The organism is Imperialibacter sp. (genome assembly GCF_040222385.1).
Taxonomy (GTDB): domain Bacteria; phylum Bacteroidota; class Bacteroidia; order Cytophagales; family Cyclobacteriaceae; genus Imperialibacter.
The window spans coordinates 230,687-273,895 of record NZ_JAVKDF010000042.1; the positions used below are offsets into that span (position 1 = coordinate 230,687).

43 protein-coding genes are annotated in these 43,209 nt (G+C 45.4%); 16 read left to right on the plus strand and 27 right to left on the minus strand.

Annotated features, from left to right (window positions below):
- Positions 1–170 precede the first annotated feature (170 nt).
- The 6 genes from RIG68_RS23090 to RIG68_RS23115 all read left to right on the plus strand — a co-directional run bounded on the left by RIG68_RS23090 (position 171) and on the right by RIG68_RS23115 (position 6,671).
- Positions 171–1,697, plus strand: coding sequence for a sulfatase family protein (locus RIG68_RS23090; RefSeq protein WP_350127904.1), 1,527 nt, complete (start codon positions 171–173; stop codon positions 1,695–1,697).
- Between the two features lie 87 nt (positions 1,698–1,784).
- The gene (locus tag RIG68_RS23095) at positions 1,785–2,072 is read left to right on the plus strand and encodes a hypothetical protein (RefSeq protein WP_350127907.1); all 288 of its coding nucleotides are present in this window, start codon (positions 1,785–1,787) and stop codon (positions 2,070–2,072) included.
- A gap of 99 nt (positions 2,073–2,171) precedes the next feature.
- Complete coding sequence (locus RIG68_RS23100) at positions 2,172–3,890, plus strand: GH39 family glycosyl hydrolase (RefSeq protein WP_350127910.1); 1,719 nt, start codon at positions 2,172–2,174, stop codon at positions 3,888–3,890.
- Between the two features lie 31 nt (positions 3,891–3,921).
- Positions 3,922–4,287: a cupin domain-containing protein gene (locus RIG68_RS23105; protein ID WP_350127913.1), complete on the plus strand. Its 366-nt coding sequence runs from the start codon at positions 3,922–3,924 to the stop codon at positions 4,285–4,287.
- A 154-nt stretch (positions 4,288–4,441) separates the two neighbouring features.
- Complete coding sequence (locus RIG68_RS23110) at positions 4,442–5,560, plus strand: ATP-binding protein (RefSeq protein ID WP_350127915.1); 1,119 nt, start codon at positions 4,442–4,444, stop codon at positions 5,558–5,560.
- Positions 5,561–5,672: 112 nt separating this feature from the next.
- Positions 5,673–6,671, plus strand: a complete 999-nt coding sequence (locus RIG68_RS23115; protein WP_350127918.1) for an NADP-dependent oxidoreductase — start codon at positions 5,673–5,675, stop codon at positions 6,669–6,671.
- A gap of 16 nt (positions 6,672–6,687) precedes the next feature.
- Here RIG68_RS23115 and RIG68_RS23120 read toward each other — a convergent pair whose 3' ends face one another.
- Positions 6,688–7,686: a Gfo/Idh/MocA family protein gene (locus tag RIG68_RS23120; RefSeq protein WP_350127920.1), complete on the minus strand. Its 999-nt coding sequence runs from the start codon at positions 7,684–7,686 to the stop codon at positions 6,688–6,690.
- A 205-nt stretch (positions 7,687–7,891) separates the two neighbouring features.
- Between RIG68_RS23120 and RIG68_RS23125 the strand changes: the two genes are divergently transcribed.
- From RIG68_RS23125 to RIG68_RS23140, 4 genes are all read left to right on the plus strand, one after another.
- Positions 7,892–8,302: a GlcG/HbpS family heme-binding protein gene (locus tag RIG68_RS23125; protein WP_350127923.1), complete on the plus strand. Its 411-nt coding sequence runs from the start codon at positions 7,892–7,894 to the stop codon at positions 8,300–8,302.
- A gap of 42 nt (positions 8,303–8,344) precedes the next feature.
- Complete coding sequence (locus RIG68_RS23130; protein ID WP_350127926.1) at positions 8,345–9,211, plus strand: alpha/beta hydrolase fold domain-containing protein; 867 nt, start codon at positions 8,345–8,347, stop codon at positions 9,209–9,211.
- 183 nt (positions 9,212–9,394) lie between these two features.
- Complete coding sequence (locus RIG68_RS23135; RefSeq protein WP_350127929.1) at positions 9,395–12,658, plus strand: S41 family peptidase; 3,264 nt, start codon at positions 9,395–9,397, stop codon at positions 12,656–12,658.
- 3 nt (positions 12,659–12,661) lie between these two features.
- Positions 12,662–13,921: an aminotransferase class V-fold PLP-dependent enzyme gene (locus RIG68_RS23140; protein ID WP_350127932.1), complete on the plus strand. Its 1,260-nt coding sequence runs from the start codon at positions 12,662–12,664 to the stop codon at positions 13,919–13,921.
- 178 nt (positions 13,922–14,099) lie between these two features.
- On the opposite strand, the gene RIG68_RS23145 is transcribed toward RIG68_RS23140, so the two are convergent.
- Positions 14,100–14,804, minus strand: coding sequence for an NUDIX hydrolase (locus RIG68_RS23145; protein WP_350127935.1), 705 nt, complete (start codon positions 14,802–14,804; stop codon positions 14,100–14,102).
- Positions 14,805–14,980: 176 nt separating this feature from the next.
- Between RIG68_RS23145 and RIG68_RS23150 the strand changes: the two genes are divergently transcribed.
- The gene (locus RIG68_RS23150) at positions 14,981–16,612 is read left to right on the plus strand and encodes a carboxylesterase/lipase family protein (RefSeq protein WP_350127938.1); all 1,632 of its coding nucleotides are present in this window, start codon (positions 14,981–14,983) and stop codon (positions 16,610–16,612) included.
- 97 nt (positions 16,613–16,709) lie between these two features.
- Here the strand turns inward: RIG68_RS23150 and RIG68_RS23155 are convergent, their stop codons facing one another.
- The gene (locus tag RIG68_RS23155; protein ID WP_350127941.1) at positions 16,710–17,801 is read right to left on the minus strand and encodes a Fic family protein; all 1,092 of its coding nucleotides are present in this window, start codon (positions 17,799–17,801) and stop codon (positions 16,710–16,712) included.
- A gap of 238 nt (positions 17,802–18,039) precedes the next feature.
- Here RIG68_RS23155 and RIG68_RS23160 point away from each other — a divergent pair, with 238 nt between their 5' ends.
- The gene (locus RIG68_RS23160; RefSeq protein WP_350127944.1) at positions 18,040–18,171 is read left to right on the plus strand and encodes a hypothetical protein; all 132 of its coding nucleotides are present in this window, start codon (positions 18,040–18,042) and stop codon (positions 18,169–18,171) included.
- Between the two features lie 110 nt (positions 18,172–18,281).
- On the opposite strand, the gene RIG68_RS23165 is transcribed toward RIG68_RS23160, so the two are convergent.
- The 15 genes from RIG68_RS23165 to RIG68_RS23235 form a co-directional block, all read right to left on the minus strand.
- Positions 18,282–19,541 (minus strand): hypothetical protein, encoded by a 1,260-nt coding sequence (locus RIG68_RS23165; protein ID WP_350127947.1) that lies wholly within the window; start codon positions 19,539–19,541, stop codon positions 18,282–18,284.
- A gap of 91 nt (positions 19,542–19,632) precedes the next feature.
- Entirely contained in the window at positions 19,633–20,550 is a 918-nt protein-coding gene (locus RIG68_RS23170; RefSeq protein ID WP_350127950.1) for a LytR/AlgR family response regulator transcription factor, read from the minus strand.
- 33 nt (positions 20,551–20,583) lie between these two features.
- Positions 20,584–21,180 carry an START domain-containing protein gene (locus tag RIG68_RS23175; protein WP_350127953.1) on the minus strand — a complete coding sequence of 199 codons (597 nt, stop codon included), beginning with the start codon at positions 21,178–21,180 and terminating at the stop codon, positions 20,584–20,586.
- 12 nt (positions 21,181–21,192) lie between these two features.
- On the minus strand, positions 21,193–21,603 hold the full coding sequence (locus RIG68_RS23180) for a hypothetical protein (RefSeq protein ID WP_350127956.1): 411 nt from the start codon (positions 21,601–21,603) through the stop codon (positions 21,193–21,195).
- A gap of 88 nt (positions 21,604–21,691) precedes the next feature.
- Positions 21,692–22,261: a Crp/Fnr family transcriptional regulator gene (locus RIG68_RS23185; RefSeq protein WP_350127959.1), complete on the minus strand. Its 570-nt coding sequence runs from the start codon at positions 22,259–22,261 to the stop codon at positions 21,692–21,694.
- Between the two features lie 277 nt (positions 22,262–22,538).
- A complete protein-coding gene (locus tag RIG68_RS23190; RefSeq protein WP_350127962.1) occupies positions 22,539–23,438 on the minus strand; it encodes an alpha/beta hydrolase fold domain-containing protein in 900 nt (299 codons plus the stop codon).
- 44 nt (positions 23,439–23,482) lie between these two features.
- A complete protein-coding gene (locus RIG68_RS23195; protein ID WP_350127965.1) occupies positions 23,483–23,890 on the minus strand; it encodes a (R)-mandelonitrile lyase in 408 nt (135 codons plus the stop codon).
- Between the two features lie 5 nt (positions 23,891–23,895).
- Positions 23,896–24,393 (minus strand): cupin domain-containing protein, encoded by a 498-nt coding sequence (locus RIG68_RS23200; RefSeq protein ID WP_350127968.1) that lies wholly within the window; start codon positions 24,391–24,393, stop codon positions 23,896–23,898.
- Positions 24,394–24,412: 19 nt separating this feature from the next.
- Complete coding sequence (locus RIG68_RS23205) at positions 24,413–24,865, minus strand: cyclophilin-like fold protein (RefSeq protein ID WP_350127971.1); 453 nt, start codon at positions 24,863–24,865, stop codon at positions 24,413–24,415.
- A 46-nt stretch (positions 24,866–24,911) separates the two neighbouring features.
- Positions 24,912–25,658: an SDR family oxidoreductase gene (locus RIG68_RS23210; RefSeq protein WP_350127974.1), complete on the minus strand. Its 747-nt coding sequence runs from the start codon at positions 25,656–25,658 to the stop codon at positions 24,912–24,914.
- 11 nt (positions 25,659–25,669) lie between these two features.
- Entirely contained in the window at positions 25,670–26,230 is a 561-nt protein-coding gene (locus RIG68_RS23215) for a sugar O-acetyltransferase (RefSeq protein ID WP_350127977.1), read from the minus strand.
- A 76-nt stretch (positions 26,231–26,306) separates the two neighbouring features.
- On the minus strand, positions 26,307–27,185 hold the full coding sequence (locus tag RIG68_RS23220) for a helix-turn-helix domain-containing protein (protein WP_350127980.1): 879 nt from the start codon (positions 27,183–27,185) through the stop codon (positions 26,307–26,309).
- Positions 27,186–27,333: 148 nt separating this feature from the next.
- Positions 27,334–28,134 carry an SDR family NAD(P)-dependent oxidoreductase gene (locus RIG68_RS23225; protein WP_350127983.1) on the minus strand — a complete coding sequence of 267 codons (801 nt, stop codon included), beginning with the start codon at positions 28,132–28,134 and terminating at the stop codon, positions 27,334–27,336.
- Between the two features lie 268 nt (positions 28,135–28,402).
- Positions 28,403–28,978, minus strand: coding sequence for a helix-turn-helix domain-containing protein (locus RIG68_RS23230; protein WP_350127986.1), 576 nt, complete (start codon positions 28,976–28,978; stop codon positions 28,403–28,405).
- A 2-nt stretch (positions 28,979–28,980) separates the two neighbouring features.
- The gene (locus tag RIG68_RS23235; RefSeq protein ID WP_350127988.1) at positions 28,981–29,448 is read right to left on the minus strand and encodes a hypothetical protein; all 468 of its coding nucleotides are present in this window, start codon (positions 29,446–29,448) and stop codon (positions 28,981–28,983) included.
- A 634-nt stretch (positions 29,449–30,082) separates the two neighbouring features.
- Between RIG68_RS23235 and RIG68_RS23240 the strand changes: the two genes are divergently transcribed.
- The 4 genes from RIG68_RS23240 (at position 30,083) to RIG68_RS23255 (ending at position 33,896) form a co-directional block, all read left to right on the plus strand.
- A complete protein-coding gene (locus RIG68_RS23240; RefSeq protein ID WP_350127991.1) occupies positions 30,083–31,237 on the plus strand; it encodes a toxic anion resistance protein in 1,155 nt (384 codons plus the stop codon).
- A 181-nt stretch (positions 31,238–31,418) separates the two neighbouring features.
- Positions 31,419–32,021, plus strand: coding sequence for a TerD family protein (locus tag RIG68_RS23245; RefSeq protein WP_350127994.1), 603 nt, complete (start codon positions 31,419–31,421; stop codon positions 32,019–32,021).
- A gap of 25 nt (positions 32,022–32,046) precedes the next feature.
- The gene (locus RIG68_RS23250) at positions 32,047–33,126 is read left to right on the plus strand and encodes a hypothetical protein (RefSeq protein ID WP_350127997.1); all 1,080 of its coding nucleotides are present in this window, start codon (positions 32,047–32,049) and stop codon (positions 33,124–33,126) included.
- 5 nt (positions 33,127–33,131) lie between these two features.
- Positions 33,132–33,896: a vWA domain-containing protein gene (locus RIG68_RS23255; RefSeq protein WP_350128000.1), complete on the plus strand. Its 765-nt coding sequence runs from the start codon at positions 33,132–33,134 to the stop codon at positions 33,894–33,896.
- Positions 33,897–34,124: 228 nt separating this feature from the next.
- Here the strand turns inward: RIG68_RS23255 and RIG68_RS23260 are convergent, their stop codons facing one another.
- The 9 genes from RIG68_RS23260 to RIG68_RS23300 all read right to left on the minus strand — a co-directional run bounded on the left by RIG68_RS23260 (position 34,125) and on the right by RIG68_RS23300 (position 42,692).
- Positions 34,125–34,559 carry a cupin domain-containing protein gene (locus RIG68_RS23260; RefSeq protein ID WP_350128003.1) on the minus strand — a complete coding sequence of 145 codons (435 nt, stop codon included), beginning with the start codon at positions 34,557–34,559 and terminating at the stop codon, positions 34,125–34,127.
- Between the two features lie 17 nt (positions 34,560–34,576).
- The gene (locus RIG68_RS23265; protein ID WP_350128006.1) at positions 34,577–35,212 is read right to left on the minus strand and encodes an O-methyltransferase; all 636 of its coding nucleotides are present in this window, start codon (positions 35,210–35,212) and stop codon (positions 34,577–34,579) included.
- A 71-nt stretch (positions 35,213–35,283) separates the two neighbouring features.
- Positions 35,284–36,930 (minus strand): amidohydrolase, encoded by a 1,647-nt coding sequence (locus RIG68_RS23270; RefSeq protein WP_350128009.1) that lies wholly within the window; start codon positions 36,928–36,930, stop codon positions 35,284–35,286.
- Between the two features lie 54 nt (positions 36,931–36,984).
- Complete coding sequence (locus RIG68_RS23275; RefSeq protein WP_350128012.1) at positions 36,985–37,407, minus strand: hypothetical protein; 423 nt, start codon at positions 37,405–37,407, stop codon at positions 36,985–36,987.
- Between the two features lie 47 nt (positions 37,408–37,454).
- Entirely contained in the window at positions 37,455–38,894 is a 1,440-nt protein-coding gene (locus RIG68_RS23280) for a nuclear transport factor 2 family protein (protein ID WP_350128015.1), read from the minus strand.
- A 100-nt stretch (positions 38,895–38,994) separates the two neighbouring features.
- Positions 38,995–39,873 (minus strand): helix-turn-helix domain-containing protein, encoded by an 879-nt coding sequence (locus RIG68_RS23285; protein WP_350128018.1) that lies wholly within the window; start codon positions 39,871–39,873, stop codon positions 38,995–38,997.
- 125 nt (positions 39,874–39,998) lie between these two features.
- Positions 39,999–41,429 carry a S41 family peptidase gene (locus tag RIG68_RS23290; protein WP_350128021.1) on the minus strand — a complete coding sequence of 477 codons (1,431 nt, stop codon included), beginning with the start codon at positions 41,427–41,429 and terminating at the stop codon, positions 39,999–40,001.
- A gap of 105 nt (positions 41,430–41,534) precedes the next feature.
- Positions 41,535–41,981: a hypothetical protein gene (locus RIG68_RS23295; RefSeq protein WP_350128024.1), complete on the minus strand. Its 447-nt coding sequence runs from the start codon at positions 41,979–41,981 to the stop codon at positions 41,535–41,537.
- A gap of 171 nt (positions 41,982–42,152) precedes the next feature.
- The gene (locus RIG68_RS23300) at positions 42,153–42,692 is read right to left on the minus strand and encodes a hypothetical protein (RefSeq protein ID WP_350128027.1); all 540 of its coding nucleotides are present in this window, start codon (positions 42,690–42,692) and stop codon (positions 42,153–42,155) included.
- Between the last annotated feature and the right edge of the window lie 517 nt (positions 42,693–43,209).

The following is a 43,209-nucleotide window of genomic DNA, read 5'->3' on the forward strand; positions in this document are numbered from 1 at the left end:
GAAGATTTAAAAAAAGCCTTGCAGGAGGTTGTTAATGGTGCAAAAAACAGCACCCAATAGTGAGGATTTGTAAAGAGTTAACCAGCAAGCTTGCACAAAATTTGAAAAACTACCCGGTTGCTTTATGCAATTGATTATATTGGTTTGTCAGTAATAAGACTCGAAAAACAGTGAAAAATACATCGAAAAACCAGGTCACTGTTCTTGTTGCCAGCACCTTCCTCAAAGCGGTTCTTACAAAATTTACCACTCGCATACAGTTTGACAAAATGGATAAAATAAGAAAGCTCGCCATAGGGATACTTGCCATCGCCCTTTATGGGTGCAGCAGCGAATCAGAAAAGGTTAGTCAAAAACCGAACATCATCTATATCTACACCGATCAGCAAAATGCCAGCATGATGAGCTGCGCCGGCAATGAGTGGCTCAAAACACCAGCCATGGACTACATAGCCGCCAATGGCATCAGGTTTACCCGGGCCTATGTGACCAACCCGGTTTGCACGCCTTCACGGGTAAGCATGATTACAGGCAGATTTCCGGGTTACTTCAATGACGCCAATGGGCAACCCGTCCGGGAGAATGTCGGGGCTATGAGGATTCCTGATGTATCGGAAGAAGTGCAAAACACCACCATAGCGGCTTACCTGAAAGCGGCCGGATACGACCTGGTGTTTGGCGGAAAGGAACACCTTCCAAAATCACTAGTACCGGAAGTGCTTGGCTTCACCGACATCACAAATGATGAGCGAGACGAACTGGCCCTGGAGGCAGCAAAGTATATTGCCAAACCCCATGAAAGGCCCTACTTTCTAGTGGTGTCGCTGATCAATCCCCACGACATTTGCTACATGGCCATTCGGGATTTTGCTGAAACACCGCACGAGAAAAAACTGCTGGAAATTGGCGAAAAAGAATTAGCCACACTTGACGAGGCGCTGAAGCTGCCAGAGGGTGTAGGTGAAGAAGAGTTTTTCAGCAAGTATTGCCCTCCACTCCCACCCAACTTTGAGCCTCAGGAAGATGAACCGGCCGCCATTAGCTGGCGGGTTGATCAAAGAAATTTTCAGAAGCAGGCCCGTGACCACTATACCGAAAAGCAATGGCGTATGCACCGCTGGGCCTACCACCGCCTAACGGAGATGGTTGACAGGCAGATTCAAACAATTTTGGATGCACTGAAGGCAAGCGGACAGGCAGAAAATACCTTAGTTATGCTCTCCAGCGACCATGGCGAAATGGATGCTTCACACCGGCTGGAGCATAAAAGCCTGCTGTATGAAGAGTCGGCCAACGTCCCCTTTCTGGCTATGTGGAAAGGCCAGATTCCGGCGGCACAGGTCGATAGCGTCCACCTGATATCCAATGGACTCGACCTGCTGCCAACGCTTTGCGACTATGCCGGCATAGTCGGGAAATCAGATCCCAGAGGAAGAAGCCTTCGGCCTTTGCTTGAAGGAAAAGAAGTGGACTGGCGGGAGCATCTTGGCGTAGAGAGCCAGGTAGGAAAGATGGTGGTGTCTGAAGACGGTCTCAAATACCTGCGTTACGACGTAGTCGGGATCGAGGAAAACCTGATCGACCTTAACAAAGACCCCTACGAAGTGACTCATTTTACGACTGACCCGGAGTATGATGAAAGATTAAAGGAGCTAAGAAGCGCTTTTGATGGGGAATGGTTTCCGGGAGGAAAATAGATGGCAACAGAGGCTATTTTCCTTCATGCCAAGCCGGCAACCTGAAGCAATCTTGCGCCGTTAAAAGAAGAAACAACCTCACTCCCTATGCACGGCGCAGGTTTTGCCATCGATGCAATTAAAACCCTCAGGAACAACCGTTCTCTCCTGAAAGGAAAAGGTGCCGGGCCTTACAAAAACTTCGACACGGCTTATATCACCGATACCATCATTTCCAGAAAGGCTCCTGTTTATAGAAAGGCAAGCGCTCAATACCTCGAATCCCTGAGAGCACAACTGGCGGTTGATGACAAGCAACGTACTATTAAAAAAAGAATACTGCTGGTGGCAACTGTGACCGCAATCAGCCTGGCGTTTTACTTCCTTCTTTTCTGATCCAAAATTCAGTCAATCTTAGCTTTGTGCAGTTGTAGCTACGGCAAGCCAGTATTTTTGTTTACATTAGGCTCACTGCTACATCCAACGCCTCTTCTAATGACCACATCAAAATCATTGGTTTTGTGGAAGCCAGTATGCTTCCTCCTCTTCTCTATTTCCACCTATCATTCCTTCGCCCAATACACCGTTGAACCTGTAACCATCCAGATCGACTTAACGAAACAAATGGGTGAGCTTGATCCCATCTGGGCCTGGTGGGGCTACGACGAGCCCAATTACACGTATATGAAAGATGGGCAAAAGCTGCTTTCGGAAATAGCTCAGCTCAGCAAGGTACCAGTGTATGTGAGAGCACATAGCCTGCTGGTAACAGGCGAAGGCACTTACGGCCTAAAATGGGGCTCTACCAATGCCTATACTGAAGATAAAAAAGGCCGACCCATTTACGACTGGACAATCGTCGACAGGATATTCGACACCTATATCGAGCGGGGCATGAAACCCTTTGCGCAAATCGGATTCATGCCTCAGGCACTTTCGAGCAAGCCCGAGCCCTACCGGCACTACTGGAAGCCCGGCGCCGAGTACAACGACATTTACACGGGCTGGGCCTACCCACCCAAAGACTATAAAAAGTGGGCAGAGCTCGTCTACCAATGGGTAAGCCACTGCGTGGAAAGGTATGGTAAAGAAGAAGTGGAAAGCTGGTATTGGGAGCTTTGGAATGAACCCAATATCGGCTACTGGCAGGGTACTACCGAAGAGTATATCAAGCTATACGACTACAGCGCCGATGCAGTAAAACGAGCTTTGCCTACAGCCAAAGTAGGTGGCCCGGAAACCACCGGCCCCGGCTGGGACAAGGCCGAAGAATTTCTCCGCACTTTTCTCGATCATGTAGTGTCCGGTAAAAACTACGTGACTGGCAAAACCGGCTCTCCACTGGACTTCATTTCCTTCCACGCCAAAGGCAGCCCAAAAGTAGTAGACGACATGGTGCAAATGAACATGGGCACCCAGCTGCGTGATATCGACAAAGGATTTGAAGTCGTAGCCTCCTACCCCACCCTCAAACACTTACCTATTTTGATTGGCGAGTCGGATCCGGAAGGCTGTGCGGCTTGCTCAGAAGCCGATTATCCGCACAATGCTTACCGCAACGGCACCATGTATGCAGCCTACACAGCGGCAGCATTTGCCAGAAAGTATGACCTCGCCAAACACCACGGCGTCAACCTCCTCGGTGCCATTACCTGGGGCTTCGAATTTGAGGAGCAGCCCTGGTTTGCCGGCTTTCGGGACATGGCCACAAATGGCGTGGATAAGCCTGTTCTGAACACTTTCCGAATGTTTGGAATGATGGAGAGCCAAAGAGTGGAAGTAAGGCAGGACAATTTAAGCTACGACTACGCCAAAGTCCGGGATGAAAGTGTGCGAGGCCCGGCACCTGACGTCAATGCACTGGCTTCCAGGTCGGACAAAGCAGCAACAGTGATGGTTTGGAACTATCACGACACCAATGACCTGCAAGTGGAAGACTCACCGGTTGAAATAACCCTTGAAGGCTTTCCGGCAGATGGAAGAATCTTACTCACCCATTACCGAATCGATCAGGAGCACAGCAACTCTTACACGGTTTGGAAGGAGATGGGGAGTCCTCAAAATCCAACTCCTGAACAAATCCGCACACTGGAGGAAGCCGGTCAACTCAAACTTTACGATTCGCCGCAGTGGGTGAATGTGAAGGACAGTAAACTTTCTATCAGCATGAAGCTGCCAAGGCAAGGTATTTCTCTCTTGAAGCTAGAGTGGTAGATTTGTCAAAAACCAACCTCCAACTTTATTGATGAAAACTGATATAGTCAACATCGACCAGAAACTCGCATTATTCTCAGACCACTGGCATCCACGCATTGTGGGTGAACTCAATGGCCAGCATGTGAAACTGGCTAAACTCCTCGGTGAGTTTGTGTGGCACAAGCACGACGACGAAGACGAGTTGTTTTACGTGATCAAAGGGGAGCTGAAAATGGAGTTTAGGGATAAAACTATCGTGATCCACGAAAATGAATTCCTCATTGTACCCAGAGGTGTGGAGCACCGGCCGGTAGCCAAAGAAGAAGTGGCTGTGATGCTGTTTGAGCCTGCTGCAACTGTTAACACTGGAAACAATCCCGGTGAACTTACAAGGGAGAAGATCGAAAAAATTTAAACGACTACTATATCCTGCCGTTTTCAGTGGGGGTCAATAGTTGGGTGGGCTTCGGGTACAAAGTATGACTTTTGGTGATCGTATTCACCAATAGTTATTCTTTTTGGTGAACATATTCACCAAAAGTTATACTTTTGGTGAAAAAACAGACCCAATGTACCCCCGGATCATCGAAACCAGGATAGAGAACAAGCTAGGCAAGGGCAAAGCCATTGTGGTAACAGGCCCCAGGCAGGTAGGGAAAACCACCCTGATAAAAAACCTCCTTCGTAATACAAAGTATCTGTTTCTTGATGGAGACGACCCAGCTGTTCGAAACATCCTCACCAGCCCCAACACCGAGCAGTTAAGAAGCCTGATTGGCCGATACGACACTATATTCATTGATGAGGCGCAAAGGATCGAAAATATCGGATTAACCATGAAGCTGATAACCGATCAGTTCAAAAACGTGCAACTGATTGCGAGTGGCTCTTCTGCCTTTGATATCTCGTCAAAACTGAATGAACCACTGACTGGAAGGAAATGGGATTTCACTCTCCTTCCAATATGCTGGGAAGAATATGAGAACCACATTGGTTTTTTGAAAAGCGAGCAACAACTACATAATCGATTAATTTATGGATTCTACCCAGAGGTACTAAATCACCCAGGTGAAGAAAAAGACATATTGAGAGAACTTACAAACAGCTACCTATACAGGGACGTTCTCTCTTTGGCTGACATACGAAAGCCAGAAGTACTGGAAAAGCTTGTCCAGGCTTTAGCCTTGCAAGTTGGCAGTGAGGTAAGCTATAATGAGCTTGCACAAACCGTTGGGGTTGATAAAAATACAGTTGCCAGCTATATTGATATTCTTTGTGATGGATTTGTCATTTTCAAGCTTCACAGCTACAGCAAAAACATTCGCAACGAGATAAAGTCCAATAGAAAAATCTATTTCTATGACAACGGCATCCGAAACATGATTGTTGGAAATTTCAACAGTCTCAACCTGCGGGAGGACACCGGATACCTTTGGGAAAATTTTCTGATTGCAGAGCGCCTGAAGCAAAACCTGTATAAAAACACATTTTCCAATATCTATTTCTGGAGGTCAAGGCAACAACAAGAGATTGATCTGGTGGAAGAAAACAATGGCCAAATAACAGGATTTGAATTCAAATGGAACATGAATAAGCGGGTAAAACTTCCAAAAACATTTATGGAAACATACAAAGCAGAAGGAAAGGTGATCAACCCTTCTAACTTCCGGGAATTCGTTAAAATCTAAAGCAGCTTTTGAACTGCATTGTCCATAATTTGGTTAACGCCTCAATTGAAAGACACTTCGTTATCAGGCTGCCGGCTCCTTTTCTTATACCTTTACCATCAAACATCCAATCATGACTACGCAACAAATCGTACTCGCAGCCAGACCCGTTGGCACCCCTACCAAAGATACTTTCAGGTTTGAAACCTCAGAGGTGCCCGCACTGCAGGCAGGCCAGGTACTTCTGCAGGGATTGTACTACTCGGTCGACCCCTATATGCGAGGGCGAATGAGTGATGCCAAGTCGTATGCCCCACCCTTTGAGGTAGGCAAGCCCTTTTACGGCGGCGTAGTAGCCAAGGTGCTTTCAAGCAAGTCTGACCTTTTCAAAGAAGGAGATGTGGTGCTCGGCATGCTTTCATGGGCACAGCAGATCGTTGCGAATGAGAAAGAATTAAGGAAAGTTGACACGACGATTGCCCCGGCCAGCTACTATCTGGGCATTTTGGGTATGCCAGGGCTCACTGCTTATTTCGGCCTCATGCATATTGGCAAGCCGAAGGAGGGGGAAACGGTTGTGGTGTCAGGCGCAGCGGGTGCCGTAGGTGTGCTGGTAGGGCAAATAGCCAAAATTCATGGTTGCCGTGTGGTAGGCATTGCCGGAACCGACGAAAAAGTCGCCTTGATCAAAAACGAGTTTGGCTTTGACGAAGCGATCAACTACAAAACCACGCCCAACATCCGTTTAGCGATAAAAGAGGCATGTCCCAATGGGGTCGATATCTATTTTGACAACGTAGGAGGCCCTATCTCAGATGCAGTCATCAGCAATATCAACTTTCACGCTCGCATTCCGCTGTGTGGACAAATCTCGTTGTACAACAATACGGAAATGGCCATGGGACCACGTATCCAGCCTATGCTACTTACGAGAAGTGTGCTTATGCAGGGTTTCATCGTCTTCAATTTTCAAGACAAATACTCTGAAGGCTTCAAACACCTGGCGCAGTGGGTAAAAGAGGGCAAGCTGAAAACGACTGAAACGATTATTGATGGATTCGATCAGCTTCCAACTGCACTGCTCGGCCTTTTCAAAGGAGAGAATACAGGAAAAATGCTGGTGAAGGCTTAAGCTGAAAAGTGGGTGATCAAATCGTTACCCAACTTTTGCTTTTACCACTTTCGAAAATAGCATCAATCACCTTCATATTACTGACGGCATCTTCAAGCGGAGTTGGCACTGGTTTGTTGTCGAGAATGGCCTCTGCAAAAACATCTGCTTGGCAAGTATACTGGTCAGCAACGGGAAGCATGATTTCTTTCTTTTTTTCCTTCGTCACCAACCAGATCCGGCAGGGAGTGTCGGGCGGTGCATTGGCTGGTATTTCTATTTCAACATAGCCGTCAGTGCCAAACACTATGCAGCGCTGATACGGCATGAGTTGCGTAGAGCACGTGAAGGTGGCTGATTTTCCATCTGAAAAATCGAGCAGCCCGGAAGCTATTCTGTCCGTTTTCATCACTGGATCAAAATCCAACAGGCCCACAGCCCTTGTTGGTTCTTCACTAAAAAGGAACCTGGGAAACGAAATGCAGTAGCAGCCGATGTCCATCAGTCCTCCGCCACCAATATCGGCCTGGTTACGGACATTGTTGGGGTCAACATTGTAATAAGAAAAGAAAGACTGCACCACTTTGGCTTCCCCAATGGCTCCCGACTTCACCAGCTCTTTTGCCTTCACCCACTGAGGATGGAATCGATACATAAAGGCCTCCATTACCTTGAGTTGGGGGTGCTTTTTGCTTACAGTCAATAATTGCTCAGCTTCTTTGGCATTCATGCCCACCGGCTTTTCGCAAAGCACATGCTTGCCTGCTTCTATGGCTTTAATCGTCCATTCCACATGCAAATGGTTGGGCAATGGATTATAAATGGCATCTACCTCAGGGTCGGCCAGCAAAGCTTCGTAGGAGCCGTGTGCCCTGGGTATACCCAATTTTTTAGCTGCCTCGTTAGCTGAAGACTGGTTTCTCGAGCTGATCGCTACTACGTTGCAATACTCACTTTTTTGGATGCCGGGGATCACCTTGGTCATGCCAATTTTGGCGGTGCTGATAATGCCCCATCTAACTTTTTGCTGTGTCATGATTATTGATGACTTGTGAAAAACATCGTTTCAGACAATAATAACCACTTCAGGCTGATAATGAAAATCCGGTCGGCTCAATGGCAGGACGGTGGCACGTCCCACACACCTTTGACTCAAAGGCTCGGGCAAATGTTTAATATTATGCCTATTTTCAGGGCTTACCCCATAAAAGACACAAATAACTTAAACTCACTAAGTGTAAATGCATACGATTCAGAAAGTAAGTGCGGAAGAAGCCCTCAAGCTTGTAGCAAAAGCCGTAGAGCTGGCTAAAGAAATCGATAAAAACATCGCTGTGGCCATAACAGGCACGGAAGGGGAGCTTATCTCTTTTCTTCGCATGGACGGCGCCAATCCAGCCACAGCTCAAATCGCCCAAAGTAAGGCTTACACCAGTGCCAGGGACTGGAAATCAACCAGGTCCATGGGAGAATTTATGCGCACCGTTGATCGTGAGCAGGGCTACTGGACCGATACTGGCATTACCGGCTTTGGTGGTGGCCTCCCAATTGTCCAAAATGAAAAAGTAATTGGTGGTATCGGCATAAGCGGTCTCACCGAATCGGAAGATGAAAGAATAGCGGAAGAAGCTATTGCGGCCGTTTTCCCCTAAATTCCATACAGGAAGAGAATTGAACTGCTAATCTGCAACATGATGAGAAAGTATACCACACAAACAACCCTGGTAACAGCGCTGCTGCTACTTCTATCCACGCAGCTGGTTGTCGGACAGCAGTACAAAGACCTTGTTTACGCAACAGTAGGGGACAGAAACCTGCTGGTCGATATCTACCTGCCTGAAAACTCACCTAACCCTTACCTTGTGGTGTGGGTGCATGGAGGCGCCTGGCATTCGGGTTCAAAAGAGAACCCACCCAAAGGGCTGCTCGAAAATGGTTATGCCCTGGCAAGTGTCGACTACCGACTGAGCGTGGAGGCACCCTTTCCGGCCATGGCGCACGATGTCAAGGCTGCCATTCGCTACCTGAGGGCTAACGCCAAAAAATATGGCTACCGTTCTGATAAAATCATCGTAGCGGGCTCCTCTGCGGGTGGGCACCTGGCTGCATTGATCGGCACTACCAACGGAAACAAGGAACTCGAAGGTACACTTGGCGACTACCTGGCCACAAGCTCCGACGTGCAGGCAACCATTGACCTGTACGGCCCCACCAACTTTACAACCATCCTGAGCCAGTCAACCCCACACGGCATTAGTGTGCGGGCACCCGCACTGGCTCTCTTGTTGGGCAAACCCGTAGAACAAGTGCCAGACCTGGCCAAGCTGGCAAGCCCGGTTTTTCAGGTTGATCCTACCGATCCGCCGATATTCATTGCGCATGGAGATCAGGACATTCAGGTACCCATCAACCAGTCGCTTGAACTGGTAGGTGCTTGCGAGGCAAGTCACGTGAAGGTGCAGTTTGAAGTGGTATATGGCGCTGGCCATGGAACGCAGGAGTATGACAAGCCGGAGTTTACTGATAAGATGGTGGCGTTTTTGAAGGATGTATTGAAGTAGTCCCATCAACCACTGGCAGGAAGAATGCAAATACATAAATGGAGGATACTTTCCTCCAGAAAGCACTAAATTGTTGCATTGTATAATCCCGTAGACAGCCTCCATGAGGCAGTTAGACCTTGGACACCCTGTATTTTCCTGATTAGACTCAGATATTGCATTCCACCCAAAAAGACCATTCCTATGAATCTCCAATTAAATAAGCAGCTACTCTCCTTTTTAGCACTTTCCCTACTTCTCATACAAACTGCTGTTTTCGCCCAGGGCGTCGAAGGCTACTACCGCTTCCCTAACATTCACGGGAACACAGTCGTTTTCACCGCTGAGGGAGACATCTGGATCGTGCCGCTTACCGGCGGATTGGCTCAGCGACTCACCACCCATGCGGAGGAAGAAACGGACGCCGCCATTTCTCCTGATGGCACCACCATTGCCTTCTCTGCGAGCTACGAAGGCCCTCAGGAAATTTACACCATGCCGATCTCCGGTGGCTTACCCACCCGCTGGACATTTGAGAACGACGCCTCCACGATGAACTGCTGGACGCCTGATGGAAAAGTGGTGTACGACACCAGGGCGTATGCTACCCTCCCCGATCGTCAGCTGGTGACCATTGACCCCGCAACAAAAAAGAAAACAAGAATTCCTCTGGCTCAGGCAAGTGAAGCGTCCTTCGATGCTAGTGGCAAAACGGTCTACTTTGTACGTCCCTCCTACCACGGCAATGTGACCAAGAGGTACAAAGGAGGTACCGCCCGCCAGATTTGGAAATATACCGAAGGCAGCCCCGAAGCAATCCAGTTGACTATTGGTTATACCGGAGAGAGCCACCACCCCATGTGGTACAACGGGCGTGTCTATTTCATCACAGACCGTGATGGCACCATGAACATCTGGTCGATTGATGAGAATGGCGCAGACCTAACTCAGCACACTACACATAAAGACTTTGACGTACGGGATGCTGGCCTCCACAATGGGCACATTGTGTACCAGTGGGGTGCCGATATCTGGCATTACAGCATTCCTGACAACGCCCAAAACAAAATTGACATCCGAATCCCTACTGACCTCGATCAGCTCAGGGAAAGATGGGTAGACAATCCTGCAAAGTACATTAGCTCAGCTTTACCCGATAAAGAAGGAGACCGAATAGTGATCACGGCCAGAGGGCGGGTGTTTGTGGTGCCTGTGAAGTCGGGCAGAACAGTGGAGTTCACCGACAAGAAAGATGTCCGTTTTCGGGATGCCGTTTTCTCGGCCGATGGCAAAAACATCTACACATTGTCAGACGAAAGCGGAGAGTTTGAATTCATCAGCATGCCAGCTAACGGAATTGGTGTGCACAAAGCCCTCACAAACGACGGCACAGTGCTGAGATACAGAGGAGCACCCTCTCCCGACGGCAAGTGGCTGGCTTACGACGACCTGGAAGCACATATGTTCATCCTCAACATTGCCACAGGTGTGAGCAAAAGAATATCTACCAATGAAGAAGGGGTAGGTCAATTTTCGTGGTCACCTGATAGCAAATGGGTTGCCTTTGTACAGTCTGCCAATAACACCATGGCTCAACTATTTGTATCCAATGTTGACACGGGCGATACCTTTCCCATCACCACTGACAGAGCGAACAGCGTGTATCCTGCCTGGAGCCCCGACGGCAAGTTCATCTACTTTCTTTCTGATCGCAGCTTTACTACGCTGGTGGGTGCTCCCTGGGGCCCACGTCAGCCAGAACCGTATTTCGATGCCAGCGAAAAGATTTACCACATAGCCCTTCAAAAAGGCAACAGGTCGCCCTTCAGGCCGAACGATGAACTAGCGACCAAAACTGAAAACCCTGATAGTAAGGAAGCAGATAAAAAAGACGAGCCTAAACAATCGGTGACTGTAAAAATAGACAAAGACGGCATTGCCGAAAGAATTGAGGAAGTACCTGTCAGTCCTGGGAACTACAGAGGACTTGAAGTGACAAAGAAAGGCCTTTATATGCTGAGCAGAGAAACAGGGGTCGGTGCCAAAACTCACCTTGGCGTGGTAAAGATCACCAACGACGACCCCAAACTTGTCACGATGATTGAAGACATCAACGGCTTCGACCTGACTGGCAATGGAGAGAAAATACTGGTTGTAAAACAAAGGAATTACTACATGGTTGAGGCTGGCACTGGAAAGGTGGGCGACCTGAACGATAAGAAGATTGACCTCAGTGGCTGGAAGTTTGCCATTACGCCAAAGGAGGACTGGGAGCAGATCTTTACCGATGCCTGGCGCATGGAAAGGGACTACTTCTACGACAAAAACATGCACGGAGTGAACTGGGACGCCATGCATGCCAAATACCTGCCTTTAGTTGACAGAGTGACGACCCGAGAGGAGCTTTCTGATCTCATTGGCCGTTTTGTTGGTGAGCTTTCTGCTCTACACACCAGCGTAAGGGGTGGCGACACCAGAGAAGATGCGCTGGACGTCGTCGTAGCAAGTCTGGGAGCTATCTGCACCAGAGACGAGAGTAAAGGAGGGTATGTCATCGAGTACATCTACAAAGCCGACCCCGACTACCCTGACGAAAAATCACCACTCGACGACCCCTACCTCGACGTCAAAACAGGCGACGTCATCATAAGTGTGAATGGTAGGGCGGCTTTAAGTGCTGTGGACATTGGAGAGTTGATCCGCAACCAGGCTGGCAAGCAGGTACGAATGAGTGTGAAGCGTGGAACGATTGAAAAAGATGTGATCGTAGTACCTATGAGCAATCCTTACAGTCTGCGATACCGTGACTGGGAGTATTCCAGGCGATTGGAAGTAGACAAAGCTACAGCCAATAGCGTAGGCTATGTACACCTACAGGCCATGGGCAGCAGCGACCTTGAACAGTGGTACCGGGAATTCTATCCGGTGTTTGACCGACAAGGTCTGATCATTGATGTACGCCACAATCGGGGTGGCAATATCGAAAGCTTTGTGTTGGAGAAGCTGTTAAGGAAAGCATGGATGTACTGGAAAAGCCGATCAGGCAAACCCTACTGGAATATGCAGTACGCTTTCAGAGGGCATATTGTGATACTGGTAGATCAAAATACGGCCTCGGATGGAGAGTCTTTTGCCGATGGTTTTAAAAGATTGGAGCTGGGCACTGCAATAGGCACCCGCACCTGGGGTGGAGAAATTTGGCTGAGCGGTGTCAACACACTGAGCGATGGCGGCATCGCCCGAGCTCCGATGATGGGTGTGTATGGGCCGGAAGGCAAGTGGCTGGTGGAGGGCCACGGATTTGAGCCGGATATTGTAGTGGACAACCTGCCACATGCAACCTTCGAAGGTGAAGATGCTCAGCTAAAGGCTGCCATAGAGTTTTTGCAAAAGAAAATCAAAGAAGACCCGAGGCAAGTACCGCCAGTGCCTGCTTATCCTGATAAATCGTTCGAAAACAAACAATAGAAAATGACCGATCGTCGCAGCTTTCTTCAACAAGCTTCCGTGGGAACGCTTGGGCTTTCCCTGGCCCCGCTTTTATCCTCTGACCCTGGCAGCTTCCAATTCCCAACCAGCGAAGGCGAAGCCTACTGGACAGAGCTAAGAAAAGCTTTTCCGCTTCAAGATAAGCGGGTCTATTTCAACAATGGCACCTTCGGGCCATCCCCCACTCCTGTACTCGATACGATCAAAAAGCAACTGGATGAAACCAATGGCACCGGAGAATACGGCCATACCGACAAAGCCCGGGAAGTATTGGCTGCTTTTGTGGGTGTAAAAACAGAAGAACTCAGCTTAACTCATAACACTACTGAAGGCATCAACATCGTTACGTGGGGACTGCCTTTGAAATCCGGGGACGAAGTGATTGTCACCTTGCATGAGCATGTTGGTAACGCTCTTCCGTGGCTCAACCGGGCCAAACTTCACAGCATAGTCCTCAAGCCATTCGAACCGGGGCTCACGGCAGACGAAAACCTCAGTAAAATAAAAGCGCTGGTGACTCCAAAAACAAAAGTGATAGCAATACCCCATATCACCTGCACCACCGGCCTTGTGCTGCCCATTAAAGAGATTGCTGCCTGGGCTCGTAGCAAAAGCATTTTCACTGCCATCGACGGAGCGCATGGTGCAGGCACTTTCAACCTGAACTTGAGGGAGCTCGGCTGTGACTTCTACGCCACCTCCTGCCACAAATGGATGCTGGGGCCGAATGGCACGGGGTTCCTTTATGTGAGAAAGGAGCTACTCGACACTTTGCAGGCATATCAGGTAGGTGCCTATTCCGACACAGGCTGGGACCTGTACACCAACCCGCCCAGTATGGCGGCCTATGTGCCCACTGCCCATCGCTACGACTATGGCTCACAAAGCACTCCTATGTACATGGGAGCCGCTGCTTCCGCAGAGTTTCATTCCTCTGTGGGTAAAGAAAAAATTGAGGACAGGGTAAAAGAGCTTTCAACGCTTTTATTTGAAGGACTTAGCCAATTCAGGCAAAAGCTCGATCTGCTTACCCCCGCCGAAGCCTCTTCCCGTATTTGCATGATCACATTTAAACCGAAAAATATTGGCTACAAGGAATTCAACACATTGGGTGCCAAAGCCGGTTTCCGATTGAGGGTGGTGCCTGAAAGTCATCTCGATGCCATCCGGGTATCGACGCATATCTACAATTCGAAAGCGGAAGTGGAAAGGTTTGTGGAGTTTGTTGGGGAAACGCTGTAATGGCAAAGGCGTCGGCACGGCAGCATTGGCTATTAGCGAAGGGAACCGTCAGACGCCGGGGAGGCTGGTTGGCGTCTGACGGCCCTGCCCTTTTACCTTCTTGCCGTACCGACGCCTGTTATCTCGTCTTTGCTGCGAAAATGAGTATTTGAGACCATTGTGTCAAATACTCAAATCCTCAGTTCCTCGAATCTTCTCCTCTTACAAACGAATATAAAAACGGCGCTTTATGCGCCTTCCCATTGTACTGCTTCTCATGCCGCACCAGCAGGTCAGACGCCAGCAACTTGCGCTGGAAGGTAGTGCGGCGTAGCTTTTCGCCAAGAATCGCCTCATACACCGACTGTAGTTCCTTCATCGTAAACTTTTCAGGCAGCAGATTGGTCAGCTTGTGGTCAAGGTTTTGCCGAAGCGTTTGAAGCGCTTTGTTGACGATTTTTTGGTGGTCAAGCATTAGTTTTGGCAGGCCGTCTACGTCATACCATGTACATGAATCAGAAATAGCATCAGGCCGGGGCACCACTTTCTCATAATCGATAAGGGCATAGTAGGCCACAGAAATAAAGCGCTCTAGTAGCCAGTGATCGTCCGACAGGTTGTCATCTATCGCCTGAAGAATGGTTTTCATCACCTCCGGCCTGAAACGGGCCATGTCGCCAAAAGTGTAAAACTGCTCCAGGTAAATATCATCAAGACCGGTTCGTTCTTTCAAACCTCTGCGCACAGCGTCATTCAAATCCTCCTTTATTCCCACAAAGCCCCCAGGCAAGGCGAACAGTTTCGTGTTGTGATACTCCATGATCAGGATTTTCAGCTTATCACCGGAGAAGCCGAAAACGACTGAATCGTATGCTATATGAGGAAGATAATCTGTTCTGTCCATTTGAATGATGAGTGTTGCTCATGTCGTGCCCACAACGAAGGCAACAGCCGAGTTGGTGGCACGACTTTGCTTTTGGTTTCTTCTCTACTCCCAATAATTCAAAATAAATAGGAGTTCTCCAAAATACTGGTTACTATTGTTACAAATTGAGACAATAATAAAACACCCACTTACGTATGAAAAAACTCACCTTACTCATGGGGTGCCTATGTTTGGTCAGCGCCACAGCTATGGCACAGAACAACAATAGTTTCCCCGTTCAAGCAAAAACAGAAAACGGCACTATCGAAGGCGACTACGATGTGACTACCAGCTTATCAATGTACTTCGGCATTCCCTTTGCCAAGCCACCTGTTGGTGACCTGAGATGGAAAGCACCGCAGCCAGTTGAGAACTGGAGTGGTGTAAAACAAACCAAGAAATTTGGCCCTCGTGCCGTGCAGGCTGCTGTGTTCGGCGATATGAACTTCCGCTCCGACGGCATCAGCGAAGACTGCCTTTACCTCAATGTATGGTCTCCGGCGAAAGCCAAAGAAACCGGCTTGCCTGTGCTCGTCTACTTCTATGGGGGCGGCTTTGTGGCTGGTGATGGCTCTGAGCCACGCTACGATGGAGCCAGCATGGCTAAGAAAGGTATCGTGGTAGTCACAGTTAACTACCGCCTTGCCATCTTTGGGTTCTTTGCTCACCCGGAGTTGAGTGCTGAGTCACCCTACAAAGGCTCAGGCAACTACGGTTTGCTGGACCAAAACGCTGCCCTGAAGTGGGTGCAGAAAAACATCGCTGCTTTTGGTGGCGACCCTAAGAAGGTAACTATTGCAGGCGAGTCGGCAGGTTCCATCTCTGTAAGTGCCCAAATGGCCTCCCCCCTTTCCAAGGATTTGATTGCCGGTGCCATAGGCGAAAGTGGTGCGGGCATCAACCCTACTCTTTCTCCGGTTCCCCTGGCTGAAGCCGAAAAAACAGGACTGGAGTTTGCGCAAAAAGCTGGCTACCCAACGCTGAAAGAACTGAGAGCCCTTAGCACCAAGGAAGTTTATGAGATTTACCAGGCGTCCAGACGCTTCGGCTTCCCTACAGTGATCGATGGGTACTTTTACCCTAAGATTATCCCGCAGATTTTCAATGCCAAAGAACAGGCTATGGTGCCGCTACTGCTGGGCTGGAACTCGGCTGAAATTCCAGGTGGTGCCTTTATGCAGGGCAAGCCCTACAACGAGGAAAGCTATGTGGCCAAAGTGAAGGAAGTATATCCGGACGACCACAAAGAAGTGCTGAAGCTCTATCCTTATGGATCAGAAAAAGAAATTGAGCTTTCTGCCACCGCACTTGCTTCCGACAGATTCATTTCCTACAGCACCTGGAAGTGGTTTGACCTGCACAGAAAAAATAGCAACCAGCCGGTGTATCGTTACCTGTTTAGCAGAGTGAGGCCCCCATTGAGAGACCAAACACTTGCTTCAGGTTTGGCGGGCGGCACTGTGAAGAAAGATGAAAATGCACCGAAAATGCCGGAACCAGTTGGCGCTTCTCATGCCTCAGAAATTGAGTACTGCATGGGCAACCTTTACCTGGTCGACGACTACGCCTGGACGCCCGACGACTTCAAAGTGTCAGAAACCATGGAAAACTTCTTCGCCAACTTCATTAAAACCGGCAACCCCAACGGTGACGGAGTACCTAACTGGCCAGCCGCTGAAGCGAAGGACACAACGCCTCCGGTTATGATCATCGATGTGGAGTCCAAAGCAGTGGATGCAAAAGACGACGCCCGGTATGTGTTTTTGGACAAGGCGTATAAGAACTAAGCGATTAAAGGGGGTTACTCTGCCAGACAACACATAGTAACCCCTTAAATTTTTTGGAGAAAGATAAATTGAAAGGCTCGGGGAGATCGGAGCCTTTTTATTGCTTTAGGACTTCCAGCAACGCCTTGTTCACGTAAATCGTCTCACGTCCAATTACACGTGACTCAAGAATACCAACGGCCTCAAGCTCCCTGAGGTATCTTGATGCTGCTTTCCTTTCAACATTCAGCCCCTTCACTACAAATTCTATTTTCGAGTAGGGCTGCTCAAACAGCAGTTCAACAAGCTCCTTTCGATATATCTTAGGTGCCTTTTTTTGCACTTCTTCAATGGTGTTGCTCAGAAGCAACCTCACCTCTTTGATTCTTGCAATTGTTTGTCTGGCAGTTTCTTCCACAGCCTTCAGCATAAACAATATCCATTCCTCCCATTCCCCTGTTTTATTAGTCAGATTAAGTAGTCGATAATACTCGACTTTATGCTTAATAATATAAGAGCTTAGGTACAAAATAGGCGTATCTATCAACCCATTTAAAATGAGATAGAGGATGTTTAGAATCCGCCCAGCCCTGCCGTTTCCATCATAAAATGGGTGAATACTCTCAAACTGGTGATGAAGAATGGCAAGCTGAATTAATGGAGAAAGCTTTTGCCCGGACAAGTTGAAATGCCCGATAAAGTTGTCCAGAAGATTCAGAATCTCCTGCTTGTCCTGTGGTGGGGTGTAAACAACTTCGCCGGTTCTGTCGTTTTTTAACACAGTTCCCGGAGTACTTCTTATGCCAGCCATATTCTCCACCAATTCCTGTTGCAAGGACACAATATCATTGACTCGCAAGAACCCTTGCTTTTGCACCAAATCAAACCCGTGGAGTATGGCCTTTCTATAGTTGACAACTTCCTTGGTTTGCACTGATACAATAGAGCTACTCGCTGTCAGTGCCCGGTATAGCTCGTCCTGAGAGGTGATAATATTCTCTATCTCGGAGCTGTCTTTTGCCTCCTGAAGAACTATTGCGTTCACCAACATAGACTGATTAGGAATAGAATCGGCAATACCCTTTAGCTCAGCCAAAGCCGCAGCCGCCTTGCTGGTTTGCCTCAGCACATCCATCGTTTCAACTGTTGCCAATGGAGGAGGAAGCTTTGCAAGCGGCGAATACGGTGCTGCATGTCCCACGTTTTTCATACGTGTACCAAAAATACAAAAATAGGGACGTATTAACAAAAGATCAGTTCAGCAGAGACATAAAGTTGCAATACAGCCAAGCCTGCATCAAATCCCACGCCTCAGAAACTGAATACTGCATAGGCAACCTCTACCTGGTAGACAATTACGCCTGGAAGCCCGACGACTTCAAAGTCTCAGAAACCAGGGAAACTTCTTCGCCAATTTCATCAAAACCGGCAACCCCAACGGCGATGGCGTGCCCAACTGGCCAGCCGCTGAAGCGAAAGACACCACACCACCGGTGATGATCATTGATGTGGAGTCGCAGGCAGTAGATGCGAAAGACGATGCCAGGTACGTCTTTTTAGACAAGGCATATAAGAACTAATTGATTAAAGGGGGTTACTCTGCCAGACAACACATAGTAACTCCTTTAACTATTTAGAGAAAAGCGAACGAAAGGCTCTGTAAGAATGGGGTCCTTTCTTCACGAAAAGCCTAGTTCAACGAGTAGCGCACTCCTACAAATGGCAGCAGACTCATTCCCCTGAACCGTTTATTTCCCTCCTGCAGTTGAGTCCTTGTTCTGTACTCGGTAACCAGGCTGGAAAGGCCCACCCGTACCATCCACTGTCTGTTAAAGTGGATGCCTGTGAAAAACTCAGATTTGAGCATGCCTATGTCGTTAGCACCCGACAAAAGCACAGAGGCCCCTGTAGCCCTGACAGCTGTGCTAGCCTGTGTTCCGCTACCAATAAATTCGCCCTCGTGCGGGACGCCAAAAGTGAGTCCGATAACATCGATATTAAACCCCAGCTCCAGCTTGCAGAAAATAGTAGTGCTTGCCATGATAAAAAGTGCGGTATTGAATTGACTGGGACGAGATATACTGAGCGTATCTCTCCTTGCTTTGTCATTCCAAAATTCGGGTGGTGCAGAGTAGAAGTTTTTACTGTTTGCGAAAAAGCCCGACGACCTTACCCCAAACCCCACATAGGACTTGCTGGCAGCTCCAAGGTAAAATTTCCGCCCGGCACTCAACCCTGCCGCACCTTGCCCGGCTCGTCCGGCAACAGAAACATCGAGGTAGTGCTTGCTCGTTGTTGTCTCCACTGCATGATTCTGCTGGCCCCATGCTGCACCTCCTGTCCCGAAAAGCAGGATAGCTAAAACAATAACCTTCAATTTATCGTCGCTTGCACTTCCAAGGCCCATCATTTTTTTATTGGAAGGCATCTCCTTCGATCCTGCAAAGGCTCTTCTGGCTGCATACCAGGAGGCAAACAGGGTTGGCCCGGTAAATAGACCCAAAATCACCACGGCCACCACCCATCCGCTCAGTTGCAAATATTCGCCAAGCTCAATCCGTGAGGCAGCAGGATCAACCACAATTTCCAGCAACACTGGAATGCCAATAAATACCAAAAGGCAAAGATCAACTGGGAAGGCGAGTCGCCACCAACGTGACATCTCATTCTTCAACGCCTTGGTTGCCAGAACAAAGCAAGCAAGCACAATGCCCCCGGAAACCAGCGTAACGATGAACCCTTTTGGCAGTGAGATCCACCCAAAATTATAGCCGGAATAGTCCGAGTCGAAAAAGCCCCGGAAGGGAGCAACCATGTTGACCAGTAAATAAGGGAAATGCGCCAGGGCAAAAGCAAGCAAAGCCTTGTCGTATTTCTTCCGGCGGATATGCACACCGAACCAAATCAGGTAAAAGGTTAAAAGTGGTAGCGCAACGTACATCCAATTCATGATTCTTTAATTTTGGTTAAACAATGGTTCAGTAATCGAAAACCATCCTCATGAGGTTGTGATGTGTGAGTGCTTTGTGGCCGATGGAAGGCTATTTGGGGTGAACGAACACCTTATCGACAACGGCCTTGTACGTTTTGGAAACAGGTACATGGGCAAGCTGGCCAGAAATGTCGAGCACAATGCTGTTGTTTGCCCGTTCGTAGGATGAGAAATAGCCTGAGTTGATAAGATAGGAACGGTGGATCCGCATAAACTGGCTATGACCGTCTAGCTGCTGCTCAAGCGACGTTAGCGTTGCCCGAATGGATGATTTTTCCGGACCTATGCCTTGCTTAGCCAAAAAAATATCGGAATAATTATCATCAGCCTTTATGTAGGCTACCTCGCTGGCATTAACTTTCAGGGTCTCCGTGCCGAGTCCCTCAAGCACCAGATCGTAGGAAGAGGAAGGGCCCTGGGCTAAAAGACTGTGGTAGTACCTGTACCTGGCGTAGAGCGAATAGGGCAAATAAGCGAGCCCCACCAGCAGGAACATGGCCACCCACAATTCAACATACTCTCTCAAATCAACGCATTCCCAGTCGCAAAGCAGCCCCCTGGCGACGAAAAGCAGGTGAATGATTCCAAACAGCTTCAGTAGCCAAACAATGAAATCAACTTTGCTGTCTTTGTCAATCCGAACACTGACCAGCCGAATGACTACAAAGTCGGTCATGTAAATCAGTAAACACCAGGTGACTCCAATAGGAAGAAGCAGTAAATCCAGGTGCAGCTCGGACACATTGCTGTTATTGATTCCAAACGGCTTGGCCACTACCAAAAAAAGCCACATAAAGGCGCCGGAACCCATAATAAACAAGGCTTTACTGCCTTGCTTATGGTATAGCCAGTGGAAATATTGATGGTTGGCAATCACGATAAGCAATATAGGGAGAAGATTGTAATGATGAAGGAGGCTTGCCTTCACTTTGAGCCTACGGCAATCACTCCTAACCTGCACAGTCATAGATGCTGACGGCTGTTACCTGAGGGTTCTATCTTATTCTTCCAGGCGTTTTCTCAACCCGGACAGTGTTCGGAAAGGTAGTTCACCTATTGAGTTATTGGCCAGCCATGGCGGAATATTATCTCCTGGTTCAGAGTGAAACACATAGGTCACTTCTGTTTTCTCGTCTATGGGCTGCAACAAAATATACCCCTCTGCTTTTTTCATTCGCACTATGCCTTGTTTTTCCGGCAAATAGTCAGGGATTCCTTTCAGTAAAATTTTCACAACTCCCTGTGCAGATGCACTAACAGACATGCGGTAAACCATGTCTCTATTACTGTACGGCCATGGAAATACGGTTTCAACATAATTGAATTGGGTATCACCCTCTTGCTTTAGCAGTGCCGATGTGTTTGTATAGCCGTACCATTTAGTATAGTCATCTGCATTTTTCAGTACTTCTACTACCTCATCTGTTGATGCCTGAATGGTTATAACGGCCTTAAAAGACTTGAAATTTGACCCTTTTTCTAATTTCGTATAAACGACGATACCGTCTTTGTCCCTGTCAATTTCCCATGAGTGTTGCCCGTGAGATGCCATTGACAAGAAAACGAATGTGCTTATCAGCAATATTCTAACTTTCACAGTTTCCGCTGATTAGATGATACTTTCTTTGGTTTGATACAGCCTGACGAAGTAATACACGAAAAGGAGTGAAAAAATAAAATCACCGATAATGACTATAAATACGACAGGCCCGGCAAGCCCGGACAGGTAAAACTTTAACAACGAAATGGCAAAGCCAACTTTCCCAATCCCGCCAACTATGACAATTCCAGTGTGTTTCAGCGGGTTGTACGCCACTATAGAATAGCCGATAAAATAGACCAGTGTCGTTCCCCAAGCCCCTTGATAGATGGCATAGTATAGCGGATCTGTTAACTCCCGATTGAAAAAACCACTAAAGGTGAAAGCCGTGTTGAAATAGCCAAAAATGGCGCCTATTAGGTTCCATAGAGCTGAAACAACAAATAAGCCTTTGAAAAAACTGAGTTCATTGCTCTCCATTACAATTTCGATTTTGATAAAAATTGAAATGTAAATTAAGAGCTTCAAAAACTGTGGTGCATTTACATATGTAAAGAAATGTAGGCTATTAAGATCGGTTTTTCCTGATTCTACTCAATTGAGTGGGGCTAATGCCAAGGTAAGACGCAATATGGTATTGTGGTATTTTTAGTTCGATTCCCGGGTACTCCTCCTGCATGATCAGGTATCGCTTGTCAGCGTCCAGCATAGCCATTTCGAGTTCTTTTTTCTCATTACTCAAAAAGTAATTTTCGGCTATTATTCGCCTCAATCTTTCTATCTCAAAATTTCCTTCAGATGCTTTTTCGATTTCATGAAATGAGGCTTTCCAAATTTTGCAATCTGTAAGTGCCTGCTGGGCAACATTGTTCTTTTGCTTGCTGATGAGTGACGCATAGGAGCCGATGATTGAAGGCGCTGAAAAGAAGGTCTTATTATATTCCTTCCCCTCATTGTTGACGTAAAAAGCCCTTACAATGCCGGTTTCCAGAAAGGCAATTTCCCTTGCATATTCTCCGGTCTTCACAAAATACGCCCCCTTCTTCAGCTCATCACAAACAAACATGCCTGCCATCAGGCCTAGTAACTCTTCCGACAGCGGTACAGTATTACTAAAGAATTTAATAAGGTTCTCCATAATGTGTTGGGTTAGGCCGACAACGCTTAGTTTCTGGTGGGTGACGTTGATGTATGAAACGAGGCCAGGCTACGAGGCTTCGCCCTGTCCCACATGACCGAATGAAACCAAACTATAAATTTAACACTGTGCCCCAGCCATGTTACATGCATTTTGTTGGCAGCAACAAGGCCCTTCTCTGCACTTCAGTCATTGCCCACTCTTTCATTACTCTTTAATGCTGCACCCACCCTCAGTAGTTAGTGAGTTTATCTCCTTTTTTCCAATTTATGTTATATCAATTCAACCTTTCTTTAAGGAAACTCATCACTTTAGTCCTGATCTCATCCACATCGAACATAGGCCCGAAGTGGGGTGCGTCTTTTACGATGATCAACTCATTTTGAACACCTGCCACCGTTAACCAGGAGCTCAATAACTGGGACTGCTTAGAGTCAACAAGTGGATCGTTCTCCCCATGAATAAGTAAGAAAGGGGGGTCGTTTTTGTCGACATAAGTGACAGGGCTTGCTGCTTTGGCCAGGTCGGGGCGGGAAAGGGGTGTAGCGCCAATCAGCAGTGACTCGGGTGATTTCGGATCGCTGGCTCCCGGAAACAAAATCAATTCAGCCGGACCATAAAAATCTACCACAGCTTTGAATTGGAAGGCTTTGCTTGACCCCGCCATGAAGAAGTCCTTCACGTCATTGTTCTTCGACAATCCCTGCAAGGAAGCCAAATGACCACCAGCAGAAAAGCCCATCAGTGCGAAACGTTCTTTGTCAAGGCCATACTTCTCCGCATTGTCATATAAAAAGGACACTGCCCGATTGCAGTCCAGTATCTGGGCAGGAAAAATCGCTTGCGTGGCAAACCGGTAATCGATAGAGGCGAGTGCAAAACCACTGCTCACTATTTCCGCCACCGTTTTCTTCATGTAACCGATGTCAGCATATTTATCGTTGCCTAACCAGCCACCGCCATGCACGAAGATGACCAGGGGCACCTTGCCCGTTGCATTCGGTGGCAGGTAAATATCAAGCAAGTGCTTTTTTAGTGTGTCATTGTTGTAGGCTACGTTTCCGTGCAAAGTTGTGCCCTTGGGGAAGATGTCAATGACAGGGTTGGTTTGTGCAACGGCAGCAGTCGATACTGCGAATGAAAGCGCAACGATGGCGTAGGCAATTCTATGGTTCATGTTGGTGAGGTGTTAGGATGTTAAAATAAGATTGTCGCTATAGGTCATTTGGATGGAGCGATTTGATATTGCTCATCGCTTACTTTCTCCATCCAGTCCACCACTTTGCCATCCAGTTCCTCCTGAGTGGCGATATGGGTCATCGCCATGGTGGGCGATGCTCCATGCCAGTGCTTTTCGCCGGGAGCAAACCAGACAATATCGCCAGGCCTGATTTCTTCAATTGCCCCCCCTTCACGTTGCACTAGTCCTATGCCGGACAATACAATGAGTGTTTGCCCGAGAGGATGGGTGTGCCAGGCCGTTCTTGCGCCTGGTTCAAAGGTGACTTCGGCCGCCCCGGCTCGTCGGTGTCCGTTGGGTAGGTATAAATAGTTGATACGAACCGATCCTGTGAACCAATCGTCGGGGCCTTTCACTGAAGGCTGAGCACCTAATCTGGTAATTTCCATAGGTGTTAATTGTTAGATTGATATTGTTCATCCGTTACAGGCTCTTGCCATGTCACGAATCCATTTTCTGTTTTTGGCAGAATATACATTTGGGTAAGAGGGGTAGTTTCAGTGGCACCATGCCAGTGCCTGGTATTGGCTGGCACCCTGATGACGTCGCCCTTTTTCATTGTTTCTCTTGTCTGCCCCTCCAGTTGATGATATCCCTCACCATCGAGTACAATCAGGATTTGCCCGCTTGGATGAAAATGCCAATTTGAGCGTGCACTAGTTTCAAAAAAGACATTGCCCACCAGGGTATTGTAGATAGAATCATCGGGCACTAAGCCAAAATTGTAGGCCTTGCCTGTGAAATTTGTCGCCGGCCCAAGATCGCCCTTTGGGAAAATGGCTGTATCAGATGGGCCCGATGCTGTTGCCTGACTTTCACCTTTGTCGTTGCAGCTAACCAATATGGCCACCAACAATAAGGCAGTGATGGAATTAAAAAGTTTAAGTTTCATTGTCGTTTTGTTTAGTTTTTCAGTTATCGAGCAGTTCGAAAGTAACAGTCACGTTACCCGAACCTAGTGCGGATGTAAAACCTGTGACATCATCTATGGCACCAAGCTTGGTGTAGCTGTAAGCAGTTGAAAAGGATTTGTAGAACAATACCAATGTCCTGGAGCCATACAGCATCAGGTCTCCACTTTTTATCATGCCTGGGTTCGACGAATTCGTTGGGAGGCTGTTGGGCAGGTCGTAGTATTTCTCGTTGCCATTCAGCTCAACCATATTGATGGTCAAAGGCAACTGTTCCTTGAATGCTGTTGCCGACTCATTGTCCAACAGCGTGGCGGTAAAGGTCTGTGAATTGACCGTGATGTTGATTTTTCCGTTGGCCATGGGCGTATTGTTTTCAGTATTGATCGTCACTTCTTCTTTGTGGCAAGATGATGCGCCTATGAAAAGCACTGATACAAATATCAAAATCATTAAAAACGACGGTTTCATCATCCTGTACTTACTTTTTATTTTCACTTCAAAGCTCCTGAGAGGTGGGACGAAAGATAATCTCATTGATGTCCATGTCTTCGGGCTGGCTGATCACAAAAGCCACTACACGGGCAAAACTATCAGCGCTAAGACCCACTGCTCCCACATAGTCTTGATTGGCTTGCTGCACATCCGCCTCGCTGATGTGTTCCAGCAGTTCTGTTTTAACGGCTCCCGGAGAAACGATCGTGGTACGTATGTTATAGGGTTTCACTTCCATTCGTAAGCCTTCAGACAATGCCCTTACGGCAAATTTTGTGGCAGAGTACACAACTGAGCCACCGAATATCTTATGACCGGCTACCGAAGCCGTGTTGATGATATGCCCCGACTTTTGCTCCTTCATATGTGGCAGGGCAGCTGCGATACCATTAAGTACGCCTTTGATGTTGACGTCGATCATCTTATCCCACTCATCCACTTTCAAACGATCCATTGGCGAAAGGGGCATGATGCCCGCATTATTGAGTAGCACATCCACACGGCCAAACTTTTCAACGGCTGCATCTACCAGCTTCTTTACCTGGTCTCGCTTTGTTACGTCCGTAGCAACGGCAAGCGCTTTTCCACCACTTGCCTGAATCTCCCTGGCCAGTTTGTCTATCTTGTCGCTTCTTCTGGCACCCAATACGATCGCTGCACCTAGCTGGGCCAAATGTTTGGCAGCAGCTTCGCCCATACCACTACTGGCTCCTGTAATGACTATTACTTTCCCTTCTATTGTATGATTCATCTTTAACTCTTTTAAATCTCTTTGATAATTTTTGCAGGCGTACCGCCTACGACAACATTGTCGGGGACGTCGCTCGACACCACAGAACCTGCTGCCACAACCGAGTTTTCGCCAATGGTTACGCCCTGCAAAATGGTGGCATTGGCACCAATCCAGGCGTTCTTTTTAATATGGATGGCTTTGGGAACGAGTGAATGTCTTTCAGGTGGTGAAACAGGGTGGCCCTCGGTCAGCAAGCTGACTTTGGGGGCAATCAGCACGCCATCTTCAATGGTAATTCCGCCCAGGTCTAAAAAAACGCAATCGAAGTTGATGAAGGCGTTTTTGCCGATTTTGGTATGCTTCCCATAATTGATGTACAAGGGGGTGAATACGGCAACGGTTTCGTCAATGTCACTCCCGGTGATTTGACTCAACAAATCCCTTATTTCTTTTGGGTCTGTTGCGCTGTTCATCTGCACGAGCAATTTCCTTGTGATGAATGACTCCTCCCGCATTTTATAGGCTTGCGGATCGTTGGGCGAAATGGTTTCGCCTTTTCTTAAGCGCTCGAAAATATCTTGTGACTCCATCTTTGTATTCTTTGATACAAAGCTCGGGATATCTTAATGAGCTGGTTAAAGGAATTCAAACCGACAGTTAAGGTTTTCAAACTTTTACCTGGCGAATAGCCGAAGGGCTTGTGCCTGTTTGCTTTTTGAAGAAGTTATTGAAGTAGGTGGGGTACTCAAATCCTAAAGCATAGGCCACTTCAGAAACGTTCCAGTTGGTATGTTGCAAAACAGCTTTTGCTTCGTTGACAATACGCTCTGAAATATGTGTGGTGGTGGTTTTTCCCGTCACTTCTTTTACGGCCCGGTTCAGATGATTGACGTGTACTGAAAGACTGTTTGCATAGTCTTTGGCAGTTTTTAATGGAAGCGGTCGGTCGGGGCTTTCAATAGGAAATTGCCTTTCCAGCAATTCCATAAAAACGGTGGTCAATCGTTCTGCTCCACTTTTGGTCTGATTATAATTCTCAGAAGGCCTTAGCTTTAACGACTCGTGTAAAATCAAATCGATATAGTTGCGAATCAGATCGTCTTTGTATTCATAGTTCGACTTTTGCTCTTCAATCATCTTTTGGAAAACGCTGTTTAAGAACAGTCTCTGATTTTCGCCTATTTCCAGGATCGGCGTGCCCCCCATCCTGAACAAAGGAGATTTTTGTAGGGTTTCTGAACGTCTGCCCGGAACGAGGAACTCTTCAGAAAACAGAATAGTATAACCAACATATTCAGTGGAAAGCGTCTCCCAGGAATAAGGAATGTTTGGATTACCGAAAAACAAGATAGTGCCTTGGGCGTCAAAACTTCTGTCCGCATAGTGAATGCGGCTTTTGCCTGTAGTCAGGCATATTTTATAGAAGTCTTTTCTGCTGTAAGTGTGCGGTGCATTGCCACCATTTTCTAATTGGAAAACATTAAAGCCCTTGAGCTTTAGTTCGCTATTAAAATCGGAAAGCGGACGTATCTTTTTCTCCTCCATAGAGCGAAGTTAAGAAAATCAAACAATATGTGTAGTGGAGATTTGGTGTGAGGCCCGCTTATTACAACTGGATCACAGATCCTACAATAGCTGTTCCGCATTGCAAATGCCGAACAGCTGGATCCGAATAGCTGAGCCCTAGCTTTTCTTATTCTACTGGTTTTGGGCCTTTTGACGAAATAGTTCTCACCAAGCCAGGAAGCCAATATTGCAACCAAACAATAACTCTCCCGTGGGCGGTGAAAATATAAGTTCTTTTCCGCTTAATGATTGCCTTCACCATCACTTTCGCAGCTTTGTCCGTCGGCCACATTAAATTGGCCGGACGTGGGTCTGGCCGGTCAGGGTGCCACACGCCTTCATTATCAACCCTGGCAATCTCGGACTCCACAAATCCAGGATGGATGGTCGTACAACTCACACCGGTACCCATTAATTCCACTTGCAAGGTGAGGCCAATTGAACGTACAGCAGCTTTTGAGGCGCCATAGGCTCCCACATGAGGATTGGGAACATAAGCGCCCACACTGCCCACTAAACCAATGCGGCCCTGGTGTTGCTTCAGATGCGGCAGGGCATATTTTACCGTCAGGGCTAATCCGGTGACATTCCCTTGCAGTTGCTTGTTCCAATCTTTGGCAGTCAACTTCTCTATACTGCCAAAAACTCCAAAACCGGCATTGGCCACAGCCACATCTAAACGTCCCCAATGGTCGATGATGCTTTGAACTGCATTTTCTATCGATTTTTCTTCCAGTATATCAACCGGCACTACTAATGCTTCGCCACCCGATTGCTTGATCTCGAGAGCAATCTCTTCTAATAATTCCTTGCGCCTGGCAGATAGCACCACTTTATATCCTAGCCTTACCCACTCAAAGGCCATCGCTTTTCCAATACCAGACGAAGCACCTGTTATCCAAACTACGTTTTCTTTTGTGGTTGTCATTTTAAGATATTTTTAGTCAAGCGATTATATATTCAAGCTGACGCACAACTTCCAGGTACGAACCGGTCTCTATCCTTATTATGCATTTACCGAAATATCGTAAAATAAATGTCTTTTACCGATAGTGATTTTTTTTGGCCTGCAGGCAGATTAGGCCACGACAGCAGTAGATTAAAAAGTTGAAGCAGTATACCGGATTACAGATACTGCGATGGGGGTTTGAGTTTCTCACACAGCGATTACAAATGCCGGACAGCTGGTTGATTCTCTACCTTAAAAATTTAATTGGCGAATAGTACCAAATATCCTTTTTATTCAGAATCCTAAATGTATTAACCGCTATTAACCCAATATTCAAGATATACATTGCTATTACAGCGATAAAGACTGCCCTAAAGGTGAGACTTGGTATAAGCCCTGCTTTGCCTATAAGGAATAGTGACAGGGGAAGCAAAACCAACGACAACACCCAGGTGATCTCAAAATTGATCAACTCAGCGCCCACCTTTTGCACATCTTTCAATTTGCCCTTTTTATTCGTCCACATGGTAAAAGGCACCAATATTCCCAATATTGGAAAAACCAAAAAGGACAAGGTGGCTAGATTTAGAAAAACAAGAAATCCATTATCCTCTTTGATCTTCCAATTAATGAGCTCATCAGGGTTTAGGCCCAGGGGAGCCGCTAACCTTTGAAGCGTATCGCCGGTAGGTTTACTTTCGCCATTTTCAATACGTTGAACGGTTCTATGACTCAAGCCGGCTTCCTCAGCGAGGGCTTCCTGAGACATGCCTTTTCTCGTTCGATACTCTTTAACTCTCGTTGCTAAATGTGAATGCTCCATGCTTATTTTTTTACGGATCTACGACTTTTCAATACCACAAGAGTTATTGATCCCAGTAAAAACCCAGGTATGATTTGAACTAGCGAACCATAACCCACTTGATTTAATACTGCTTGCTGAAAATTAGAGAAATAAGCACCGTAATGAGTTCCTATTTCCAATTGGGTATCTATCCACCAGAGTAGGGATACGGCAAATCTCGAAATTGGAGAAAATATCACTAACGCCAATAGGAGAATCCAGTATGCCTGTTTCTCGGTAGACAGTTTAAATCCCCAATAAACGGAAAATCCTATACTGAGCCAAAGTAGCCCAAGAATGAAGATAACATTTTCGGGTAGCCCTGCTAATTCAAGAAAGAACCGAACGGGTGTAACAATGAAAGAGATGATAATTGGTACTTTAACAAGGTGAATAGCCCTCCGAAGCGTGCTATTGACACCAACTGATTGACTTATTTTAGCTGCCATGTCCATTGTTGATCATGAGTTAATTTGATGCATGACAAAGCTAATCTGAGAGGGTGTTACGATGTGACGTAACCTTTGCGACATCTTCACGACATCTGTGTTCAAGGCAGTAAGGAACTATGCAGACTCTCTGTAATAAGAACGATAGATGCCTTTATCGCCTAAAGTAATTGGGTGTTTGCACTTTCGTATGGAACGAATCGGAACGTGCAAACCAGCAGTTGGCCAGCCAATCGTTCAAGTGAAAGATGTTCTCAATTTTTAGCTATACAGTACATGCTTCACTAAAGTTGCACCATGGATTTCAATAACCTCAAAATAAATTTGTATCCTATTGAATTTCTGATGTTTACATCCATGTGAGGTGTAAACTAAGCAATGACACACATCGGATAGTACAAAAAAATAAAAAATTATTTATATAAAATACCAAACTCTGGTTACTTTTCTTACGTCTTAAGTATACAATATTACAAAAAGCACAAAGCGCTTAACAAAGCGTTACTCCAATGTAAAAACGTCGTCAATCTACTTCAAAATGGCTGCCACTGATCAAATTCAGAAATAGACAGTTTTGTTGCTAGGTGCTTTTTATCAGAATACGCTCTTACCATCAACTTTTAAAAATTAAATCATGGAAACATTAACAACAGAGCCCGCCAGGGACTCTGATGACGGCCCTCTAGTGCCCAAAAAGAACGCTCTAGGCTTTACGTTAAACGAGGAACAAGCCCAGGAAGCAGACCGGATAGTTGCTAGTTTGAATATTCAGGAACTGACCCCTGCCGACATTGTGCAAATAGGCTTTTCCGCCGAACAGGCACTACAACGTACGCTGGACGGTTTTCTGGCCAGACTCGACAAAAACTCCTCGAACCAGGTATTCCTGCTGTTTGACCAACTGGAAAAAGGCGTAAAAGACGCCAATCTTCAGGAAGTGCTCAGGAAGATACAGGACACGAAGCCTACCTTGTTTAGGCGGATGATGGGTTTCCTGAGAGGGAAAAACCTGAGCCAGGTGACCCGTGAAACCTACGATAGCATCAAGGACCTGATTTCTGGCAAAACACAGACGCTAGCCTACGAGGTGGGTAAGATAGAGAAGGAGCTTTCGCAAAGCATGCACAAGCTCAACGAGGAATTAAGAACCCTCGACGAGTTGAAGGCATCTTACCACACACACATCGGAAACTTTGGCACTGTGGCGGTTGCTTCCCAACAGGTATTGGAGAAAGCGAAGGCTCATCTTGCGGAAATGGAAGCAGGACAGCAAAGCCAGTCGATCGAGAATCCAATATTGATGGCCCGGCTACAGGATGTTCGCCAAAAGGTGGACTTGCTGGAGAGCAGAACGCTATCGCTGGTGGGAGGCTATACCCGCCTGCCTGCCGACCATATCATTATTCAGCAGATAGAACAGGCGGGCGTGGCCACCCTGCAGGAGACCATCATTACTGCGTCGAGTCGCTTTGCCAGCATAAAAACAACTCTGCTGGCAATTAATGGCGCTTTCAATGTGAAAAGCGTGCAGCAAATTGCGCAAAAGCAGGCCGTTATGGACCAGCAGCTTCAGCAGATCAGGAGCCAGCTAACGAAGGAAATTATGACGACTGCTATGGCGAGCCCGGGCGACAACCGATTGGAACAGGTGGCTCAAGTGGAAAAAATCATACAGGATGCCAGGGAAATCCGTGACCTGATGAAGAAGGCCCAGGAGATCAACGAAGGCAAATTCCGGACAGCCCGGGAAAAATTCGTAGAGCTCAGAAGTCAGCTTTCCATAAACTGATCAGGGTAGCTACCTGAACAGGCGCAAGCACTCCCACTACTTGCATTTTACCATTCTCATCACCTTTTGATAATGCGTTTATCAGGGAATAGGAAAGGTATGTGCTCACAGCAAGGGTAGTATCGCCGAAACAAAAATTGTAACTCTTTTTATCATTAAATCATATAAGACCATGTTAGAAATGAAACTTCACAAGCCTGGCGACAATGTGCCCAAGCTTAGCCTTTCCCTTAAAAAAGAAAGCATTTTCCAAATCGAGTTGTCGTGGGATAGCACCGTTGACGTGGATGCCCACGCCCTGCTGGCCTTCAACGATGGCTCAGGTGCCAAAGTATCGTCCTTTGATCAGGTGCTGTCCACCTATAATTCAAAGAAAACCAACCCCAGCGGCACTTTGATGACTAACGCAGACGGGTCATTTTCTACTCCCTGCGGCTCGCTTACCCACAGCGGCGACAGCCGGGATGGCACCACACAGGACGTAGACGAGACGATGAAAATCGACGGATCGAAGATCAAAAATGGCGAGAACGAAATCTTGATTTTTGTGACGATCCATGCTGCTAACGGGAAGAAATTCTCAGAGGTAAAAGAGGCTAAAATCGTGATCAAGGACGACGCACATAAAGTGCTCTGCGAGTACATGCTTTCCAGCGAGTTTTCCGGCTTCGATTCTGTGCAAATGGGCAGCATCATCCTTACGCCCGACAAAGCGTTTCAGTTCCATCCGGTCGGTGTTGGTTTCAACGGCGACTTCAACACGGTGCTTTCTAATTTCAGCTAACAACCTACTCTTCTCTCCATCGACCATGAGCCAGAAAATCAACCCATCGATCATAAAAATCGACCTGAAACAAGCCTCAGGGCCTGGCCCGTCGGTCATTGGAACGGTTGGTCACAGGCCAGAGGAAGAAGTGAAAAAGGAGCAGCTTAAGCCATCGGTGATTGCCGTGTCAAAGTCAAACGACACGGCACCTATGGCTCCTTCAGCCCTAACGCCCAGAGACGGCAACAAGACGCCTGGCGAAGTGACGACGCAAAAGGTAGCCCCTTCCAAAATGGCGGGGATGGCCAGAAAGCGACTGCCGGTAACCTTTGAGGATGTGAAGAAAGCGCACCCGGGCCAAAAGGAAGAAATTCTTGAAATGGCCTATCAGTTTGTTCTTGAAATAGACATTCAGGAGGTGGTGAAGTCTTCTGTGTTGCTGTGGAAAACCGACCTGCAAAAGCGCTACAGCGAAAAGGTAATGGAGCTGCTCGACTGCACCCAGAACGAGGCCATCGCAAAAACAGGCAGTCAGATTTCCAGGGTCATTGAGATACTGGAGGCCATTGACTTGCGGGGCGTTTGCGACTATGGGCAGGACGGCGTTTTTGCCAAGCTGATAAAAGGTGCTAACAAGGAATTCGACACGCCTGAGGAGCTTCTTCAAGCCGAAAAGGAGTTGAAGCAGCTGACTCAGCGTTTGGCGATGCAGCTGCAGGCTCTTATACAGTTACAGCACAACCTGCAAACGCTGAATGCCGAAGTATTGGTACTCTCGCAGTCGATCAGGGCATCGGGCATAGCGGCCAGCTTCCTTTCAGGTTACCTCCGCAGGAAAAGTGCTGAGCTGCCGAAAATCGCAGACCAGTTCCTTGAACGAAGCATGAGTCTGATGCAAACGGAAGCGCAGATTTTCGAAAATGAAATGGCCCGGGAGATGCAAATGGAGCACCCTATCAAGCTGATTGGTACTATTCAGAACACCGTGCTGGTCATGATTCCCGACTGGCTGGGCAGTGTGGGGGCCATTCGGTCGATGCTCGAATCGAACAAAAAAGTAACAGTCACGCAGGTCGAGGAAATCAGTGACTGGAAGAAAAAAATCATTAAACTCTTAAATTAAAAGACATGTCATTACAACTCAATCTTGAAAAAAGTAAAGGGAAACTTCTTCTTTCTTTAAATAAAAAGGGGGTAAACACGCCGCCTGTTATGGAGCTGGCCTTTGATCTTGATGTGAGCGGCAGCTTTGATGACGAGCACCGGGACGGCCTTACGCAACAACTGCTGCTGCGCCTTGTGCCATGGGGAATGCTTTTTGACCCTGACCAGAAAATGGACGTATTCACGTTCAGCGATGGCAAAAGAAGAGCGTCCTACGTAGGAGAAATCACACCTGATACCTGCGACAGATACATCCAAAGGAATGTAATTGACAGAGTGGAGGGTTACAACGGAGGCACCGACTATAGCTATGTGGTGGAAAAGAACCTGCAGCATTTCGGGTGGGTGGAAGGCGGTGCCTTTGTACCCAGAAAGAAAGGCTTTCTAACCTCTATTTTTGGTGGCGACCCTGGTTACGACATGGTGGCAACAGCCCCCAAACGATCCCTGGTTATTTTTGTAACCGACGGCGAGTGCTATTCTCGGGATGAAGAGCGGATGAGGGCCGTGCTGGCAGAATCCGAGGCGAGGAAGGACCAGGTATATTTTCTTCTGATCGGCATTAGCAATCAGGGGGTGCAATTTGAATTTCTCCAGCAGATAGCAGATGAGTTTTCTAATACCGGCCTGGTGGTGATCAGAAACCTCAGAGAGTTTGTGGCAAAGTCTGATGAAGAGGTGAATGAAATCCTGATCGGCGACGAACTGGTAGAATGGCTGAAAAGTTAGTCAGGCTACAGGCATCTTCAATAGCTGTCCGTGGGCTTATGGTTCACGGCAGGCTGTTGATTTTCTTGTGCACTAATGAGTGTCACATTCGACAAGACCATGGGCTACAACGTCTATGTATAGTGAGTGCGCTGGCACTTTCCATTGTCACTAAAGTATCAAATTATAGAGAAAGTTGATGGTTGCAAGTAAGCGCATTCACTATACATTTTGTTGTATGCCGTTTTTCTAGCCTTCATAAATATCGAACTCGGCAGCTATGGTCTTCATGAGTTCACTATCTGCAAAATCACTGGCTGACATTTTTGAAAGTTTTTCCAGATAGAGATCAAACTGTCCATTTTTAAAAATAGAAAGCATCTTACCTCCTTTTTCGCAGCTTGCTGCATGCCATACATTTGGTGGGACAGTTACTGTATCTCCTGGCTTACAATGAATGGTTTCATTGTCAAAAATCAAATCCACTTCTCCCTCTAGAAAGTAAAACACCTCCGTCATGATTTTGTGATGATGTCGTGCTAGGTAAAAGCCCGGTTTCAGGGTGTCTTCGACAAAGCACAGCTCCCCATTGGTATGATGTGAGGATAGCTTGATAAAACAATGATCTTGAGAATAGTTATAGTTTTGACCTTCACCATTTCTAATTACTTCTTTTGCTTTCATATTAATTGAATTAAACTTCATCTGTTTTTCGTTGTAATCAAGACTGCTTTCCCGTGATGAATTTCTTGTGAACGGTACGTCTCATTTTGAGTAATGGTCTGCAAAAACACCTTAGTATCGGACATGTCTGCATTGTCAACATAAATAATCGTATTAGCGTGAAAGTTTGGTTCTAATAATTGAAACACGTCCAGGTATAAATCCTTCCAGCCATCAAGTAGCAGCAGGTCAACTGGCTCGTTGTGATCTTTTAAGGTCTTCATCGCATCTCCGATCCGAACTTCGATCAGATCTGATACACCCGCGTTTTCAAAATTTTCCTTCGCCTTTTCAGCTTTTGAAGGGATCAATTCTGTAGTGATGATACGTCCACCCGTTTCCAGTACGCCTTGCGCAAGAAACAATGTCGAGATGCCAAAAGAGGTGCCGAACTCAACGATATTTTTGTATTTGTGCTCTTTGATTATGTCTGTCAGTACTTTTCCTTGCTCTTCGGAAATGGCTAAGTAAGCATTTCTGAAATCAGAAGGCTGCATTGGTCGAAACACGCTTTTTGCAACTCCGGGGATTACCTTGAGAAAGTCATTTTTGGAGTCATTATAAAGTTCAGTAATGGTGTTTTGGATTTGATTTATTTGAGTATTGGTCATCATTCTTTAATTAAATGTTATAGCATTGGATATCAATTCACCTTAGTTGATATCCAATATGGAGTACTTATTATTTATAATTTTTCGTAAACAACTTGGCCGTTTACGACAGTCATCAGCGAACTGAGGTTTTCAATTTCCTCAGCAGGTATAGTCATATAGTCTCGATCAAGGACGACAAAATCTGCTCTCTTTCCTGGTTCTAAACTCCCCAGATCGTTTTCTTTAAAGAGTATGTAAGCATTTGTAGCAGTATGTGCTCTCAAAGCGTCCTCCCTTGATAGGGTTTCACTAAATGAAACATTCCCTGTATTGTTTCTACCACTTACTACCCATCCAATCGTATGAAAAGGATTAGGACTCGCCACTATGGTAGCATCAGAACCTAATCCCCATACTCCTCCCATTTTATGGATAGTACTTGCTGGCGGTGGTGACAAGTCGGAATTTGACATTTGTCTACATACACTGTGTACCGCAAAAACCATATTCATATCAATTGCTCTTTGAATGGATTCTTCTGACACACCATTGGTGTGGGCAATTGTGAATCGTAAGTTTTTCAGCTGTGGATGTGTCTTAGCGATCGGCTCCAGAAGATCCAACATCAATTTCATTTTAACCTCACGCATGGTGTGTTCATGAATTTGCCAGTTGTTTTCAATTGCTGTAACAATGATGTCCTTGAAGTGCGCTTGATCATCCTCTGAAACAACAAAGGGGCTTGATCGCATAGGTTCATATACTGTTTCTCCATAGCCAAATTGAGAAAAATTAAGTCCAGTATAATCTGGCCTGTTTGATCTCAACTCTTTCTTAATAGTCTCGGCAGAATGAGCCGTACTATTTTCTTTGTTCAGAGAGTAAAATACTCGCATCTTTAACTCGTTCTTACTGAATACCCGGCTCACGGATTCATAAAAATTGTTGGTCACCAGATTTCCACCCACGTCATAAACACAGGTAAGTCCTTTGCTCAAGAGGCTGTCTACGGTTTGTTTGAGGCTTTGATCCCAGACTTCCTGCGTTGGTTCCGTAAAAGCCTGATACATTAAATCCATGGCTTTGCCAGACATTTGCCCTGATAGCTCACCTAAGTTGTTTTTAGCAAATTCGCCATGCCCAGCAACTACTGTCTCTTTCGTGATGCCAGCAGCCAATAATGCTGCACTATTGGCAAAAGCCTGTTCATAATCCAATTGTATATACAGCGGGCGATCGAGTACTACCTGATCTAATTCTTCTTTAGTAAATAGTGCAGGATTGTCTTGAAATTGTTCAAAAATAAATCCGCCAATGACCATCACCCATTCATCCTTCGGAAGAGTTTTGGCGCGTTCCTTGACCATCGCTAAGGCTTGAGCTCTTGACATAACAGAATTCCACTGTACACTTCTATACCAATTTTTGGTAGCACGTACATAATGAATGTGATTGTCTATCAGGCCTGGTATGACTGTCTTTCCCTTTAAATCAGTGACTTTCGTCTGGCTATTCGTATGAGTTAAAACTTCATCTTTAGATCCTGTGCTAAGAATAAGACCATCCTTTATGGCCATTGACTCTACAATCGAGAAATTATCATCAACGGTTAAAATTTTACCGTTGATGATAACCCAATCCGCAATGACATTTTCCTCATTGGAGCTCGAGTTGGTTTGACACGAACCTAAGCCAATAAGAATGCATGTCAACACAATTGAATGAAAGCCTTTTTTCACGATCTTAATCGGATTATTGGATGAAAAATATGTGCATTAGACTTGTTTCACTTTTCAGTGAACCATTGGCCAGAGCTTACGAATCCCAAGTGTGTAGGGAACAAAAGCTAAAAAAACCATCATTGCTGCGTAGCTGAGCATAGAAGTGGTATCTAACCCAGCATATAGAATGCTATCTAAAAGGTCACCTCCTTCTACTATGAATCGCATGATAAAAATGGCAAGGAGCATTGCAGCTGACCGCTTATATAGAGCTAAAACAGTTATTGCTGCTGCCGCAATGTTTCGAATCCCATATTTGAAGAGGCCAGTATCTATGGTAGAACCATCTTCAAGAGTTACCATTCCAATATTTGAATCCATAAGAGTCATTATCCCAAAGATTAGTGGAGCACCAACCATAATAATGGCACCATACCAATAGATCCATTTTGGAATAGTGTCATAGTTTGCTTTTGTTGTTTTATCAGTTGTCATAATGTTTTGATTTTATTGTTTTCTCTCGCTTATATTGAGTGAGCTAATTAAAATTTTCCGTTTTGGTTCTTCCATTCGGATTTTGCAGGAATTGGTGTGATTACATCCCAGTGCTCTACTATTTGTCCATTCTCCAAGCGGAACAGATCGTAGTAGGAGGTGGCTTGCTGGCCAAATTTCCCTTCGCTTAGGGTGAGGACGAAATTGCCTTGCCCCAGCACTTTATGAATGGTGTGGTATTCCATGTACATGCCCTGCTCTGCCATCTTTTTCATGGCACTGCCCAAGCCATCTAGTCCATCGGGCACACTTGGATTGTGCTGAATATAGCTTGTTGGATTGATGTAAGTGGCGATTTTATCCATTTCACCCTTCATGAAAACCTTCTCCAAAAGATCCTTCACCACTTGCTTGTTGGCTTTAGTTTTATCCAGATCCATAAGCACAGAAGATCCGTCTAATTGGGTGTGTCCACTCGGATTAGGTTGCTGTATTTCCAATAAGTTGTCCCAATGCTCTACGATCAAACCATTTTCAAACCTGAAAACATCGAAACCCACTTTTGGTCCAAAGAAATCGTACTCGGTATGTGTGAAAACATAGTTGCCATCCTCAAAAGCGCGAACCACGTTGGCTTTGAATCCTTGTGCAGGTGCATGCTGCATGACTTCACCAAAACCCGCCAAGCCATCACCTACAGATAGGTTATGCTGGATGTATTTTTCTGGATTGATGTAGGAGATAGGTGTTTGGTCACCCGTGTTAAAGCTATTGAGAAGAGCCACCACTTTGTCTTTATTTGACATCCCTGTCTCAACAGAAGTCAAGGACTGGTACCTTCCCATTTGAATGGTCGACTGATCCATCATACCCATAAATTTTTGGGAAAGCTCGTGTTCCATAAATGGCTGCAAGGCAGCATCCGAATGGGCCTTATTGTCCCAATATACGGTAACAAGTTGTGTGCCGTCTTCAGCATTTCCAGTGATGCGCTGAATGAAACCCGCCTTAGGTGCGGTCACTTTGACCTCTACCTTTTTATTCATTTTTGCCAAAGACTTTGCATCAACCCCATCTGTGGTTTTGTAGGTCATCACTTCCACGAAGGTGCTGTTATCTGCTTTGAATTCATCTTCTATGCTATAGCGAGCCATTTTCATCGTAGAGCCTTCGATCATAGCGGCATAATCTGCTACCGAAGCATCAGCCATGAATTTTTGCATGGATGCATCTGCATCAGCAGTCGTGTTCCAATACACCAACACCACATATTCCCCTTGATCGTTGATGCCACTTTGGCGTTTAATAAATCCAGGTTGCTTGCTTGTGAAGTTGCTTTCTACCTCTGCATCGAGCTTTTGAAAGGCAGATGCACTAGCAGTAGTCTTGATTTTGAAAGTGGTGACCTCAAGTACCACAGGATTCGATTTGGCACAACCAAATAGCAATACAAATGATGCTATGGTCGCGAATAGTTTTAATTTCATCTCGGTAATATTTTGTGTTAAATAATATCACAAAGATGATTATGAGGTTGCTTGAAGTAGTTATGATACTTGAACCATAAATGGTAAAAGTGTAACTAGTCTATCTTTTGTGTCTAAAGTCTAAAGGTGTCTTTTGTGTCTTTTTTTTAAAAAATTTGATCATGTTGGAGGGTTCTTCAAATCCTGTCTTATAGCTTATTTCCTTGACAGAAAGTGATGTAGAAGCGAGGTATCTTTGTATTTCAATGATCACAAAGTCATCAATAAATTCCTTTGCTGTTTTACCACTTAGCTCTTTTACAATGTCATTCAAAAACTTGTAAGAAATAGCCAGTTCGGAAGCATAAAGTCGTGCGTTTCTGGTCTGATTGAATTCCTTTTCCAACATCTCTTTGAAACGATTGAATAGGTCAAGCCAGTGGAGGTTAGCAGTGTTAATCAATTGTGCTTCTTTCGCTCTCTCTGCCTTAAGAAGTAAAGCCTGCAGTAGGGCATTGAGTATTTCTGCTTTAGCAAAAGACTTATTAAAATGGAATTCGTAGTGCAAGGATGAAGCAATGTCAGTCAATTTGTCCTGGTCAAACTCTTTTTGACGAATCAAAGGGGATGAAAGATGGTAATTGAATAAGCGGTTCAGTTTTAGGAGTTCTGGCAAGTAGTATTCTTTGCCGCTAAATACACTTCGGAAAATGATACAAAAACCACTGCACTGTTTGATTTCTTTCGAGAAATGATGCACTTGATTCTTCGCAATGAAAATAGCATCCCCCTTTTCCAGTCGATAGGATTTGAAATCAACAAAATGAGAAAAGGACCCATGAGTGTTAATAAGGATGAGGAAAAATTCGATCCGATGTAACTGATACGGATCATGATCTTTGGATTTAAGCAGATTTGCAAGCAGCTCATCAAACGACATTATCTGAATGTTGAGATCCTTACTTTTATCAAAATCTACTTTTGGTATTTCTTTACTCAACTTTGTCGGGTGTTTTGGTGAGGTTGTACCAAAAAATTGTGCGAATTATTCTTTAGGATTAATGGCATACAACGGTGAGTATATGAAGCGTAGCCTGCCTACAGGCTATGATTTCATATACAATGTTAGCGGCTTTTAATTCTGAGATACTCCTTAACATATTCTAGAGTCGTGTCAACTCCAGATTCAATATCCTTTTCTCTTAATTCTATTTCTATATCTGGAATAGTAGTTTTACCGGAACTTTTTTGAAGGTTTCCAAAACACAAAAATGGCATGTCAACCTCAATATCACTATTAGGGAGCTTTACAATATAACTTTGTCCCGCACACTGTATATTACTATAAATATCTCCACCATTTACTTGTCCAATAAATTTAATTTCCCTTTGATTCATATGCATTCTATAGTTGTATAGAAGTCTCAAAAACTGAGTAGTTGCCGAGAAAGAACCACCATTTATTAAGACATATATATTTCCCTTAAAGCTGTTTTCTCTAGGATTAAAGCTACTTTCCCCCATCATGTCCACATAGATTTTTTTTAATGTCAGAGTGCTGTCATTATCCAAAAACTCATCTGGGTTATTTATGTATGCCTTTATGTCATCGGACAAATAGCTCGTGTAGTCAATGTATTTGAATGATTTACCTGGTGTTCTAATAGTCTCATTTAAACCATTGAAAGGTGTTTCTGTGAGATAGGTAAATAATATGTTCTCGTAATTGTCCCCACCTCCCTCATTATCTCTTAAATCTAAAATCAAATTGTCAATACTATCTTTAGCGAGAGTGCGAAAAGCGTTGTCTAAAAATGGCTGAAACTCTATTCCATAGTTCTCAATAAATCCTTTGTAAAAACTACCTACCTTTAAATAAGCGGTGTTAGGATAAATTTCTGCCTTGAATTGCAAAGGACTTTCAAAATTACTTATCGATTTATTGAATCTGGCACTATAAGTAGAATCTATTTGGTGCGGTGTTTTGCCCTCTATTTTAAAAGGTTTATTTAAACCACTTACTTCAAGCCTAAAATTCTTTGCTTCGGGATAGAAGAGATTGAACAAATAGTGGAAGTAAAAGTAATTGTAAAGGTTGTATGTTTTAAACCCTGTGTTTCCTCCATCTGAGGGTAGGTATGCCAACATTCTTTTGATTAAGCTATCTGTGCGAATTCCATTTATGCTGATAATTTCTTTGCCACTGAGTTGTTTTCCATGATTGCTTAAATCGGCATCTATATAAAGTTTACTATTGTTAACTAGAAATTTATAGGGAAGATAATATTTGTCTTTGTTCAAAACCGCCATCCTAAAATTCGCATATTTATCTTCCTTTAGCTTAATTCTCGTATGTCCATGATTTAATAAGGAGATGGAATAGGCGAGTTTTAAATAAAAATCTTCTCTAGAAACTTTATTTTCAAAAGTATTTGCAATACTATCTAGCTTTTTTTCAAGGCTCAAGGAATCAATATAATAGTAAAGCCCAGCATGTCCTTCTTTTAGGGATTCTCGAAAAATTTTAAAATCTTCCTTTTGTTGTTCAAGGGTCATGTAATTTGTTTGAGCGGAAAGCCGAAACGAAAAGAAACACAATGACCATAGAAATATTAATTTGCTCATACTAATTATAATTTTAAATGTATAAAGTTTAATATATCAATCTACAACTTCCACCATATTGAAATAAAAAACGTCTTTGCTTGTGTTTTTAGAGAATGTAATTTTTAAATATTTAAAACCTAGACTTCCACCAACTTCAAACACTTCATTAGAATAATTTGGTAGCTGAATTTCACCTTTTGCACCGACAATTCTTGATTTTCCCAGTAACCCTAGAAAAGGCCGACTTACTTTTAGTGACTCGAAAGTCAAGTTGATTTTTTCTTTGGCTAAAAATTGGCAGGTATGAATCAAATCTTCTCGACTGGTTGTTTTATCAATTAAAATTTCAGTTTGAATCAGTTCTTTTCCTGAATCAGTTGTTTTTGAAATTCTGGTAATACAAGAAGGATATTTCTCTAAAGAAACTGGAGCTACGAAACTGCACAGAATGAATATCATGGCTGTTGAAGCAAAAGCTTGACTGATGTTTAATTTTTTCATGCTTTATTGATTTTATAAATTGCCGCTAACGGCCCTGGCTATGGCAAGTGCTGGATTTGAAACCGATTTCTTGTCTGCCTACCGTAAATTTACTTAGTTGCAATATCTTCATATTTAAGCAGTCACCCCGCATTTGCTATAGCCGATGTTGTGCGGTCGGCTTTTATTTTTTCATTCTATTGGTTCCCATTTTCCTTTTTCGAAAAATACGTTGTAAAATTTTGGCGACTTAAATACCAAATAGAAATCCCAAGCACTTCTATAAGTTGTCGGATTACTTGCCAAAATATGGTGTGTCGGTTCTTCCATTTCAATTATCAGTCTTGCCGAGTTGTAATTTCTTGGGTCGGTCGTTTTAATAGTTCCACGATACGTTTTCAATATTTTCTCTTTGTCAGTCACATAAAAGAAAATTGAGTCGTTGTCCGTTATTTTAAATCGAAAATGGTCGTATTGCCAATCAGTCTGTTCTCCTTTGAAATAGTCACGATTGATAACATATTCTCCGTAGTAGTCGTCTTTGTCCAATTCCGTTTTTGAAGTCAACCAATTTAAAATGGTTACAAGTGTCCCAAGTCCGAATATACCGAGCCAAATCAGTCCAAGAATTTTACCTACGATTAATTTTCTCGAAATGAGCCAAACTATCAATAGGATTCCTGTCAACGGGACAAGAATGAGAATGAAGAACAAGTTAAATCCGAATCCCATTGTTAATTCTTAGGTATCTGTTTTTTTAGCTGCCGCACAACATTGAGGCAAGAAACGTACATCTGTCTTCAGTAACGCAGGCTGCATTTCCTTGCCAACTAAAGATAGTAAAATGCAGGGAAGATGTATGTTTTTTGCCGGGTGTTAGGTTCAGGTGCCCCGTACTGTTATGCGTTCCTGCAAATCCGTCAACATAGCTGCACCCTGGTTGCTTCTGTCTGGCCGCTGCCCCCCCAATCAGGTAGTATTTAGAACCTCACTATGGTCTTTAGCTAAGGCTAAGGAATTTTTCGTAGTGAGGTTTGGCAAGGTTTCGCCCAGCGCTCCGCAGATCAGTTCCAACTATCCCTGTCCAATTAGCTCAGATTATCAGCCTGTTATCCGCTTGACTTTGTGGTCAAAAACGGCTAACTTCATCAAGTCTTTGAGACGATCTCGACTCGTCTACAAGTAGAATCCTTCTTACTTGCACGGTCTCACCGCTAAGACTTGAAGTTTCATTTCATGCCACAAATGG

What these genes read in the sequence shown, in the direction of transcription:
- RIG68_RS23220 (WP_350127980.1), bottom strand. Translation starts at nt 27,185, where the DNA reads ATGGAGGAGAAAAAGATACGTCCGCTTTCCGATTTTAATAGCGAACTA.
- RIG68_RS23235 (WP_350127988.1), bottom strand. Translation starts at nt 29,448, where the DNA reads ATGGCAGCTAAAATAAGTCAATCAGTTGGTGTCAATAGCACGCTTCGG.
- RIG68_RS23165 (WP_350127947.1), bottom strand. Translation starts at nt 19,541, where the DNA reads ATGAATTGGATGTACGTTGCGCTACCACTTTTAACCTTTTACCTGATT.
- RIG68_RS23135 (WP_350127929.1), top strand. Translation starts at nt 9,395, where the DNA reads ATGAATCTCCAATTAAATAAGCAGCTACTCTCCTTTTTAGCACTTTCC.
- RIG68_RS23225 (WP_350127983.1), bottom strand. Translation starts at nt 28,134, where the DNA reads ATGACAACCACAAAAGAAAACGTAGTTTGGATAACAGGTGCTTCGTCT.
- RIG68_RS23255 (WP_350128000.1), top strand. Translation starts at nt 33,132, where the DNA reads ATGTCATTACAACTCAATCTTGAAAAAAGTAAAGGGAAACTTCTTCTT.
- RIG68_RS23290 (WP_350128021.1), bottom strand. Translation starts at nt 41,429, where the DNA reads ATGACCCTTGAACAACAAAAGGAAGATTTTAAAATTTTTCGAGAATCC.
- RIG68_RS23250 (WP_350127997.1), top strand. Translation starts at nt 32,047, where the DNA reads ATGAGCCAGAAAATCAACCCATCGATCATAAAAATCGACCTGAAACAA.
- RIG68_RS23275 (WP_350128012.1), bottom strand. Translation starts at nt 37,407, where the DNA reads ATGACAACTGATAAAACAACAAAAGCAAACTATGACACTATTCCAAAA.
- RIG68_RS23115 (WP_350127918.1), top strand. Translation starts at nt 5,673, where the DNA reads ATGACTACGCAACAAATCGTACTCGCAGCCAGACCCGTTGGCACCCCT.
- RIG68_RS23280 (WP_350128015.1), bottom strand. Translation starts at nt 38,894, where the DNA reads ATGAAATTAAAACTATTCGCGACCATAGCATCATTTGTATTGCTATTT.
- RIG68_RS23105 (WP_350127913.1), top strand. Translation starts at nt 3,922, where the DNA reads ATGAAAACTGATATAGTCAACATCGACCAGAAACTCGCATTATTCTCA.
- RIG68_RS23170 (WP_350127950.1), bottom strand. Translation starts at nt 20,550, where the DNA reads ATGACTGTGCAGGTTAGGAGTGATTGCCGTAGGCTCAAAGTGAAGGCA.
- RIG68_RS23180 (WP_350127956.1), bottom strand. Translation starts at nt 21,603, where the DNA reads ATGGAGAGCAATGAACTCAGTTTTTTCAAAGGCTTATTTGTTGTTTCA.
- RIG68_RS23295 (WP_350128024.1), bottom strand. Translation starts at nt 41,981, where the DNA reads ATGAAAAAATTAAACATCAGTCAAGCTTTTGCTTCAACAGCCATGATA.
- RIG68_RS23230 (WP_350127986.1), bottom strand. Translation starts at nt 28,978, where the DNA reads ATGGAGCATTCACATTTAGCAACGAGAGTTAAAGAGTATCGAACGAGA.
- RIG68_RS23155 (WP_350127941.1), bottom strand. Translation starts at nt 17,801, where the DNA reads ATGAAAAACGTGGGACATGCAGCACCGTATTCGCCGCTTGCAAAGCTT.
- RIG68_RS23300 (WP_350128027.1), bottom strand. Translation starts at nt 42,692, where the DNA reads ATGGGATTCGGATTTAACTTGTTCTTCATTCTCATTCTTGTCCCGTTG.
- RIG68_RS23150 (WP_350127938.1), top strand. Translation starts at nt 14,981, where the DNA reads ATGAAAAAACTCACCTTACTCATGGGGTGCCTATGTTTGGTCAGCGCC.
- RIG68_RS23240 (WP_350127991.1), top strand. Translation starts at nt 30,083, where the DNA reads ATGGAAACATTAACAACAGAGCCCGCCAGGGACTCTGATGACGGCCCT.
- RIG68_RS23120 (WP_350127920.1), bottom strand. Translation starts at nt 7,686, where the DNA reads ATGACACAGCAAAAAGTTAGATGGGGCATTATCAGCACCGCCAAAATT.
- RIG68_RS23200 (WP_350127968.1), bottom strand. Translation starts at nt 24,393, where the DNA reads ATGAAACTTAAACTTTTTAATTCCATCACTGCCTTATTGTTGGTGGCC.
- RIG68_RS23095 (WP_350127907.1), top strand. Translation starts at nt 1,785, where the DNA reads ATGCACGGCGCAGGTTTTGCCATCGATGCAATTAAAACCCTCAGGAAC.
- RIG68_RS23100 (WP_350127910.1), top strand. Translation starts at nt 2,172, where the DNA reads ATGACCACATCAAAATCATTGGTTTTGTGGAAGCCAGTATGCTTCCTC.
- RIG68_RS23265 (WP_350128006.1), bottom strand. Translation starts at nt 35,212, where the DNA reads ATGATGACCAATACTCAAATAAATCAAATCCAAAACACCATTACTGAA.
- RIG68_RS23190 (WP_350127962.1), bottom strand. Translation starts at nt 23,438, where the DNA reads ATGAACCATAGAATTGCCTACGCCATCGTTGCGCTTTCATTCGCAGTA.
- RIG68_RS23245 (WP_350127994.1), top strand. Translation starts at nt 31,419, where the DNA reads ATGAAACTTCACAAGCCTGGCGACAATGTGCCCAAGCTTAGCCTTTCC.
- RIG68_RS23125 (WP_350127923.1), top strand. Translation starts at nt 7,892, where the DNA reads ATGCATACGATTCAGAAAGTAAGTGCGGAAGAAGCCCTCAAGCTTGTA.
- RIG68_RS23185 (WP_350127959.1), bottom strand. Translation starts at nt 22,261, where the DNA reads ATGGAGAACCTTATTAAATTCTTTAGTAATACTGTACCGCTGTCGGAA.
- RIG68_RS23130 (WP_350127926.1), top strand. Translation starts at nt 8,345, where the DNA reads ATGAGAAAGTATACCACACAAACAACCCTGGTAACAGCGCTGCTGCTA.
- RIG68_RS23205 (WP_350127971.1), bottom strand. Translation starts at nt 24,865, where the DNA reads ATGATTTTGATATTTGTATCAGTGCTTTTCATAGGCGCATCATCTTGC.
- RIG68_RS23260 (WP_350128003.1), bottom strand. Translation starts at nt 34,559, where the DNA reads ATGAAAGCAAAAGAAGTAATTAGAAATGGTGAAGGTCAAAACTATAAC.
- RIG68_RS23140 (WP_350127932.1), top strand. Translation starts at nt 12,662, where the DNA reads ATGACCGATCGTCGCAGCTTTCTTCAACAAGCTTCCGTGGGAACGCTT.
- RIG68_RS23210 (WP_350127974.1), bottom strand. Translation starts at nt 25,658, where the DNA reads ATGAATCATACAATAGAAGGGAAAGTAATAGTCATTACAGGAGCCAGT.
- RIG68_RS23195 (WP_350127965.1), bottom strand. Translation starts at nt 23,890, where the DNA reads ATGGAAATTACCAGATTAGGTGCTCAGCCTTCAGTGAAAGGCCCCGAC.
- RIG68_RS23215 (WP_350127977.1), bottom strand. Translation starts at nt 26,230, where the DNA reads ATGGAGTCACAAGATATTTTCGAGCGCTTAAGAAAAGGCGAAACCATT.
- RIG68_RS23145 (WP_350127935.1), bottom strand. Translation starts at nt 14,804, where the DNA reads ATGGACAGAACAGATTATCTTCCTCATATAGCATACGATTCAGTCGTT.
- RIG68_RS23110 (WP_350127915.1), top strand. Translation starts at nt 4,442, where the DNA reads ATGTACCCCCGGATCATCGAAACCAGGATAGAGAACAAGCTAGGCAAG.